At 45.6% G+C, this 57671-nt stretch carries 50 protein-coding genes (2 of these 50 cut by a window edge); 13 read left to right on the plus strand and 37 right to left on the minus strand.

Annotated elements, in window-relative coordinates; all coding sequences use genetic code 11:
* Positions 1 to 812 carry the 3' portion of a hydroxymethylglutaryl-CoA synthase gene (locus A3GW_RS0107190; protein WP_018368611.1) on the plus strand. Its footprint begins 358 nt before the window's first position, so only the last 812 of its 1170 coding nucleotides appear in the window; its start codon lies off the left edge, out of view; its stop codon occupies positions 810 to 812.
* A gap of 1 nt (position 813) precedes the next feature.
* Positions 814 to 2091, plus strand: a complete 1278-nt coding sequence (locus A3GW_RS0107195; protein ID WP_018368612.1) for a hydroxymethylglutaryl-CoA reductase, degradative — start codon at positions 814 to 816, stop codon at positions 2089 to 2091.
* A 27-nt stretch (positions 2092 to 2118) separates the two neighbouring features.
* On the opposite strand, the gene A3GW_RS0107200 is transcribed toward A3GW_RS0107195, so the two are convergent.
* The 3 genes from A3GW_RS0107200 to A3GW_RS0107210 all read right to left on the minus strand — a co-directional run bounded on the left by A3GW_RS0107200 (position 2119) and on the right by A3GW_RS0107210 (position 5857).
* On the minus strand, positions 2119 to 3114 hold the full coding sequence (locus tag A3GW_RS0107200) for an ABC transporter permease subunit (protein ID WP_018368613.1): 996 nt from the start codon (positions 3112 to 3114) through the stop codon (positions 2119 to 2121).
* Position 3115: 1 nt separating this feature from the next.
* Positions 3116 to 4639 (minus strand): sugar ABC transporter ATP-binding protein, encoded by a 1524-nt coding sequence (locus tag A3GW_RS0107205; protein WP_018368614.1) that lies wholly within the window; start codon positions 4637 to 4639, stop codon positions 3116 to 3118.
* A gap of 120 nt (positions 4640 to 4759) precedes the next feature.
* Positions 4760 to 5857 (minus strand): galactose ABC transporter substrate-binding protein, encoded by a 1098-nt coding sequence (locus tag A3GW_RS0107210; RefSeq protein ID WP_018368615.1) that lies wholly within the window; start codon positions 5855 to 5857, stop codon positions 4760 to 4762.
* Between the two features lie 225 nt (positions 5858 to 6082).
* On the opposite strand from A3GW_RS0107210, the gene A3GW_RS0107215 reads away from it, so the two are divergent.
* Entirely contained in the window at positions 6083 to 6577 is a 495-nt protein-coding gene (locus tag A3GW_RS0107215; RefSeq protein WP_018368616.1) for a hypothetical protein, read from the plus strand.
* Positions 6578 to 6664: 87 nt separating this feature from the next.
* Here A3GW_RS0107215 and A3GW_RS0107220 read toward each other — a convergent pair whose 3' ends face one another.
* From A3GW_RS0107220 to rapZ, 25 genes are all read right to left on the minus strand, one after another.
* Positions 6665 to 8506, minus strand: coding sequence for a bifunctional homocysteine S-methyltransferase/methylenetetrahydrofolate reductase (locus tag A3GW_RS0107220; RefSeq protein ID WP_018368617.1), 1842 nt, complete (start codon positions 8504 to 8506; stop codon positions 6665 to 6667).
* A gap of 64 nt (positions 8507 to 8570) precedes the next feature.
* Positions 8571 to 10802: a 5-methyltetrahydropteroyltriglutamate--homocysteine S-methyltransferase gene (gene metE, locus A3GW_RS0107225; protein ID WP_018368618.1), complete on the minus strand. Its 2232-nt coding sequence runs from the start codon at positions 10800 to 10802 to the stop codon at positions 8571 to 8573.
* Positions 10803 to 11311: 509 nt separating this feature from the next.
* Complete coding sequence (locus tag A3GW_RS0107230; protein ID WP_018368619.1) at positions 11312 to 12751, minus strand: 6-phospho-beta-glucosidase; 1440 nt, start codon at positions 12749 to 12751, stop codon at positions 11312 to 11314.
* Between the two features lie 3 nt (positions 12752 to 12754).
* The gene (locus A3GW_RS0107235) at positions 12755 to 13357 is read right to left on the minus strand and encodes a histidine phosphatase family protein (RefSeq protein ID WP_018368620.1); all 603 of its coding nucleotides are present in this window, start codon (positions 13355 to 13357) and stop codon (positions 12755 to 12757) included.
* Positions 13354 to 14187 (minus strand): Cof-type HAD-IIB family hydrolase, encoded by an 834-nt coding sequence (locus tag A3GW_RS0107240; protein WP_018368621.1) that lies wholly within the window; start codon positions 14185 to 14187, stop codon positions 13354 to 13356. Before A3GW_RS0107240 ends, A3GW_RS0107235 begins: the two co-directional genes overlap by 4 nt.
* A 23-nt stretch (positions 14188 to 14210) precedes the next feature.
* Entirely contained in the window at positions 14211 to 15662 is a 1452-nt protein-coding gene (locus tag A3GW_RS0107245; RefSeq protein ID WP_018368622.1) for a glycoside hydrolase family 1 protein, read from the minus strand.
* An 82-nt stretch (positions 15663 to 15744) separates the two neighbouring features.
* On the minus strand, positions 15745 to 17652 hold the full coding sequence (locus A3GW_RS0107250) for a beta-glucoside-specific PTS transporter subunit IIABC (RefSeq protein WP_026216642.1): 1908 nt from the start codon (positions 17650 to 17652) through the stop codon (positions 15745 to 15747).
* A 279-nt stretch (positions 17653 to 17931) separates the two neighbouring features.
* The gene (licT, locus tag A3GW_RS0107255; protein WP_018368624.1) at positions 17932 to 18771 is read right to left on the minus strand and encodes a BglG family transcription antiterminator LicT; all 840 of its coding nucleotides are present in this window, start codon (positions 18769 to 18771) and stop codon (positions 17932 to 17934) included.
* A 220-nt stretch (positions 18772 to 18991) separates the two neighbouring features.
* On the minus strand, positions 18992 to 21529 hold the full coding sequence (locus tag A3GW_RS0107260) for a M1 family metallopeptidase (protein ID WP_018368625.1): 2538 nt from the start codon (positions 21527 to 21529) through the stop codon (positions 18992 to 18994).
* A 159-nt stretch (positions 21530 to 21688) separates the two neighbouring features.
* On the minus strand, positions 21689 to 22939 hold the full coding sequence (locus tag A3GW_RS0107265; RefSeq protein ID WP_018368626.1) for an MFS transporter: 1251 nt from the start codon (positions 22937 to 22939) through the stop codon (positions 21689 to 21691).
* Positions 22917 to 23342 carry a glycoside hydrolase family protein gene (locus tag A3GW_RS0107270; RefSeq protein WP_018368627.1) on the minus strand — a complete coding sequence of 142 codons (426 nt, stop codon included), beginning with the start codon at positions 23340 to 23342 and terminating at the stop codon, positions 22917 to 22919. The genes A3GW_RS0107265 and A3GW_RS0107270 overlap by 23 nt, the downstream gene beginning before the upstream one ends.
* A gap of 263 nt (positions 23343 to 23605) precedes the next feature.
* A complete protein-coding gene (phoU, locus tag A3GW_RS0107275) occupies positions 23606 to 24259 on the minus strand; it encodes a phosphate signaling complex protein PhoU (RefSeq protein WP_018368628.1) in 654 nt (217 codons plus the stop codon).
* A gap of 102 nt (positions 24260 to 24361) precedes the next feature.
* Positions 24362 to 25120 carry a phosphate ABC transporter ATP-binding protein PstB gene (gene pstB / locus A3GW_RS0107280; protein ID WP_018368629.1) on the minus strand — a complete coding sequence of 253 codons (759 nt, stop codon included), beginning with the start codon at positions 25118 to 25120 and terminating at the stop codon, positions 24362 to 24364.
* A gap of 8 nt (positions 25121 to 25128) precedes the next feature.
* On the minus strand, positions 25129 to 25932 hold the full coding sequence (gene pstB / locus A3GW_RS0107285; RefSeq protein WP_018368630.1) for a phosphate ABC transporter ATP-binding protein PstB: 804 nt from the start codon (positions 25930 to 25932) through the stop codon (positions 25129 to 25131).
* 117 nt (positions 25933 to 26049) lie between these two features.
* Positions 26050 to 26937 carry a phosphate ABC transporter permease PstA gene (gene pstA / locus A3GW_RS0107290; protein ID WP_018368631.1) on the minus strand — a complete coding sequence of 296 codons (888 nt, stop codon included), beginning with the start codon at positions 26935 to 26937 and terminating at the stop codon, positions 26050 to 26052.
* Entirely contained in the window at positions 26927 to 27862 is a 936-nt protein-coding gene (gene pstC / locus A3GW_RS0107295; protein ID WP_018368632.1) for a phosphate ABC transporter permease subunit PstC, read from the minus strand. The genes pstA and pstC overlap by 11 nt, the downstream gene beginning before the upstream one ends.
* Positions 27863 to 27872: 10 nt before the next feature.
* Positions 27873 to 28733, minus strand: a complete 861-nt coding sequence (locus A3GW_RS0107300) for a phosphate ABC transporter substrate-binding protein PstS (RefSeq protein WP_018368633.1) — start codon at positions 28731 to 28733, stop codon at positions 27873 to 27875.
* A gap of 75 nt (positions 28734 to 28808) precedes the next feature.
* The gene (locus tag A3GW_RS0107305) at positions 28809 to 30116 is read right to left on the minus strand and encodes an RsmF rRNA methyltransferase first C-terminal domain-containing protein (RefSeq protein WP_018368634.1); all 1308 of its coding nucleotides are present in this window, start codon (positions 30114 to 30116) and stop codon (positions 28809 to 28811) included.
* Positions 30117 to 30186: 70 nt separating this feature from the next.
* Complete coding sequence (locus A3GW_RS0107310) at positions 30187 to 30951, minus strand: inositol monophosphatase family protein (RefSeq protein WP_018368635.1); 765 nt, start codon at positions 30949 to 30951, stop codon at positions 30187 to 30189.
* Entirely contained in the window at positions 30941 to 31219 is a 279-nt protein-coding gene (locus A3GW_RS0107315; protein WP_018368636.1) for a UPF0223 family protein, read from the minus strand. The genes A3GW_RS0107310 and A3GW_RS0107315 overlap by 11 nt, the downstream gene beginning before the upstream one ends.
* On the minus strand, positions 31212 to 31625 hold the full coding sequence (locus tag A3GW_RS0107320; RefSeq protein WP_018368637.1) for a Spx/MgsR family RNA polymerase-binding regulatory protein: 414 nt from the start codon (positions 31623 to 31625) through the stop codon (positions 31212 to 31214). Before A3GW_RS0107320 ends, A3GW_RS0107315 begins: the two co-directional genes overlap by 8 nt.
* A 56-nt stretch (positions 31626 to 31681) precedes the next feature.
* Positions 31682 to 32602: a bifunctional riboflavin kinase/FAD synthetase gene (locus A3GW_RS0107325; protein WP_018368638.1), complete on the minus strand. Its 921-nt coding sequence runs from the start codon at positions 32600 to 32602 to the stop codon at positions 31682 to 31684.
* A 60-nt stretch (positions 32603 to 32662) separates the two neighbouring features.
* On the minus strand, positions 32663 to 33577 hold the full coding sequence (whiA, locus tag A3GW_RS0107330; protein ID WP_018368639.1) for a DNA-binding protein WhiA: 915 nt from the start codon (positions 33575 to 33577) through the stop codon (positions 32663 to 32665).
* The gene (locus A3GW_RS0107335; RefSeq protein WP_018368640.1) at positions 33577 to 34548 is read right to left on the minus strand and encodes a YvcK family protein; all 972 of its coding nucleotides are present in this window, start codon (positions 34546 to 34548) and stop codon (positions 33577 to 33579) included. Before A3GW_RS0107335 ends, whiA begins: the two co-directional genes overlap by 1 nt.
* Positions 34545 to 35432 carry an RNase adapter RapZ gene (gene rapZ, locus A3GW_RS0107340; protein ID WP_018368641.1) on the minus strand — a complete coding sequence of 296 codons (888 nt, stop codon included), beginning with the start codon at positions 35430 to 35432 and terminating at the stop codon, positions 34545 to 34547. The genes A3GW_RS0107335 and rapZ overlap by 4 nt, the downstream gene beginning before the upstream one ends.
* A gap of 358 nt (positions 35433 to 35790) precedes the next feature.
* Between rapZ and A3GW_RS0107350 the strand changes: the two genes are divergently transcribed.
* The 8 genes from A3GW_RS0107350 (at position 35791) to A3GW_RS0107385 (ending at position 43757) form a co-directional block, all read left to right on the plus strand.
* Positions 35791 to 37338, plus strand: a complete 1548-nt coding sequence (locus tag A3GW_RS0107350) for an ABC transporter permease subunit (protein ID WP_018368643.1) — start codon at positions 35791 to 35793, stop codon at positions 37336 to 37338.
* On the plus strand, positions 37335 to 38900 hold the full coding sequence (locus A3GW_RS0107355) for an ABC transporter substrate-binding protein/permease (protein WP_018368644.1): 1566 nt from the start codon (positions 37335 to 37337) through the stop codon (positions 38898 to 38900). The genes A3GW_RS0107350 and A3GW_RS0107355 overlap by 4 nt, the downstream gene beginning before the upstream one ends.
* Complete coding sequence (locus tag A3GW_RS0107360; protein ID WP_018368645.1) at positions 38893 to 39636, plus strand: amino acid ABC transporter ATP-binding protein; 744 nt, start codon at positions 38893 to 38895, stop codon at positions 39634 to 39636. Before A3GW_RS0107355 ends, A3GW_RS0107360 begins: the two co-directional genes overlap by 8 nt.
* A 210-nt stretch (positions 39637 to 39846) precedes the next feature.
* Positions 39847 to 40824 carry a polysaccharide deacetylase family protein gene (locus tag A3GW_RS0107365; protein WP_018368646.1) on the plus strand — a complete coding sequence of 326 codons (978 nt, stop codon included), beginning with the start codon at positions 39847 to 39849 and terminating at the stop codon, positions 40822 to 40824.
* The gene (locus tag A3GW_RS0107370) at positions 40824 to 41570 is read left to right on the plus strand and encodes a tRNA1(Val) (adenine(37)-N6)-methyltransferase (protein WP_018368647.1); all 747 of its coding nucleotides are present in this window, start codon (positions 40824 to 40826) and stop codon (positions 41568 to 41570) included. Before A3GW_RS0107365 ends, A3GW_RS0107370 begins: the two co-directional genes overlap by 1 nt.
* On the plus strand, positions 41560 to 41829 hold the full coding sequence (locus A3GW_RS0107375) for a GIY-YIG nuclease family protein (RefSeq protein WP_018368648.1): 270 nt from the start codon (positions 41560 to 41562) through the stop codon (positions 41827 to 41829). The genes A3GW_RS0107370 and A3GW_RS0107375 overlap by 11 nt, the downstream gene beginning before the upstream one ends.
* Before the next feature lie 60 nt (positions 41830 to 41889).
* Positions 41890 to 43317 (plus strand): NADP-dependent glyceraldehyde-3-phosphate dehydrogenase, encoded by a 1428-nt coding sequence (locus tag A3GW_RS0107380; RefSeq protein ID WP_026216643.1) that lies wholly within the window; start codon positions 41890 to 41892, stop codon positions 43315 to 43317.
* A gap of 137 nt (positions 43318 to 43454) precedes the next feature.
* A complete protein-coding gene (locus A3GW_RS0107385) occupies positions 43455 to 43757 on the plus strand; it encodes a hypothetical protein (RefSeq protein WP_018368650.1) in 303 nt (100 codons plus the stop codon).
* Positions 43758 to 43985: 228 nt separating this feature from the next.
* Here the strand turns inward: A3GW_RS0107385 and greA are convergent, their stop codons facing one another.
* The 5 genes from greA to A3GW_RS0107410 form a co-directional block, all read right to left on the minus strand.
* On the minus strand, positions 43986 to 44468 hold the full coding sequence (greA, locus tag A3GW_RS0107390; protein WP_018368651.1) for a transcription elongation factor GreA: 483 nt from the start codon (positions 44466 to 44468) through the stop codon (positions 43986 to 43988).
* A gap of 63 nt (positions 44469 to 44531) precedes the next feature.
* Positions 44532 to 46328: an endolytic transglycosylase MltG gene (gene mltG / locus A3GW_RS0107395; protein WP_018368652.1), complete on the minus strand. Its 1797-nt coding sequence runs from the start codon at positions 46326 to 46328 to the stop codon at positions 44532 to 44534.
* Positions 46329 to 46401: 73 nt separating this feature from the next.
* Entirely contained in the window at positions 46402 to 47733 is a 1332-nt protein-coding gene (murC, locus tag A3GW_RS0107400) for a UDP-N-acetylmuramate--L-alanine ligase (protein WP_018368653.1), read from the minus strand.
* A gap of 10 nt (positions 47734 to 47743) precedes the next feature.
* Entirely contained in the window at positions 47744 to 48328 is a 585-nt protein-coding gene (locus A3GW_RS0107405; RefSeq protein WP_018368654.1) for a divisome accessory protein ZapJ, read from the minus strand.
* Positions 48329 to 48644: 316 nt separating this feature from the next.
* Positions 48645 to 51710 carry a pilus expression-regulating Snf2 family helicase gene (locus A3GW_RS0107410; protein ID WP_018368655.1) on the minus strand — a complete coding sequence of 1022 codons (3066 nt, stop codon included), beginning with the start codon at positions 51708 to 51710 and terminating at the stop codon, positions 48645 to 48647.
* Between the two features lie 98 nt (positions 51711 to 51808).
* Here A3GW_RS0107410 and A3GW_RS0107415 point away from each other — a divergent pair, with 98 nt between their 5' ends.
* A complete protein-coding gene (locus tag A3GW_RS0107415) occupies positions 51809 to 52087 on the plus strand; it encodes an acylphosphatase (RefSeq protein WP_018368656.1) in 279 nt (92 codons plus the stop codon).
* A 100-nt stretch (positions 52088 to 52187) separates the two neighbouring features.
* The gene (gene yidC, locus A3GW_RS0107420; RefSeq protein ID WP_018368657.1) at positions 52188 to 53126 is read left to right on the plus strand and encodes a membrane protein insertase YidC; all 939 of its coding nucleotides are present in this window, start codon (positions 52188 to 52190) and stop codon (positions 53124 to 53126) included.
* A 17-nt stretch (positions 53127 to 53143) separates the two neighbouring features.
* On the opposite strand, the gene A3GW_RS0107425 is transcribed toward yidC, so the two are convergent.
* From A3GW_RS0107425 to A3GW_RS0107440, 4 genes are all read right to left on the minus strand, one after another.
* Positions 53144 to 54697, minus strand: a complete 1554-nt coding sequence (locus A3GW_RS0107425) for a glycosyltransferase family protein (RefSeq protein WP_018368658.1) — start codon at positions 54695 to 54697, stop codon at positions 53144 to 53146.
* Complete coding sequence (thiI, locus tag A3GW_RS0107430; RefSeq protein WP_018368659.1) at positions 54697 to 55911, minus strand: tRNA uracil 4-sulfurtransferase ThiI; 1215 nt, start codon at positions 55909 to 55911, stop codon at positions 54697 to 54699. The genes A3GW_RS0107425 and thiI overlap by 1 nt, the downstream gene beginning before the upstream one ends.
* Before the next feature lie 22 nt (positions 55912 to 55933).
* Positions 55934 to 57082, minus strand: a complete 1149-nt coding sequence (locus A3GW_RS0107435) for a cysteine desulfurase family protein (protein ID WP_026216646.1) — start codon at positions 57080 to 57082, stop codon at positions 55934 to 55936.
* A gap of 98 nt (positions 57083 to 57180) precedes the next feature.
* A protein-coding gene (locus tag A3GW_RS0107440; protein ID WP_018368661.1) for a TIGR01906 family membrane protein crosses the window boundary here: on the minus strand, positions 57181 to 57671 show its 3' portion. The gene runs 142 nt beyond the window's last position; 491 of the gene's 633 nt are visible here — the last part of the coding sequence; the start codon falls outside the window, past its right edge; it ends in the stop codon at positions 57181 to 57183.

The following is a 57671-nucleotide window of genomic DNA, read 5'->3' on the forward strand; positions in this document are numbered from 1 at the left end:
ATGCCAAGCGCCACGTGGAAAAATTCCCAGACCGTCGTGTCCTCGTCATCGCCAGCGACATCGCCAAATACGGCATTGCCTCAGGTGGTGAAGCGACCCAAGGAGCGGGGGCTCTTGCCCTCATCGTTAGCAGCAACCCTCGTACCCTCATCCTCAACGATGACAATCTGGCACAAACCCGCGACATCATGGACTTCTGGCGGCCCAACTACTCAACGACCCCTTACGTCCAAGGCGCTTTCTCGACCCAGCAGTACCTGGACTGCCTGACCACAACTTGGGCTGAGCACCAAAAACGTTTTGGCACCTCACTCGACCAGCTGGCAGCCTTCTGCTTCCACGTGCCCTTCCCTAAACTAGCCAAAAAAGGGCTGGACAGCCTCATGACAGATGACCTTACAGAGACCGACCGCGACCGTCTGACAAGCAACTTTGACGCCGCCATCACCTACAACCGCCAGATTGGCAACATCTATACAGGATCCCTCTACCTCTCCTTGCTCTCTCTTTTGGAAAATAGCAGAGCTCTGGAAGCAGGTGACCAGATTGGTCTCTTTAGCTACGGTTCTGGAGCGGTCTGTGAGATTTTCACGGCGACTATCGTTGACGGTTTTGAGCAGCACTTACGGACAGATCGTCAGGCTGAGCTGGATTTGCGCACCCCGATTTCGGTTGATACCTACGAAGCCCTCTTCTACGACGAAGCTCAGCTCGATGAGACAGGCTCAACCAGCTTTAAGACCTATCAGACAGGTGCCTATGCCCTGACAGCCATTGACCAGCACCAACGAATCTATCAAAAGGTAAACTAAGATGAGCACATGGACAGGATTTTACAAGAAAAGCCGTGAGGAACGCTTGGCTATTCTCCAAAAAGAAGAGCTCCTAAGCCCAGAACGGCTCAATCAGTTAGCAACCAACCAGCAACTGCCTTTAGAGGTCGCCGACCAGATGGTGGAAAATCTGCTAGGCACTCTGAGCCTCCCCTTAGCGCTAGTCCCTGATGTGCTAATAGACGGTAAGGTCTACCAAGTGCCCTTTGCCACCGAAGAGCCGTCTGTCGTCGCAGCAGCCAGCTTTGCCAGCAAGATCGTCAAGCGCTCTGGTGGCTTTACCACAACCGTCCACAAGCGCCACATGATTGGGCAAGTGGCCCTCTATGATGTGCCAGATTTGCTGGCAGCACAGACAGCCATCATAGACCAGACTGACCAGCTACTGGAACTGGCCAATGCCGCCCATCCCTCCATCGTCAAACGAGGTGGCGGTGCCAGAACTCTCCGTGTTGAGGTCGTGGAAAACACCACACCACTGCTGGTGGTCTATCTGGAAGTTGATCCTCAGGAAGCCATGGGCGCCAATATGGTCAATACCATGTGCGAAGCCCTTGCCCCTGTCTTGGAAGAACTGACACAGGGCAAACGATTGATGGCTATCCTATCCAACTATGCCACTGAGAGTTTGGTCACAGCAACCTGCGCGATTGACCTGCGCCTGCTCAGTCGAAACACCGCAGAAGGGCTAGACCTAGCTGAAAAGATTGCACTGGCCAGCCAATTCGCCCAAGCTGACCCCTACCGTGCCAGCACGCATAATAAGGGAATCTTTAACGGTATTGATGCGGTGGTCTTGGCAACAGGTAACGATTGGCGAGCCATTGAAGCTGGTGGCCATGCCTACGCCAGTCGCGATGGCCAGTACAGAGGTCTGGCAAGGTGGAGCCTTAGCGAGGACAAGGCCCAGCTGCTTGGTCAGCTGACTCTCCCCATGCCCATCGCTACTAAGGGCGGCTCAATTGGGCTTAACCCCAGTGTTCAGGTTGCCCATGACCTTCTTGGGCAACCGACCGCCAAGGAACTGGCTCGGGTTATCGTCGCTATCGGTCTGGCACAGAACTTGGCAGCCCTAAAGGCGCTGACCTCAACAGGCATTCAGGCTGGGCACATGAAACTCCACGCCAAATCCCTAGCCCTGCTCGCAGGAGCTAGCTCTGCTGAGACTGACCGTGTGGTCAAGGAACTCCTGAGCGCCCAGCACATGAATCTGGAAACTGCAACCGCTATCTTACAAAACATAAGACAAGAAAACTGATTGGGCTTTAGCCCAATCAGTTTTTGTTTAGCGACGCACCATGGTTTTGCGAATATCGAGCGCCACAGCAACGATAATCACAAGTCCTTGGATAACGTTTGTCATATCTGGCGATACACCCAGATAGGTCAAGCAGACTTTGAGAAGCTCAAAGACGAATACCCCGAGGAGAATGCCAGGTACCGTTCCCTGACCACCAGCCGTAGACACACCACCAATGGTCGCCGAAGCGATAGCGTCAAGTTCATATCCGAAACCAGCCCCTGCACCAGCAGAACCTGTCTTAGCAGTCAAGAGAAAACCAGCTAGACCGTAGAGGAGGCCTGCCAAGAGGAAAATTTTGATTTTTGATAGGCGGACATTGACACCTGATACCTCAGCAGCATGTTCGTTACCGCCGATTGCGTACATGTACTTACCGTAACGGGTCTTGTTGTAAAGCACCCACATGCCTAGACCAACCAGAGCAGCAATGACTGTGATGTAAGGCACAACACCAAACAATTTGCCTTGTCCCAAATTGACAAATTCATTTTTGAACGTTCCAATTGGTTTACTTTGAGAGTAAATCAAGACTAAACCATAGGTCATGATTTGGGTACCAAGTGTCGCTAGGAAGGGTGGAACGTTGAGGAATGAGATAATTGTCCCGTTAAACAGTCCGAGCAGTGCACCAACAAGAAGCGCTGCAATGAGGGGCACAATCATTGGCAAATCAGGCAGATTTGGGAAGAATTTCCCAACAAAGTCAGGTTTTTGCACCAAGGTTGCTGTGATGATGGCTGTCAAACCAACAATACGACCAGCTGAAAGGTCAGTACCTCGGGTAATCAAACACCCTGAAATCCCTAAAGCGATGATAAACCGCACAGACGTATTGGCCATGATATTGGCTGCATTTCCTAGTGTAAAGAAATTATCTTTCGTCAAACCTGTGTAGAGAATCATCACAGCAACAACGATATACATGGAATTCTTGGTCAAAAAATCGCCAAGATTAAAGTTTTTTTTGGTGTCAGACATCTTATTCTCCTTCCTGTTCACCCACCATAAATTTGGTAGCAAGTGTCATCACTGATTCTTGTGTCGCCTCATCACGGTCAAGGAAACCTGAAACTCGCCCTTCACACATGACCATGATACGATCTGATACGCCTAGCAATTCAGACATTTCAGAAGTAATCATGATGATGGCTTTTCCTTCAGCTGCTAGATTATTGATAATCTGATAAATCTCATACTTGGCCCCAACGTCAATACCACGTGTCGGCTCATCCAAAATCAGAATATCAGGGTTATTAGCCAGCCAACGTGCTAAAATCACCTTCTGTTGGTTACCGCCAGACAGGCTACCAATTTGCGTCTTATTGCTCGGTGTTTTAACCCTTAGGCGCGATACATTGCTATCAACAACTTCATTCATCTTCTGCTCATTGAGCAAACCAAAGCCTCCAACATACTGTTTAAGGGCTGCGATAGAGGCATTATCAGTGATTGATAAGACACCAAAAATCCCGTTGTAGCGACGGTCTTCTGTCACCAGAGCGATTTTATTGGCAATGGCATCCGCTGGTTTCTTGATGGTCACTGGCTGACCATGCACCGAAATCTCACCTCGTTCCAGCACCCTCAAGCCATAGAGGGCTTCCATAAGCTCTGTCCGTTGCGCACCAACCAAGCCACCGATGCCTAAAACCTCACCCTTGTAAAGCTCAAAACTTGCATCTTTGAAAGATAGAGGATTAGGAGAAGTCAATCCATCAACCCTTAAAATCACCTCATCAGACACCACATTAGTTTTCGGTGGAAAGAGACTGGTCAGCTCACGTCCAACCATGTTTTGGATAATCTTAGCCGTGGTCATCTCACTAGCAGGCCAAGTCCCCACGTACTGACCATCGCGCATGATGGAGATGTCATCTGAAATTCGTAAGATTTCATCCATTTTATGAGAGATATAGATAATCCCGATGTTTTTCGCTTTTAGACTATCAATGATTTCAAATAATTTCTCCACTTCAGAGCTCGTTAATGATGAGGTTGGCTCATCCATGATAACGATTTTGGCATTGTGTGAGATTGCCTTGGCAATTTCGACAGATTGCATTTGGGAAACCGTCAATTCATTCAGCAAGGTTTTGGGGTCAATATAAAGCCCGACCTCGTTGAGAAGCGTTTTGGTCTCTTCGTTCATCTTAGCATGATCAACCAAGTTGAATTTGCCCAAAGGATAATTGCCCAAAAAGACATTTTCTGCGATGGTCATCATACGAATCGGTTGAAGTTCTTGATGGATCATCGAAATCCCAGCATCAATTGCCTCCTTGGACTCCTTGAAATCAACCTCTTTCCCATCAAAAATAATCTTTCCACCGTCACGATGATAAATCCCAAACAGACACTTCATTAAGGTAGACTTGCCTGCACCATTTTCTCCCATTAGTGCATGCACTGTTCCTGGTCGGAGCTTGAAGGTTACGTTATCTAAAGCCTTGACCCCAGGGAATGTTTTGGTAATATTCGTCATTTCTAAAATATAATCACTCATTCACCATGTCTCTCTTTCTATTTTGACAAAAATGTGTCCCCACGCGACAGACAACGGACTGGCCAGCAGGCACGTGAGAACACACTGTTCATGAAATTGGGTTACTCTTTAGATGATTAATTAGTTGCTGTTCTTTTCACTTTTTGCACGTTCTTCGTAGCGTGCTTTGGCTTCTTTAGTTGTTTCTGTTTTGGCTTCTGCAGCTTTTAATTCTGCATCAGCTGCCTTGGTCACTTTAACATAGTTGACCCAGTAGTAAGAAGCAACATCTTCGCCCTTCATCAATTTCACAGCTACATCTGCTGCTGTATGAGATTGGTTGTAATGGTCGTTAAGCACTGTACCAGTCAACTCACCTTTTTCAAGGAGCTCCATAGCATCTGGAATAGCATCAACACCGACCACCAGAATATCCTTACCAACAGTCCGTCCTGCAGCCTTAATCGCTGTTACCGCACCGACAGCCATGCCATCGTTGTTAGCAAAAACAACTTCAAGTTTATCACCAAATTGCTCAAGAGCAGTTGCGGTCACTTCTTGACCTTTTGCAGTATCCCAGTTTGCCAAGTATGGCTCCGCTAGAGCTTCACGCTTAATGCCTGCATCGTCAAGGGCTTTGACAGAGTAAGCTGTCCGCTGTTGAGCATCAACGTTTGCTGGGTCTCCAAAGAGTGTAATGTAGTTAACCTTACCGTCACCGTTGATATCACCCTTACTGTCTGTGGCAGCAATGATTTCACCTTGATAAGTTCCTGACTGGGTCGCATCCGCACCAACATAAGTTGTTTTGCCTTCCCAAATTTCAAGTTCCTCTACCTCTGGTTCACGGTTGATGAGAACAACTGGAATCTCAGCAGACTTAGCTTGATTGATGATGCTACCAGCGGCAGTTGGGTCAACAAGGTTAGCTAAAATTACATCTTTACCTTGAGCGATAAAGTTATTGATTTGCTCAGTTTGGGTAGCCTGGTCCTGCTTACCATCTTGGATATCTAAGACATACTTGTCACCGGTTTCTTCGCTAAGCTTGTTGAAATAAGTTTCCAACTCCTCGCGATAAAGGGTCATAAAGTTGTCGTCAAATTTATAGATAGCAACACCGACCTGATAGGTTTTACCTGAACCACCACCAGAAGCATCTGAACCACCGCCATTACCACAAGCAGCTAAGGCAAGAACTGAGGCTGAGAGAGCTAAAAACTTCAAACTTTTTTTCATTTATTAAACATTCCTTTCTAAATGTTAAGAGTAACCAATTTTTTGAAATAGCTGTAAGCGATTTCGTTTACTCTTATATAGTAAACTTTTACTAAATATTTGTCAAGAGTTTTTATTGTTTTTTTGAAAAAATTTTGCAGAGCTGATGTTAAGAGATTTTTTAGACAGCTTGATTTTTTATCGCATTCATGTTATATTACTAACATAAGAAAAGGAGGAATCAACATGATTTCATTAGAAAAAACTCGTCAAAGTCTAAAATCTTTGAACCTAGCCGTTATCATCATCAATATCATCTTTGCTGCGATTACTGTTTTACTCGTTGCGTTGGCGGCTTTTGGATTTAGCGCGATGAACAATCCAGAGTACCAAGCACAAATCCAGTCTCAGCTGACACCCGAACAATTAGCTGCTATCCAAAATTCGAATCCTGCCTTGGAACTTGCTGCAACAGGCTTGGTCGCTTTAGCTTATTTGGTTGTTTTTGTCCTTGCTTTCTTAAATCGTAAGAAAATCGATGCCAACCAGCCTAGTTTGTTGCCTTACTATGTCGGTATCGGTGGTGTGATTTACAACTTCCTTACTTATGTCATTCAAGGTACTGCCCCAACTATTTTTGCGATTATTGTTCAGGGTGGGCTCTTAGCCTTGTACATTTTCAGTATCCAAAAAGCTAAACTGCTCTTGAATAACAGCACAAGTAATGCTGATATTAGCTAAGGTGTCACATTAAAATAACCATTTCCTAACTATTAAAACCCAGAAACACTTAGTGAATCGTGTCTCTGGGTTTTTTAGTTTTCTAAACTAGACGTTTTGATATCCTTTAACATATTCTACCAGCTGGCAGGTGAGGTCATGGCGCATAAAAGGGGTAATCAGGTAAATTCCCTTGAAACCTAGTTCCAGCGCCTTGTCAATCAGGGCCTTACTTTCTGCCAGTCCGATAGCTTCGCAGGCTTGTTTGTCCTCCTTGACGGCTTCTAGTCGCACCAGAAAGTCTTCTGAGAGGCTGATGCCTGGCACTTCGTTATGGAGAAAGAGGGCATTGTTATAAGTAACAATAGGCATAATCCCGATAAAGAAGGGCTGGTCATAAGGTGCTGTCAGCTCTGCCATTTCCTCCAAAATCGCCGAGCTGTAAATGGGCTGGGTGATGAAATAGTCGGCACCTGCCGCAATTTTTTTCTCAATCAGGCGATGGGAGCGCGATAAATGCTTGATATTGGGGTTGAAGGCTGCCGCGACCGTAAAATTGGTCGGCTTGCGCAAGCTAGCACCGCTGTGGCTCTGACCTTGGTTGAGCTGCTTAATCAGACTCAGCAGTTTGAAACTGGTAAAATCATAAACGCTGGTCGCCCCAGGAAAATCCCCCATTTTAGAGGGGTCACCAGTCACAGCTAGAACATTATCAATGCCCAGGACATCCATCCCCAGCAACCGCGACTGGAGACCGATCATGTTATGGTCACGGCAGGCCATGTGAAGGAGGAAGGGCGTGTCCACCTGCTCCTTGAGCAGAGCAGCCAAGCTGAGGTTGCAAACCCTCGTGCTGGCTAGGGAATTATCCGCTAGCGTGATAGCAGCTAGACCAGCCTGATCCAGAGCCTTGACACCAACGATAAACTTAGTCAAATCAAGGGTTTTGGGTGGGTCAATCTCCGCAATAACCGTCACGCCAGCCTTTACGTGATCAACCAAAGTCGGTCCGCTAGAGGTCGTCGGGAGCAAGTGCACCGTTTGCCGCTCCTCCTTGACGATTTTTTTAGTAATTGGTGCCAGACCTTTCAAGGCCTTTTTAGCAGCTCGGATATGGTCTGGTGTTGTGCCACAGCAGCCACCGATTAGCCGCGCCCCTTCAGCGACAAAAAGACGGCTAATTTGCCCGAAATAGTCGGCATTCTGACGGAAACTGTACTGACTGCTCTCTCCCTCTTCTTGCAGGGCGAGGAGACTGGCATTGGGATACACAGACAGGTAGGACTGGGCAAAGAGGGGAAGCTGTTCCAGCGACTGCAACATGTGATAGGGGCCTAAATGGCAGTTAAGACCAACCACATCTGCTCCTAGATTGGTCAGTTGACTAAGCACCTCCACGACAGGCTTGCCATTAGCTGTCAGTCCCACCTCTTGTAGACTGACATTGGTCACCAAGGGCAGGTCGGTCAAGGGGCGTAGCGCTTTGACTACTGCTAAAAGCTCCTCCGTATCGTGATAGGTTTCCAGCAAGAGCCCGTCCAGCTGATTGGTTGCAAGTAAGGACTCGGCCTGCTCCAAGGTTTCCTCGACAATTGCCTCCAAACTCAATTCGCAGTGCCGAAGTCCCCGAGACGCACCAATGGTTCCCAAGACAAGGGTCGTCTCCCCAGCTGCCTGTCTGGCCAATCTGACAGCCGCTTGATTGATGGCGACCATCTGGTCTGCCAAACCATAGGCGGCCAATCGATATCGCTTGGCCCCGTAAGTATTGGTCTGGATGACATCTGCTCCTGCCTCGATATAGGCCCTGTGGATGGACAGGATTTTCTCAGGATGAGTCAGGTTGTAGGCTTCGTGACAGGTGTCCAAGCCATCCGCGTAGAGCAGGGTTCCCATGGCCCCGTCTGCCACCAAAACCTCTCTGTTTAAGCGTTCTAATAATCTTGTCATATCATCTATTTTCTATTTTTTTGACAAAAGGCAGAGCACCGCTGCCCTGCCCACTGTAAGGCGCCTATAGGCTCTCCCGCACCTCCTTGGTCGCAGCAACCAGAACCTTGAGCGCCGCAACGGTCTCCGCCTCACCACGGGTCTTAAGCCCGCAATCTGGGTTCACCCAGAATTGCTCCGTGTCCAACTGCTGGAGTGGCCGCTTGATGTTGGCCACTACTTCGTCTTGGGTCGGAACGCGAGGGGAGTGAATGTCATAAACCCCAAGCCCGATTCCCAGTGGGTAAACGGCGGTTTCAAAAGCCTCGATGATGTCCCCATGGCTACGGCTGGTCTCGATGGAAATGACATCCGCATCCAAGGCACGGATAGAGTCAATGATTTCCTCAAACTTGGAATAGCACATGTGGGTGTGGATTTGGGTGCTGTCTGCCACAGATGAGGTCGCAATTCGGAAAGCATTGACAGAGTCATCCAAGTAAGCCTTTTGCTTGCTCTTACGGAGCGGCAAACCTTCACGCAGGGCAGCCTCATCCACCTGAATGATGGCGATGCCTGCTTCTTCTAGGAGCTGAATTTCATCCTTGATGGCCAGTCCGATTTGGTTAAAGAGCTCAGCACGCGAAATGTCTGTCCGCTCAAAGGACCAGTTGGTGATGGTGATTGGGCCCGTCAGCATTCCCTTAACAGGGCGATCCGTCAGGCTTTGAGCATAAGCCGATTCCTTAACCGTCAGAGGTTGGATGTGTTTTACATCGCCGTAGATAATCGGTGGCTTAACCGCACGAGACCCGTAGGACTGCACCCAGCCCAGCTTGGTTGTGGTAAAGCCAGCCAGCTTCTGACCGAAGAACTCAACCATGTCCACCCGCTCAAACTCGCCGTGCACCAGCACATCAATATCCAAATCTTCCTGAATTCGAATCCAACGCTCGATTTCTGCCTTGATAAAATCCTCGTAAGCCTCGTTAGTGATGTCGCCACGTTTCCAGGCCAGACGGGTACGACGAACCTCTGCTGACTGAGGGAAGGAACCGATGGTTGTGGTTGGGAGAATCGGCAGACCCAGTCTCTCCTGCTGAATAGCCTTACGCTTGGCATGATCAGACGCCCGCTCGGTTCGGATATCGGCAATCTTTTCCAAGTCCAGATGGCGGAAGTCGGCCGCTTGCAAGGCCTCAAAATCAGCGATGTGCTGGTCGTAGGCAGGGTTGTCAATACCGTCCAGTTTCTCCGCTAAGAGCTTGATTTCTGTCAATTTTTCATCAGCGAAGGACAGACCGCCCAAGAGCACAGAGTCTAAATCCGTCTCCTGTTTGGTGGTCACTGGCACGTGGAGGAGGGAGCAAGACGGTTGGATAACCAGCTCCTTCACACGACCTTTCAGGTCAGATAGCAGAGCAGAGGTCTGAGCAACATCATCTGACCAAACGTTACGACCGTCCACCACTCCGGCAAAGACTTCCTTGTCTACCAAACGACCGTCGGCAATCAACGCCAGATTTTCCTCACGACCATGCACCAAGTCCAAACCGAAGGCAGCCACAGGAAGTTCCGCCAAGTCTGGACTAATCAAGGCTTCAAAGTAGGTCTGAAAGATGAGTTTAGCGGCTGGAACTTCCTGAGCAAAGTAAGTGTAAACCTCTTTTGCCAAGTCGAGGTAGTCAGCCGATTCGTCGGTCACAAAAATTGGTTCATCAACCTGGATATAGGTCGCACCAGCCTCAACCAGCTCTGTAAAGACCTGCTTGTAAAGTGGAAGCAAGCTGTCTACCGCTGCTTTGATATCTGCTATGCCATTTGACAGAGCCACATAGGTGATCGGACCCGTGATGACCGGCTTGGCCTTGTCACCAATCAACTCACGCGCTTCCAAGTAGAGGTCAAGGAGACGCGTGTTGGTCAGCTGCGGAGTTGTAGTCGGGGTCCACTCAGGCACGATGTAGTGGTAATTGGTATTGAACCACTTCTTAAGGGAAGAGGCCACATGATCCTTGTTGCCCCGCGCCACCGCAAAGTAAAGGTCGATGTCCAGCGGCAGGTCACGGAAACGTTCAGGAATGATGTTGAACTGCAAGGAAAGATCCAAAATGTGGTCATAGAGGGAGAAATCCCCAACGGGAATCAAATCCAGCCCTGCAGCTTCCTGCTTCTTGAGGAAGGTATAGCGGAGCTCCCTAGCCTGTGCAAAGAGGTCTTCTTGGCTAATGTTGCCAGCCCAGTAGCCCTCGATCAGCTTTTTCCACTCCCGATTCTCACCCAAACGTGGGTAACCCAAACTTGAAATTCTTGACATAATAATCTCCTTTGATAAGTTATTACTTCTTTATCATAAACTAAGTCTATTAAAAAAACAATTAGTATATTTTTATAATCAGCTATAGTTTTAAACTATAACAAAACCCTATCAAGACCATAATTTTATGAATCACGCCAATGTCTCCTCTCTATGATGATGCCTAAAAAGTGAGGTACAGACAAATTTTTCTACTCACCTTTCCATTAATTTTTACACCTTCCTAGTCTTATATCCCCCTCTTGATCCAAAATCTAACAGTAAATTGATGGCGCCATTTAACCACGTGTCTATTTCATCCAATTGCTAATTACCCTATCACCAAGATTTAGGAAAAGTAAAATAATCACATATTCATCCCTCAAAAATAAGTACAACCAGCCATTTTTTATGAGAAATCTCTAGACAGCCATTAACCGCATTAGGATTTGTAGTCAAAAATACGAATAAACACCATGACGAGTCTGCCATGGTGTTTTCATTATACTATTTAAAGCAATAAATCTCTCTTAATCTAACTCCGTCCCTTGACTGGCAATGACTTGTTTATACCAGTCAAAGGATTTTTTCTTGCTGCGTTTGAGAGTGCCTTTGCCCTCGTTATCACGGTCGACGTAGATGAAGCCGTAACGTTTTTTCATTTCGCCTGTGCTCGCTGACACCAGGTCAATACAACCCCAAGTGGTGTAGCCAAGAAGCTCAACACCGTCTTCGTTGATGGCAGCATTCATGGCCTTGATGTGCTCGCGCAGGTAGGCAATGCGGTAGTCATCCTCAACATAACCAGTCTCATCTGGTGTATCAACCGCACCTAGACCATTTTCAACGATAAACATAGGCTTTTGATACCTGTCCCAGATGGTGTTGAGGGTAATCCGTAAGCCTAACGGGTCAATCTGCCAACCCCACTCTGACTCATCCAGATAAGGGTTCTTGATGGAAGCAAAGATGTTTCCAGCTGTCTGTTCATTGACCGCAGGGTCAGCCGACGCCACACGGCTAGAATAGTAAGAGAAGGAAATAAAGTCAACCGTATGCTCCTTCAAGAGCTCAGCATCACCATCAGCCATCTCAATTACCACCCCCTCACGCTCCAGTTGTTTGAGCGCATAGGTTGGGTAGCTGCCACGCGCTTGAACATCGATGAAGAAATAGTTTTCTCTATCTTTCTGCATGGCTTCCCAGTAGTCTGCTGGGTGGCAGGTATGTGGGTAGTATTGGCCAGCTGCCAGCATACAACCCACCTTGTTTTCTGGGTCAATCTCGTGGGCAATCTTGGTCGCCAGGGCAGATGCCACCAACTCATGATGGGCCGCTTGATACTTGACTTGGGTCTCGTTTTCACCCTCTTCAAAGTAGAGCCCTGCTCCCATGAACGGGGCATGAAGAATCATGTTAATCTCGTTAAAGGTCAACCAGTATTTGACCAGTCCCTTAAAACGGGTAAAGATAGTCCGGCAGAGGCGTTCATAAAATTCAACCATCTTGCGGTTGCGCCAGCCACCATAAGCCTCAATCAGGTGCATCGGGCAATCGAAATGAGTGATGGTCACCAGCGGTTCGATGCCGTATTTACGGCATTCCTTGAAGAGGTCTTCATAGTAGGCCAGACCAGCTTCATTTGGCTCTCCTTCATCGCCTTTAGGAAAAATCCGTGTCCAGGCAATGGATAAGCGGTAGGTTTTGAAGCCCATCTCTGCAAAGAGAGCAATATCCTCCTTGTAGCGATGGTACATATCAATCCCTTCCTTAGCTGGGTAGAAATAGCCCTCTTCAAAATCAAACATTTTTTTCTTACCAGCGATGATAGGAAAACGATCCTTGCCAATCGGAACAACATCAACGTTAGCTAGACCGCGTCCGTCAACGTCGTAGGCCCCTTCGCACTGGTTGGCAGCTGTTGCACCGCCCCACAAAAAGTTAGCTGGAAATGGTTTTACGTTTGTCATGACTTACTCCTTTATGTCTCGAATAGCTTTGCTTACTGGGTTTATGATGCGTTTTAGATCAAGTTTGCCCTTGTCATAGGTGAACTCTAGGATAGCACAATTGGGGAGGCGCAAGTCCATCGGCCACTCCCAGTCAGAAGTCTGAATCAAACCCCACATGGCTGCCCCATGACTGACCATGAGCGTTGTCCCTGATCGGCTATTGTCCAAGGTCTCCGCAATGGTCCGCCGTACACGACGACCTACCTCACGAATATCCTCGCCACCAAAGGGCACAAGCAAGTCCTCAAAGGAAGTAGCACCCGTATGGTGCTTGGGTAAGAGCATCTCAGGCTGAGCTTCGAAAATACCAAAGTTCATCTCCTTGAGCCCCTTGAGCTGGGTGACCGGCAGGTCAGTCACAAGCTTGGCAGTGTCTGTCGCCCGCTCCTGGGTGGACGAGTAGGCAGCGTCAAAAGCGATACCTGCCTCATCAAAAAACTGTCTGGCCGCTTGCGCTTGAGCGATACCATTGTCAGTTAAGGGAGAATCACACCAGCCCTGCACTCGTTTTTGGGTGTTAAAGAGGGTCTCACCGTGTCGCATCAAGTAAAGTGTCTGAGTCATCTTCTCTCCTCCTCTTCAATCAACTTCAGATGGACAAAAGCCTTGTAAAGTCCGTCTCGTGTCACATCATCTGTCACATAATCCGCAGTAGCCTTCAAGCTGTCCCTCGCATTTCCCATGGCAACGCCAATATGACACGTTCCCAGCATGGTTTGATCATTTTCTGCATCGCCAAAGGCAATGGTATCATCTAAGATCACTCCCAGATGCATCAGCAATTCTCTAATGGCACCTGCTTTATGTGTGTCCGGTTGACCTAAATCTCCAAACTCCGTTGCCTTGCCAGTACCACTCCAAAAACCAACCTCCGCCTGGCGAAAGAGTGCTTTAGCTTCCTCGTAGTCGGCTAGACTGTTTAGGCGGAAACTGATTTTAGCCACATCATCTCGGTAGAGATCTGCGCCGTAAATCATGTCTGGAAAAATAGAGCGAATTTTCTCCATGGATTGGTTCAAGTCCGTATCATAAATGGTCGCTGCTTTTTCGACAAAATCTGGGCTGGCATAAAGACCGCTTGGAGATTCGAGGTAAAAGCCTAGATGTTTAGCTTGTAGCCAGTCTACCATTTCCCTTGTCTGATGATGTGTAAACACTTGGTTTTTTAATATCTGGCCTTGATAATCAATATACGCGCCATTACCACCGATAAAGCCATCAAGCCCCAAATCCCAGAGTTCTGGATAAATCTCTGCTTTACTACGACCTGAGCAAATGAAAACTTTATGCCCTGCTTGCCTAGCTCTGGCAATGGCGACCCGAGCAGACTCTGGTATCTTCATGTCATAGTCGACCAAAGTACCATCAATATCAAGAAAAATGTATTTACTCATCTGCTTCTCCTAGTTAGCGGCACTTAGTTATCATCTGATTTGTAGAGACTTTCGCCATTGGTAGCGATAACGTCCTTGTACCAATCAAATGATTTTTTCTTGTAGCGGTTGAGTGTGCCTGTGCCATCATCGTTGCGGTCAACGTAGATGAAACCATACCGTTTGCTGAGCTCAGCAGTTGACACAGACACCAAATCAATTGGTCCCCAAGTCGTGTAGCCGAGTAACTCAACACCATCTTGAAGTGCTTCGCCAACCTGAATCAAGTGTTCACGCAGGTAGTTGATGCGGTAATCATCTTCGACGGTCGGTCCAGAAGCACCGTCAACCAGCACATCTCTTGCGCCTAAACCATTTTCGACAATGAAAAGTGGCAACTGATAACGGTCGTAGAAATCATTGAGCACCAAACGAAGACCGACTGGGTCAATCTGCCAGCCCCACTCAGAAGCATCCAGATAAGGATTGGTGATACCACCCATGATATTGCCACGTCCTGTTGCATAATCCTCTGGGTTATGAGCCATAGCCACGCTCATGTAATAAGAGAAGGAAATAAAGTCAACCGTATGCTCTGCAAGTAGCTCTGCATCACCTTCAGCAAACTGAATGGCAATGTTATTTTCCTTGAAATACCGCTTGATGTAGTTAGGGTATTTTCCTCTGGCATGAATATCGCTGAACAGGTAGTTTTGATTGTTGAACTCACGCACTGCTAACTGGTCAAGCGGGTGAGAAGTCATCCCATAAGTTGGCATGGCAAGCACCATACAGCCAATCTTGAAGTCAGGGTTAATCTCATGACCGACCTTGGTCGCCAAGGCTGACGCCACCAGTTCATGGTGAACAGCCTGATAGAGGTCTTGCTTGCTCAATTCTTCCACAGGGGTCGCGATACCACCTGACATAAACGGCGCATGCAAGACAGAGTTGACCTCGTTAAAGGTCAACCAGTACTTGACCTTATCCTTATAGCGGGTAAAGACGGTACGGACATAACGCTCATAGAAACTGATTAAGTCCCGACTAGCCCAGCCATTGTACTGACGAGCGAGATGCAGCGGCGTTTCGTAGTGAGATAAGGTGACCAAAGGCTCAATACCATATTTTGCCAACTCATCAAAGACCTTATCATAAAAAGCAAGTCCAGCCTCGTTTGGTTCTAGCTCATCACCGTTAGGGAAAATCCGAGACCAAGCGATGGATAGGCGGAAAACCTTGAAGCCCATTTCAGCAAAAAGGGCAATATCTTCCTTATAGCGATTGTAGAAATCAATCCCTACCAGTTTGAGGTTGTCCTCAGTTGGCTGGTCTGTAATCAGTGGGTTTTTATCACCAGGTGTTGCAGGCACACCACCACGAGGGGTCACATCCTGCACAGACAAACCCTTGCCATCAACGTTGTAAGCTCCTTCAAATTGGTTAGCAGCGGTTGCTCCGCCCCAGAGAAAACCTTTTGGAAATGTGTAAGTCATTGAAAAACTCCTTTTTATATCTTTCAAAATAGGCACCTTTTCAAACAAGTACTGTCTGAAAAGGAGCCTGTGTCATTGTCAATTAGCGAACTGTTGTCATGAGGTAGTCGCCCGTATGAGCTTGGCGCTCCTGACTGGTCAAGACGTCAGTAAAGGCATCGGTGTTAGTGACGATGATCGGGGTCACAACTGGCAGACCTGCTGCACGAATGGTGTCCAGGTCAAATTCCAATAGTTTTTGACCAGCTTCAACGACATCACCAACTTCGACGAAGGACTTAAAGCCTTTACCAGCCAGGGACACAGTATCCATACCAATATGGATGAGAAGCTCAGCACCATTTTCAGTGGTCAAACCGATGGCGTGCTTGGTCGGAAAGACCAAGGTCACTTTAGCCTTAGCTGGGGCTACAACGACACCGTCAATGGGATCAATGGCAACACCTTTACCCATAGCTCCAGATGCAAAGACTTGGTCTGGCACTTCTGGCAATGGAACAATCGTCCCCATAAGAGGCGCTGCTAAGATTTCCTGTTTAATCTCTTTAAGCTCAGGAACTGGAGCTGTTTCAGGCTTTTTTGCTGGCGCATCACCTCCACCGTAGAGGTTAGGCACTGGCGCAAAGTACTGAATGATAAATGAAATGACAATCGCTGCTACTGTACCGATAATCATGGTGTACATACCTGACAGGTTACCATCTGGGCTCACATAAGATGGGTATTGGAAAACTCCAAGTGCACCTGAAGAGTAGGCAATAACATCAGAGAACATCACATATCCACCGATAAGACCTGATACGGCGCAAGAGATATAGAATGGAATCTTCATCGGCAGGGTCACACCGTAGATGGCAGGTTCTGTCACACCAAAGATTGAAGAAATCAAAGCTGGTGTTGCTACTGTTTTAACCTTCTGTTCTTTAGTTTTCAACATAATAGCCAATAGCACACCAGTCTGAGTAAAGTTAGGAAGGGAGGCTGCAACTAAGGCTTGTGAATAGCCAAGAGTAGCGACTTGCATCAGTGCAATCGGAACGATTGCCCAATGCAAACCAAACATCACAAGGATTTGCCAAGCTACACCAAGTATCACGCCATAAAGAACAGGGCTAAACTCCATAAGAGCACTGAATGTTCCATTGAGGAGATCTGAAGCAAAGTTAGCGATTGGACCAACCAGAAGGAAGGTTAGTGGAACAGAAAGAATAATGGTCACAAATGGCACAACAAAGAGCTTGACCACATCTGGTGTGATTTTTTTCATGAAACGTTCAATGTGAGATGCCACCCAAATTGCCAAGATTGCTGGCATAACGCTTGAGAGGTAACCACCTGCTGGCAAAGTAAATGGAATGCCAAAAACGTTGTCTAGACCTGCTTCTTTCAAAGCAGTCAAAGAGGTAACCAATGTTGGATACACCATAGCACCCGCAATTGCAAGACCTGTAAACTCACTTAGTCTAAATTTACGTGATGCTGGCAAAGCCACCAAAATAGGAAGAAATTGGAAGAAACCGTCGCCTGCGGCTGTCAAAATTAGAGCCAGGGCACTATTAGCAGGTGTCAAGCCTGCTGCTGCTAAAATAGCAACAATACCCTTGATAATACCTGCTGCCGCAAGAGCTCCCAGTAGAGGCTGGAAAATACCAGAAATTAAGTCAACAAAACGATCAAAGAGGTTACCTGATGCAGGAACATCATCACCTTCATCAGTATCCAGTGAACCGATGCCCTTAACGCCTTGTGCAATCACTGCCGCATAGACATCAGGAACATGGTTACCGATAACTACTTGGTATTGACCTCCTGCTTTAACGACAGTCACGACACCATCGCGAGCTTTGAGGTAGTCAGTGTCTGCCTTGCTCTCATCCTTGAGTTCAAAGCGCAGACGGGTAACGCAGTGACGAAGACTTTTAACATTGTCTTTACCGCCAACGTGAGCGACGATATCCTTCGCCAACTCAGTGTAATCTTTTTTAGCCATATCAGGCTCCTCCAAAAAATTTTTTTGAATTGCTTGGTCTTTAACAAGCAAAAAACCTAAACAAATACCAAACAAAATGGGGCTGACTAGGGTGTCAGTATTTTGTCTTGTATTCATTTAGGTTTTGCCTGCTTAACCAGTAACAATCCTGATGAGATTATGATACCACTTTCATTTTGATTTGGCAAGCGCTTTTATAATTTTTTTTTAGATTTTTTATTAACTGGTTATTTTCTCAAGCATAGACAAACCATCGACTAATCTGCCGATGGCTTATTCTTATTGGCTAACAACTCGCTGGATATGAATGGTTAGGTAGACTTCTTCGTCTTGACTCATGATAAAGTTGTGATGGCTATGAATGTATGCTTTAATTTTCTGGGTGCAAGCATAGGCTTGTGGGTAATTGACCTTGACTTGTTCGTAGAGAAAGGCATCATTGTTGCCCTGAACCAGTCCATTAACCACTCGCTGAGCAAAATAATTAACATGGGTGACAAAGCGATTGTAGGCAATAGAGTTATCATCTGTCATCGTATCTTGACCAAAATAAAGACGAACAATTTCTAAAATCCCCATGACAATCTGAGTGGTTTGATAATTTTTGTTCACCAATCCGCTATCTTTTTGGGCATTGACATAATGAAGTGCCAGAGATGCTGCTTCATCATCTCCCAGCTGTACACCTAGCTTTTCGGAGACGATAGCAATAGCCTCCTTCCCCAACTGATATTCGGTCGGGTAGAATTTCCTAATTTCCCAAACCAAAGGGTTCTGTAAACTAATACCCTGCTGAGTTCGCTCAATGGCATAGTGCAAGTGATCGGCTAAAGAAAGATAGGAGGTTAACTCAAACACCTGACCAAGTGCGACTTCCGCCAAGTGAATAATTTGTAAAATGACATCAATTTCATCAGCACTCAATGCCCCATAAATTTGATACCATTCATGAGCTGTCGCGGTATTTTCAGGAACAAAAGTTTTCTCAATCAAATCAGGATCTATGCTATCACCAACTTTTTTACCAAAGCCTAGTCCTCTTCCCATCAGAACAACTTCTTGACCATCTTGGTTGATGACTTGCACCACATTATTATTGTAAATCTTATCAATTTTCATCAATAATACTCCTACCCGATAAAAAATAACCTAAACAGCGAGAAAACACAGGGCAAGACCTGCTATCTCCTATCTGTTTAGGTTTTGCCTGCTATCCAGTAACAATCCTACCCCTCAAGTTTATCAGATTTGTCAAAAAATTGCAAGGGTTTTCGCTTTGCAAACTCAAAAAGTGAGCGAAAGTTCCGTCAGAATGACGACTTCACTCACTTCTGTTGTCTTACTTAGTAGCCTCAGCAATAGCTGCGAGGACAGCTTCTTTGTTCCTATCAATCATTGCTACGCGAGCAGCAATTTGCTTAATCCCCATGTTAATCAAGCGATTAAGTCCTGGGTCTTCTAATTTTGTTTCAAAGAAAGCTCGGTATTGCTCCAGTTCGTGGTCTGTCTTGAAATTATTGGCGGGAACTTTAATGAAATCCGTACGGTCATTACCCAAGGTTTCTGTCAGCCAATCCCAGTTAACACATGCCCAGTCCCAAGCCTGTTGGCGGCTGAACTCGTAAGCCGATAAGTAGGCATACCAGCGTCCCAAATCTTGTGGCTTGACAATCGTCTTATCCTTGAGTTGGCTTAAGAGGAACTGGAGCCCTTTGTCTGAACGATTCCATGCCAAAGCTGCCAGAATCTGGTAACGATAGCTACTATCAACGGTACCAACATATTCTCTAAGGTAGGTGGTGATAAGCTCGTCTGACGGTGCGGTTTTCATCTGTCCGATTAACACCGCCACGCGCATGTGAGCTGGTAAGTCTTCTAATTTTTCTTGATTGTCTTGGAAAATAGCTGACGCTTGCGCCAAAGCAGGGGCATAATCAGCAGAAACCAGACTGCTCAGTGTCCATTCCCGCAAGATGGCATCTTCATCTGGTTCGCCAGCGATAGCCTGCCAGCCAAGTCGCTCGTAGTGATGACGATAAACCTGACAACGCAGCGTATTAAACTGGTCATATTCTGGACTACCCTCGTCAATAAAGTCACTCAAGCCACCCAACAGCTCACGAATGCTTGACATCACTAGATAAGACGGCTCTTTTGCCAAAGGCAAGAGCAGAGGAACCAACTCGGCATAGGACAACTGGCCACTTTCAGCCAATAATCGACGTTCTTGCAGGATTTGACGTTTGTCAATCGGAGATAAATCAGGCAAGTCAGCTAACACAGCATCCAGTAATTCTCCCTCATAATTGGTTAAGTAATGGGCAGTGTTTTCTGTATTCAAGCGCAGCGCCCCCTGATTGCTAGCTTTCAGTTGACTGTAGTTAGAGATACGAATCTCTCTCTCAGACAGGGTATCTGGTAAGCCAGTCCAGTTGCTGTTAAGCGGAATCTGCCAGAGACGTTCCTTATCCTCATGATCACCGATGAAAAATTGCTCCTGACGAAGAATTAGGGTATCGTCTTCAACACGTGCTGTCACAAGCGGATAACCTGGTTGCTCTAACCAAGAGTCCATAAAGCCAGCGACATCTTTACCGGACTGTTCTGCCAAGCAATCCCAGAGGTTTTGACCGATCGTGTTTTGGTACTGGTGGGTCATAAAGTATTGGCGCAAGCCATTTCTAAAGGCCTCATCGCCCAACCAACGATGGAGCATGACCATCAGACGACTGCCCTTGGCGTAGACAATAGCGGGGTCAAAGAGGGTATCAATCTCGTCTGGGTGATGAACGTCCATATGCACAGACTGAACACCATCAGTCGCATCTCTTGTCAAGGCAGCAGGCACACCAGTTGCTTGGAAATCTTCTAAAATGTTCCAAGATGGCTCAATGGCATCTAGTGCCAGATATTCCATCATATTAGCAAAGCTCTCATTAAGCCACAAGTCATCCCACCAAGCCATGGTAACCAAATTACCGAACCATTGGTGGGCTACTTCATGAGCAATAACCAGAGCCAGGTTCTGACGAACTTTAACTGTTGCATTTTTATCAGCGAGCAGGTAAATTTCACGGTAGGTAATCAAGCCCCAGTTTTCCATGGCTCCTGCTGAAAAATCAGGCAACCCAACGTGGTAAGACAGCGGAATAGGGTACTTGACCCCAAAGTAATCCTCGTAAAATTCGATGACACGAGTGGCAATATCCAAGGCAAAATCCGTCTTGTCTAAACGATGCGCTCTAGTTGCAAAAACGCCGACGGTTGTTCCGTTTTTCGTTTTGGCTGTCTGACCATGCAAGTCACCGATAGCAAAGGCAAGCAAATAAGAGGACATGCGTGGCGTCGTGTCAAAGCGCCAAATCCCTGTCTCTTTACGGCGGTCAACGTCGATTTCGGGCATGTTTGACAAGACAATCTCGCCCTCTTCCTGATCGAAACGAATCGATAAATCAAATGTAGCCTTGGCCTCAGGTTCGTCAATGCTTGGAAAGGCTTGACGCGCAAAATGACTCTCAAACTGGGTTGAAATCACTTCTTTTTGCACCCCGTCTACAGTGTAATAAGACGGGTAAATACCTGTCATGTTATCCGTGATCTGTCCTGAATAGGTCAGAGTCAAGCTCACCTGACCTGTTTCTGGCAACTGGATATGCACTGCTTCCTTAGCGTGGTCATGCTCAAAAGCTAATGCTTGCCCTGAAGAGCTCACTGAAGTAATCGTCAAGTCTTTTTGGTGCAATGAGATTCTATCCGATTGCGCTTGACCAGACAAAACGAGTTGGCCTGTAAAGGTCTTGTCTTTTCTGTTGATGTCCAAGAATAGATCATAATGTTCTGGGACAAAAGTGTTAATGTAGCGTTCTACTGCGGTCATTTAGTTCTCCTTATCTTTTTTGATAACCATCTGTAAACCAGACAACAGATGTAATATTTGCTCTAGTATAGCATATTTTTCTTAAAAATAAACTAAAAAAACGAGGACAAGCCATCCTCGTTAGATTTTTTCTTATTCAAATAGCCAGCACAAGTCTTATCAGACATCAGAGGCAGGCAGTGTTGTTCTAACAGTGAATCTCACTGCCAAAAAGAGGCGAATAGCTGCCAACACAAAGAAGACACCCCAAGCTAGCACCAAGTGATATGCACCTAGAAACGAAAAGACGATACTGCCGATAGGAATAGCAATAGTGACTAGAAAAGAAATGAAAGCCCCAACCTGCCCAAGCTGTTCATCTGGAACATGACGCATCAGTGTCGCTGTTAGGATTGGAGCTGACCTAGCCCCCATAAAAGCTAAGACAAAAGCGCCCACAAGCATGATTAGAGAGGACAACTGAACAATCCCTGATAAAGCAAGAAACACCGTGACTAGGCTTTGAGCGGTTAGAATCGTCATCAGCTTCAAGTCCTTGAACAGATGATTGACTGTTAGACCGCCTAGCAAAGCACCTATAATTTGGACAACCCCCATAGCTGTAATGGATTGGGCATACGAAAACTGCCATATCGGAACATCGAGTAATTGGATATTCATCAGGGTCAAAAAGCTGGTGGACAAGATATTCCCAATCAAAAGTAGCACAATCATCGGTAAAAAGGCTATCCCGTCTGACTTTTGAAAAACATGAACCGCTGTCTGGTACATTTTATGCAACTGCACCTTGACGGATTCTTTTGTGTCAGAAAACACCACTTGGTGTTTCAACTGTTTCCTGATTTTCCAATAGGTCAGAGCCGATAGGAAAAAGGTTACGGCATTGATAAATGCAATAAAGGAAAAGTTATTGTTTGTTACTTCTAAGAGCCAGACACCAATCGGTTGACTCGATAGCACAACCGTCAGACCAACCACTTGAAATAAGGAATTCGTCGCAACCAGTTCCTCATCAGGAACATTGTGCTTAAAAATCGGTTTGAGCAAAAATTGCAAATAGTTAGAGATAGTATCGCTAAAAATGTTTAAAAAAGCAACAGCTATAACAACTCCGTAATGCTTAAACCCAACAAGATAGGCCACCAAGAGAAAGATAAGACCTTGGACGGCACTAAGACCGATGAGGTATGTTGTCTTCTGTCGGGTTTTATCTGCCAGAAAGCCAAGCCATAGGGATAAGAGCGCCGGCAAATAAGCAATGCTGTCAGCCAGTCCAACCAGTAATTTAGACTCATAGATGGTTGCCAGATAAACCACAAAGACCATGTTATAGATGTTGGCACCAAGATTTTGCCAACTAGCGGCTAATAACCGACCAGCGATAAACTTATTTTTTAAGAGTTTGAGCATGCGTTGCCTCCTTGTCTTGATATTTTTTTAGGACAAGAGCAAACTCATTCACATCTACCCGTCCATACTTGACATAAAAACTTGTATTGAGCAACAATTTTCTTGCTGTGTTGAGATATTTGGTGTCTGGCACAAGAGTATAGACATCTAACAAGGTGTCGGCTATTCCCAGCATGCCATCATTGTAGCCCGGTCTCTGAGTAAACTCAACGTCAACAGTATCGGCTAGCGTTATAATGTTTGGCAAGTACCGTGCTTTATCTAGGTACATGAGTCCTTGAATATAACCAGCGTTCCCCTTGTCAATATAAGGTGAAGCACAGTTATTGCCGATAGACAAGACCTCACCTGATGTGGTCTTGACCAAAAGCGAAAACCGGACAACCTGTTGCTGTGATTTCAATCTGCTAAAAAGAGGCTTTGAGTTAATTGTCTTTACACATTTTTCATCTCAACAGCTCTTTCTGCAAGATTAGATATATTATATCATCCAAAGAAACAGTCTGTCAATACTTAATTTTCAGTTTTTTTATAATTTTATAACTACTCGCCCTAAGATATTGTACCGGGTATAAACGGCAAAATCACCCAACAATTACAAGGAACAAAAAAAGGCGTGAGACAAGCACCCTAAATGGGTGTCTGTCCCTGCCTCCGTTGTCTTTCTTACAACTCGATAATCTTGCCAGTCTTCAAGTAGACCACCCACTCGCAGACATTTTTAGCGTAATCGCCGATACGCTCGAGGTAAATCAGGACTTGGAAATACTCCTTACCTGAGAATACGGTTTCTGGTTGCTCACGGATACGCTCAACAGCTAAGTTTTGAATATCCTTGAACATCAAATCAATCTCCTCATCGCGTGCAGCGATTTCGTAGGCTTTTTCCTCATCACCAGTCATGTAGACCTCAAGAGCGTCTTCGACCATGTATTTAACGGCCTTGCCCATCTTTTTGATTGCTGCTTCTACTTCTGGGATACGCTCCTCACCCTTCATGCGAATGGTGGCTTTGGCAATAGCTGACGCGTGGTCGCCCATGCGCTCAACATCGCTTGAAGCCTTGAGCACCGTGATAACCGTCCGTAGGTCATGCGATACGGGCTGCTGAAGTGCAATAATCTCTAGTGACTTCTTCTCCAGCTTGGTTTCAAAATTATTGACCACTTCATCTTGCTCAATCACTTCCTTTGCCAAGACACGGTCATGGCTAACAAAGGCACGGACCGTTTTATTGATTTGGGTCAAAACCTCGGTTCCCATGGCATAAAATTGATTATGGAGCTTTGCTAATTCTTCATCAAATTGTGAACGTAACATACGCTACCTCTTTTCTGTTTTGCTTTGCTAAAGGTCACTTTAGATACCTCTAGCGTTTGGTTGTTCAGGCGAATACACGAGGTGACAGCCTTAACACTTTTACTATCCGAACTTACCAGTAATATAATCCTCAGTTCGTTTATCACTTGGGTTCAGAAACATTTCTTTGGTTGCCCCATACTCAATCAGCTCACCATCAAGGAAGAAGCCTGTTCGCTCTGAAATCCGAGATGCCTGTTGCATGGAACGTGTGACCAAGAGAAGAGTATACTGATCCTTGAGTCCATAGAGAGTCTCTTCAATCTTACCTGCTGAAATAGGGTCAAGAGCTGAGGTCGGTTCGTCTAGTAAAATAATTCTAGGACTTGTTGCCAGAACCCTTGCAACGCAAACCCGCTGTTGCTGTCCGCCTGACAGACCGATGGCTGAATCATGTAGCCGATCTTTCACCTCGTCCCAGATAGAAGCTCCTTTTAGAGAGGTCTCGACAATTTCATCCAGCACTTGCTTGTCCTTGACGCCATTTAAGCGCAGACCATAGACCACATTTTCATAGATGGACATGGGAAAGGGGTTAGGCTGTTGGAACACCATGCCGATTTCCTTGCGTAACTCAACCGTATCAGTCCGTGGACTGTAGACGTTGTGACCATTATAAGTCACAGAACCCGTTACTGTTGCTTCAGGATTAAGATCGTGCATGCGGTTAATCGAACGCAACAGTGTTGACTTTCCGGAACCTGACGGACCGATGAGTGCAGTGATGGCTTTCTCTTTGAAATCCATGCTCACACCGTTAAGGGCCTTTTTCTTGCCAAAATAGACCGATAAATCGTTGATGCTTAAAATAGAATCTGTCATACATTCTCCTAACCGAATCGACCCGTGATGTAATCGCGTGTAGATGGCAACTTAGCATTTTGAAAGACTTGTGAAGTCTTGTCATACTCAATCAAATCACCCAGATAGAAGAAAGCAGTATAGTCGCTAGCACGCGCCGCTTGCTGCATGTTGTGCGTGACGATGATGATGGTGTAATTTTTCTTTAAGTCCATCATGGTTTCTTCTAATTGCATGGTAGCAATCGGATCAAGTGATGCTGCAGGTTCATCCATCAATAAAATCTCTGGTTTAACAGAAATCGCACGTGCAATGCAAAGTTTCTGTTGTTGCCCTCCAGATAAGGATAGGGCTGATTTGTGCAAATCATCCTTAACCTGATCCCAGAGTGCTGCTTGCTTGAGTGATGTTTCAACAAGTTCATCAAGCACTTTTTTATCCCTGACACCAGCTCGTTCATGGGGGAAGGTGATGTTATTGTAAATCGATTTTGCAAAAGGATTAGGACGCTGGAACACCATGCCGATGTGTTTGCGCACCTCGTACACATTCATGTCCTTGCGGTTAACATCGATACCCTCATAAAGGATTTCTCCCGTCACTTTTGCGATGTCAATGGTATCATTCATCCGATTCAAACTACGTAAGTAGGTTGATTTCCCACAGCCTGAAGGTCCAATCAATGCTGTGATTTTATTTTTTTCAAACTGCATATCGATGCCTTTGATGGCCTCTTTTTGCCCATAATAAACGTGCAAATCTTTGGTCTCTAAGGCAACAGTTTCTGGCGAAAACGTGATAATGTGACGTTCATTCCAGTTATAGTCAGCCATATCGTCTCCTTTTTAATGTTAGAAGATAGCATCCTCTAAGAGCCTATTTTTTGTATGTCGTTGTGACAGACGACATCGGTGCTGTCTACCATTCGGTTTTAACAGCTTAATGTCTATTTACTCTGCTGATGTTAGCTTCTTGTAAAGCGTCTTACCAATGTAGCGAGCAGAGAGGTTGAAGATTAAGATAAAAATCAGCAAAACTGCTGCTGAACCAGTTGATACTTGAATAGCATCAGGAATGGTACCTTCACTATTAACTTTCCAGATGTGTACCGCCAAAGTTTCAGCTTGGCGAAAAATTGAAATCGGACTGGTGACACTCAACACATTCCAGTTACTCCAATCAAGTGCTGGAGCTGATTGTCCGGCAGTATAGATAAGTGCTGCTGCCTCACCAAAAATCCGTCCTGAAGCCAAAACAATCCCAGTAACAATCCCCGGCAGAGCCTCCGGAATAACGACATAAACAACCGATTCCCAGCGAGACAACCCCAATGCCAGACCAGCTTCACGCTGAGTATGATGAACATTGCGCAGACTATCTTCGATGGTTCTCGTCATTTGCGGCAGGTTAAAGACAGTCAAAGCTAGAGCACCTGAAATGATAGAAAATCCATATTCAAATTGAACAACGAAAATCAAATAACCGAAAAGTCCGACAACCACGGATGGTAAAGAGGATAAAATTTCGATACAGGTTCTAATAAAATTAGTCAACCAGCCTTTTTTGGCATATTCTGCCAAATAGATACCAGCTCCCATGGATAAAGGAACCGAGATGAGCAAGGTAATAACCAGCAGGAAAAATGAATTGTAGAGCTGAATACCAATACCACCGCCTGCTTGATAGGATGAGGATTTCCCTGTTAAGAATTGCCAGTTGACATGAGGTAGCCCCCTCAGCAGGATGAAGAGTAAGAGAGCGGTCAAAATAGTCACGATAAGTCCTGCAATGGTGTACAGAACTCCTGTCATCAGCTTGTTAATCTGTTTAGCGTGCATAGTTTTTCTTACCCTCTCTCGTAATCAATTTCATAATCATATTGAAGATTAAACTCATGACCAAAAGAACCAATGCTAGAGACCAGAGCACATTGTTTTGAACAGTTCCCATAACGGTGTTCCCAATCCCCATGGTCAATACAGACGTCAAGGTTGAGGCAGGGGTGGTTAGTGAGGTTGGAATAACAGCCGAGTTACCAACCACCATCTGGATCGCCAGCGCCTCACCGAAGGCACGTGCCATACCAAAAATAACAGCTGTAAAAATACCTGGGCGAGCCGCATTGAGGATAACACGCCAAATAGTTTGCCAACGTGTCGCTCCCATGGCGAGACTAGCTTCTTTATAGTGACGAGGAACAGCTTTTAGACTATCTAGGGTCATAAAGGTAACTGTTGGCAAAATCATGACAAAGAGGACAAAAATTCCTGACAAGATACCAAAACCAGTTCCACCAAAAATGCTTCTGACAAATGGTACAACGACTTGTAAACCGATAAAACCGTAAACAACAGATGGAATACCCACCAAAAGCTCAATAACCGGTTGCAAGATCTTAGTGCCATACTTGGGAGAAATTTCCGTCATGAAGACAGCCGCACCGATGGCGATAGGGGTCGCAATAAGCGCTGACAAAATGGTAACGATAAAAGACCCTGAAATCATGGGCAAGGCACCCATTAAGGGCTTGCCATCGTCTCCCTTAACATTGGGTTGCCACTCTTTACCAAAGAGAAAGTCTATCGGATTGATGCCATCCACAAAAAATGTCGACAGGCCTTTTTGGGCAACAAAAATTAAAATCATAAAGACAATAAATACAATCAGTGCCAAGCAGGCAAAGGTAATTGTCTTGCCGAATTTTTCTAAGCGTGAATTTTTTGACGGCGATAGCAATTTTTTTGCAAGTTCTTGATTTTTCACAACGTCTCCTTTATTTAGGGGTGACCTGACCATTAGCGTCTTTGATGACTTTCATCTCTGAGATTGGGATATAACCAGTTGTCACAACAACTCCTTGTTGCACCTTATCCGTCATCATGTAATCCAAAAACTCCTTGGTTAAACCAGTTGGCTCTCCCATGGTATACATGTGTTCATAAGACCACAATGGCCATTTATTGGTCGCAATGTTATCAATTGTTGCTGCATAACCATTGAGCTTTAAGCTTTTGACTGAATCATCTAAATAGGACAAGCCAAGATAAGAAATCGCTCCTGGTGTTTGAGAGACAATCGACCTCACCATCCCGTTTGAGTCTTGTTCTTGACTTTGCTTGGCAGATTGCCCATCCATGACAACACTATCAAAAGTTGATCGTGAACCAGAACTAGCTGCTCGGTTGATGATGGAAATCTCTAAATCTTTACCACCAACTTCTTTCCAGTTGGTGTACTCACCTGTAAAGATTTTTCGTAACTGCTCTACAGTTAAATCATCGACCGTCACTTCCTTATTGACAATAACAGCGAGACCCGCAACAGCAACCTGATGATCGACCAAGCTTGCAGCGTCGATGCCGTCTTTTTCTTCTGCAAAGAGGTCACTGTTGCCAATTTGAACAGCTCCTGACTGAACCTGCGATAAGCCTGTACCGGAACCACCACCTTGAACATTGATGGTCTTACCAATATTTGTTGACCCAAATTCATCAGCCGCTGCTTCAACCAAAGGTTGCAAGGCTGTTGACCCTACAGCTGTAATTGACTCTCCACGGTCAATCCATTTGGCACAAGCTGACAGACTGAGACCAAAGAGGGCAACAGCCAGTCCCTTAAACAATTTTTTGTTCACAATAATTTCCTTTCAAGCGTGTTACAAATTGTAGCACTTCCACTATACCATAGTCTCCCTCTGTTTGTATAGAGGTTAGTGAAGACGAAGCCCTTTTGGAAAATGATTTTTTATTGTTTGACCAACAACTTTTGCAAAACCTAGACCATTTCCTTGGACAACAAGTTGATACCAGCCATTTGGCAGGGGCTCAGAAAGTGTCACCGTCAGACCACGAGCATAATCTTCAAATGCTTCATCACTGATGTTGACTGTTTGCTTGACTTCGCTAGGCTTTAGGGCTAGACCGAGCGCAAAGCTAGGTTCAAATCGATTTTTCTTAAAGGTCCCTAAATACAAACCATTGCGCGCAATTTTTACACCTTTTAGAGCTGGCAAGTCACGTGGTAACAGATAGAGTTGTTCACCAAAGGTTTGCAAAATACCGTCCAACTCAACAAATAAATGCTGTCTCGCAAAATCTTGCCAGAGCTGATGTTCTTGCTTGGTCAGATTAGTTTTCTCAGGCTTAATACGTTGGCGCTCAGAAGAGCGTATGTCTTCTAACACCGCGACAAATTGGCCTTCACCCCTGAAACGATGGGGATACATCCTAGCGGTCTGCTCTTGCTCAATCCCCGCTGACATACCGTTTATTTTCGGAACATCAACCAATTTCAAAAAGTCATAGGTCTCTAACAGCCAAGAAACGACCGCTTCATTTTCTTCAGGTGACCAGGTACAGGTTGAGTAGACCAGTCTACCGCCAGGTGCCAGCATATCAATGGCATCCTGTAAAATAGCCTGTTGCAGATTGGCACAGGTGACTGGATAGTCGTTATGCCAATACTGGCAGGCAGCGGGATCTTTTCTAAACATCCCTTCTCCTGAACAGGGACCGTCAAAGACGATAAGGTCAAAGTAGTTTGAAAAAATTCTTGCCAAACGATCTGCACTGTCATTGGTAACAACCACATTTCTCGCCCCAAAACGCTCAATGTTTTCGACCAGAACCTTGCTCCGTTTGGTCGAAATCTCATTGCTAACAAGCAAGCCTGTGTTACCCAGATAAGAGAGGATATGGGTCGATTTGCCACCTGGCGCCGCCGCTAAATCAAGCACACGCATCCCCGGTTTAATGCCTGCAACCTGAACCACCATCTGAGCAGCTGGCTCTTGCGAGTAAACCAGGCCTGTCACATGTTCGGCTGATTTACCAGAAATCTTACCGTAGTAGCCCCAAGGTGTCTGGGGAATCGGATTGGAAAAGCGTTTTTGCACTTCCTTTAATGGATTGACACGAAAAGCAGAAACAGCTGGTTCTTCAAAACTCGCCAGAAACTCATCTGCCTCTTGACCTAGTAAGGCCCGATATTTTTCAACAAAATCATTTGGTAATGTCATGAGTCTATTATACTACACAAGGGTAAACAAAAGCAAACTCCCTAGCTCGAAAGTAGAGAGTATCAGTGCTTTATTGCCTTGTCAAAATTGTTTTGACTTCCAACTGCTCCTGTGCCGGATAAAAGATGACCGACTGTCGACTGAGCATATCTAATTTTGACCCATCCAAGGTCTCAAGGAGATAGCCCAACTCTTCTCCCATGATGGCAGCGGCTAAATAATCCCAGGGACAGAGGTAAGAGGCATAGCCCCAGAGCTGACCAGCTAGCACACGCGCCATGCTCAAACCAGCACAGCCATAATTTCTAACACCTAGTGAGCGATTGAACAAGTCTGCCAGATGATAGGCATTTTGGGCATAAAGACGGGTATTGCTTGCAACTAAGGACTGATTGAGCAAGCCTCCGCTCACCAAGGGCAGAGCTCCCCCGTTGCAGGTTACAGGAAACCCTTTGCCGCCGCTGTACAGCTTGTCTGCCATGACATCATAAATCAATCCAAACTGTCCAACGCCATCTTCCAAATAGGCCAACATCACTGCAAAGTCCTGCTGCTGGGTCACAAAGTTAACTGTTCCGTCGATAGGGTCAATGACCCAGACTGCGCCTCTAGAAGGGTTAGTTTTTAGGTTGTCCTCCTCGGCTAAAAAATGGTCATTAGGGTACCTATCCTGAATCGACTCAACCAGAAATTGCTGACACGCCTTGTCAACATTGGTCACCAGATCGGTTGCTGCTGATTTGGTTTCAACCTTAACCTCAATCCCCATCTGTTCTTTAATCAGAAGTCCAGCCTGACGAATGAGTTGCTGGGCAAAGATAAACTTATCGTTCAAGTCGCAGTACCCCCGTTCCTTTTTCCTGAGCGGCTTTCACCGCTCGATAGATGGAGTAGCCACTGACCTGCTCAAACTCACGTTCAAGTCTCTTTTCTTCACTCTTAGACCTGACGACGGTCTTGAACGTAGCATAGCTGTTTAGAAAGTCTGTCACCTTGACCTGATGCTCGTAGGCATCTTCAACCATGGTTAAAAAATGAAGCACTGCGGTCATGTCGTCAGTGCTCCAAGATAAATCAATAGGATAAGTGTATTGCTTAGTCATAATACCGATCAATCTCCGCTCTAATGGTAGCCTGTTTCAGTTCGTGCTTGCGGTAATCCCGAGACAAGAAGGCACGAATCTCATCTTCGTTGAATCCTATCTGCATTCGTTTTTTGTCCATCAAAATTGGACGACGCAAGAGATTTGGGTTTTTCGTAATGAGGGTCAACAATTCTGAAACGGATAGCTCATCAACATCAATATTCAACTTTTGGAAAACTTTTGACCGCGTTGAAATAATATCCTCCGTGCCGTTTTCAGTGAGTGAGAGGATCGTCATCAACTCATCACGTGACAGAGGACTGGTAATGATATTATGTTCCCGAAAAGGGACCTTGTGCTTGGTTAGCCAAGCTTTTGCCTTCCTGCAGCTTGTACAACTGGGAGAGATGAATAGTGTTAACATACTTTTATCCCCTGTAACATAGTTACTTCCATTATACAAGTTTTTTGCTCAAATTTCTATACTTTTTCCCAGTTTTTTGAGATTTTTTTATCAAATTCAAGTTGTTCAACCAACTTTTCAACAGAATCGAACTTAATCATGTCACGAATTTTACTCAGCCAAAGAATTTCAATGGTTTCACCATAGATGTCCTCATCGAAATCAAACAGATGAGCTTCTAAGCGTAACTCCTGACCATCAAAGGTCACGTTTTTACCGACGCTTGTCATAGAGCGGTAGCGATGACCCTTAACCAAGATATCCGCCACATAGACACCATCAGCAGGTAAAAAGGTTCGGTCGATCGGTGCTAAATTAGCGGTCGGAAATCCCATGGTTCGCCCCCTAGCATCGCCATGTACCACAATGCCACGGGTTGAAAATTCATAACCCAAAAGACGATTGGTCGTCTCGATATGCCCTTTTGAAATGGCGCGACGGATACGGGTTGAGCTGATTTTCTCACCATCATCTTGTACTTCGGGCACAATGACTACCTCACAGGAAGCCGCTGTTTTTAAGTCATCAGCTGGCCTTTTATCATGTCCAAAATGGTAATCAAATCCGACAACAACGACCTTGGCTTGCAGGCCTTCAATGTAGCGGGAAATGAACTCATCCGAACTAGTTCTGGCAAAATCGCTCGTAAAGTCCATCAAGTAAAGCTGATCCACACCATACTCTGCAAACTTGGCATAGCGCTTCTCAGGATAGGTCACATGCAGGAGCAAGTCGGGCGTGAAACGGGCTAAAGCTAATTTGGGGGACTCATAAAAGGTCAGCACAGCAACTTTTAGCTGTCTGGCCTGTGCAATGGCTCTTGCCTCTTCAAAAAGTTTCTTATGCCCACAATGAAGAGCATCAAAATATCCTAAAACCAAGACGACTGGTTCATCCGCAATCAACTCTTGGTCGGTTTTTAATCTAAAAATATCCATAGCATTTATTGTAACACAAGTCAGCGATAGTCAGATAAAAATAGCTTACCTTTTGAGATGTTAGTGCAAGTCCTCTGCAAATTTATTAAGTCGCCTTAAGCGATGATTCACACCGCTCTTGGTCAAGGGAGTTTCTAAGCTATCTGCCAGCTCCTGAATGGAATAATCCGGATGCTGTATCCTCTTTTGAGCGACCTCCTGCAAGTCAAGCGGCAAGCTATCTAATCCCACTCGTTCAATGATTTTGCTGATGTTATTGATTGTTTTCATGCTGGCGGTTATAGTCCGTGCAATATTGGCAGTTTCCGCATTATTAGCGCGATTGAGATCGTTTCTGGTTTCGCGATAAACTTTGACTTCTTCAAACCTATCTTTAGCATCAACAGCACCTATGACCAAGAGGAAATCCATGATGTCTTCAGCTTTTTGGAGATAGGTCATCGTGCCGTTTTTATGATTAATGATCTTAGCATCGAGCATAAATTTTTGAAGCAGGCTCGCCAAATCCTCAGCATGATCTTGGTAAACCGAAAAAATCTCCAATTGATACTTGCCTGTTTCAGGGTCTGTCAGTGACCCTGTTGCCAAAAAAGCCCCTCGCAGGTAAGACTGTCCAGCCCCATCATTAGTCAAGATAGTTGATGATACGCCAGTCTCAAAACCAAAAAAGCTGTCTGCTAGCTGTAAATCGGCTAAAATCGCCTCTACTCCTGTCTCTAAAACCACCTGATAAACACGATTTTTCTTGAGATTGGAGCGCGTGTGGTAGCGGATTTCAGGCTGAATGGCATAAAACTGCTCAATCATTTCATACAGGTGGCGAGCAATTTTTGCCTGTTCAGTGGTCAAGGTCAGCCTGAGACCTTGGCTGGTTAAGCCCAGACTCCCTGATAATTTCATCATGGCAGCGAGTTGGTACTTGTCTGCGGTTGTACTGGTTAATACTTCTTCTTTCACTCTGGCTGTAAAGGTCATCAGTAGTTCGCTCCCAATAAGGTCATCAGTTCCTCAACCACTAGGTGCCCATCGTGAAAAGCTCCGCCATTTTCCAAACGTAAAAAGTTTGACGAAATTACCCGTTTAACCTGTTGTCGCAATCCTTCAAAATCATGCTCTACCTGCACCAAATCCTGATTAAAACGATGAGACACCATGTAGTCATGTGGTACTGGAGCGATGTTTACAAGGACGGTGTCCACCACACCATCACCTAAGTGTTTGGCAAGAACTCGCACGTGATCACTGTCGCTAAAATGCTCTGTCTCTCCTCGCTGAGTCATGATGTTGCAAACATAAGCAATCTGAGCTTTTGTCTTAATCAAGGCTTGTTGGATTTCTGGAATCACCAAATTAGGCAAAATTGAGGTAAATAGTGACCCAGGTCCAAGGACAATCATATCGCTATCCATAATCGTATCAACAACTTTTCGACTGGCTGTCGGTTGTTGTTCATTGTAGGTATTAGTAACATAGACACGCTCGATTGTCCCTTGGTAATTAGCAATATGGCTCTCGCCAGATACTTGATGACCATCGGTAAAAACGGCATGTAAGGTTAAGGGCTCCTCACTAGCAGGAAAAATCTTGCCTGTCGTGTGGAAAAACTTGGTCAAAATCTGCATGGCTTGGTAGGTGGACCCTTGCATTTCTGAAATACCAGCAATAATCAGATTGCCTAGTGGGTGACCCGATAGACTATTTTGTCCTTGGAAACGGTACTGAAAAATCTTCTCATAAAACTTTGGCATGTCACTCATCGCTACCAACACGTTCCTCAAATCTCCTGGCGGGGCTAGTCGCATATCTTGCCGAAGGGTACCCGATGACCCGCCATCATCAGCTACGGTAACAATGGCCGTGATGTCAACATCTTCGTGACGGAGACTACTGAGAATGACTGGAATGCCTGTTCCACCGCCAATAACTGTTATCTTAGGCTTTCTCATGACCGGTTCACCGTCTCCTTTCGTTTATCCTTATCTCGGTGACTCTCGTTGACGGTCCACTCCTTGGCAATATCTGCTGCCAAACGATGAGCAAAAGCAACACTGCGGTGCTGACCTCCCGTACAACCGATTGCAATGGTTAAAACGGACTTGCCTTCCTTTTGATAACCAGGTAGAATCGGTGCTATCAGACGGTACAAGTTATGATAAAAATCCTCAGATACTTGAGAAGCCATCACATAGTCAAAAACAGGTTGATCCAATCCAGTCTGCTCTCGCAATTCCGGAACATAGTGAGGATTTGGCAAGAATCTCACATCAAATACCAAATCAGCATCGATAGGCAAGCCATACTTGAACCCAAAACTCACGACTTCAATACGAAACTGGCTCTGCTGATTTGCTTGTGCAAACTGCTCTGCAATGGTTTGTCGTAACTGACGAGGCGTAATCTCTGTGGTATCCACCACATTCTGACTGAAACTTTTAAGTGGCGCCAAGAGCTCTCGTTCGCGCTTTATCCCGTCCAAAACTCGACCATCCGCTGCTAAAGGGTGACTACGACGGGTCTCCTTGTATCGTGAAACAAGCTCACTATCTGTCGCGTCTAGAAATAGGATTTTGAAATCAAGCTGCTCATTGCTTTCTAAACTATCCAACATCTGGGTGATTTCAGCAAAAAACTGCCGACTTCTCATGTCGACGACTAGAGCAACGTGGTCATAATCATTGGTTTGTCCAACCAACTCCAAAAACTTTGGCACAAGGGTAGGTGGCATGTTGTCAATGGTAAAGTAGCCTAAGTCTTCAAAAGACTGGATAGCAACGGTCTTCCCCGCACCGCTCATCCCAGTAACGACAACTAATTTGATGGGTTTGGTCATCTGAACTCTCCTTTGTTTAACGATTTACTCCTTCGTTTCGTTTATTATAGCACAAAGACCCCTTAAAGGACAGGACAAGGTGCATCAACTTTGACTCATCTATAGGCTGATCCGTTATTCTCCCAACACCCCCTCTACCAGCAAGACAATCATCTATTCAGCTGTCAGAATTGTTAACAACTTATTAGCCATTTTCGGTGAGACGAGCATATAAATTGATGAAGCCGTGTTAGCTGCGACACGGGTTAGAATTCCAAAGTTATCGTTATTGCTTTTTTCCAAAATAAAAAACAAAAACACCTTGAAAATTCTGAATATTTAGTGTAAAATGGTCAGCACATTATCTAAAGGAGTATGTATGAAAAAAATTCTATTGGCCTGCCTAACAGCTCTGTTTTTGGTCTTTAACACCAGCTCAACAACTGTTTTGGCAGAAGAAGATGTCCTACGAGTCGGCATGGAAGCAGCTTACGCTCCCTTTAACTGGACCCAAAGCGATGACAGCAACGGTGCAGTCCCAATTGATGGCACCAATCAATATGCCAACGGCTACGATGTCCAAGTCGCTAAGAAAATTGCTGACAAGATGGGCAAGAAATTGGTCATCGTCAAAACCTCTTGGTCTGGCTTAATTCCAGCCCTGACATCTGGCAAAATCGACCTCATCATCGCAGGCATGAGTCCCACCGAAGAGCGCAAACTCGAAATCGACTTTTCAGAGAGCTACTACACTTCCGAGCCTGTCCTTGTCGTACGCACGGACAGCGACTATGCAAAAGCGACCAGTCTAGCTGACTTTGCAGGGGCAAGGGTGACCTCCCAGCAAGGGGTCTACCTCTACAACCTTATTTCTCAGATTGAGGGCGTCTCCCAGCAGACTGCCATGGGGGATTTTGGTCAAATGCGCCAAGCTCTCCAGTCTGGGATTATTGACGCCTATGTCTCTGAACGACCAGATGGAATTTCGGCCCAATTGGCCTCTAAAGACTTCACCATGGTCTCTCTCAAGGAAGGATTTGAAGTCAGCGAGTCCGATGTCGCTCTGGCAATTGGTCTGCGAAAAGGCGATAAAAACCGTGAATTGGTCAACCAAGCCTTAGCGGATTTCTCAGCTGAAGAGCAGACCAAGCTCATGGACAGCATGATTCCCCTCCAACCCTTAGAAGAAGCCAGCCAAGAGAAACCTAGCTTCCTTGGTCAAGTCTGGAACATTTTCACAGGCAACTGGAAAGCTCTTCTTAGCGGAACAGGCATGACCCTGCTCATCTCTATCTTAGGCACCATCTTCGGTACAGTGATTGGTCTTGCGATTGGGGTCTTTCGTACCGCACCAAGAGCACTCAACCAGGCAGCCCGCCTTGCCCAGCAAATCGGCAACTGGCTCATCAACATCTATGTCGAAATCTTCCGTGGCACCCCAATGATTGTCCAATCCATGGTCATCTATTATGGTACCGCCCAGGCCTTTGGTCTCAACCTTGACCGAACTCTCGCTGCCATTTTCATTGTCTCTATCAATACAGGAGCCTACATGAGTGAGATTGTTCGCGGTGGCATCCACGCCGTGGACAAGGGGCAATTCGAGGCGGCAACCGCTCTTGGTTTTACTCACAACCAGACCATGAAAAAAATCGTTCTTCCACAAGTCATTCGTAACATTCTGCCATCAACAGGGAACGAATTTGTCATCAACATCAAGGACACCTCCGTCCTCAATGTCATCTCCGTAGTCGAACTCTATTTCTCTGGAAATACCGTCGCTACACAAACTTACCAATACTTCCAAACCTTTGCGGTTATTGCGGTCATCTATTTCATCTTGACCTTTACCGTGACCCGTATCTTACGCGCCATCGAAAAGCGGATGGATATGGATGAATATACCACAGGAGGCAACAACTATTGAAAAAACATGTTATCACACTACTCCTTGTCCTGCTTTTACCTTTATTAACCGTCAAAGGCAGTGCATCTGATGATGAATTTTTGCGCATCGGAACTGATGCTGCATATGCTCCTTTTAGCTGGACCCAATCAGATGCCAGCAACGGTGCTATTCCCATTGAAGGCACCAATCAATACGCTAACGGTTACGACATTCAGGTCGCTAAAGCCATAGCAGAGCAGTTAGGTAAGAAACCCCTTGTGGTCAAAACCAGCTTTACAGGTCTGATTCCTGCTCTTACTTCTGGCAAGGTTGATCTGATTATCGCCGGTATGAGCCCGACTGACGAACGTCGCTTACAAATTGATTTTTCAGAGACCTACTACCGCTCAGCACCTGTCTTAGTTGTTCGATCAGATAGCCCTTACGCTCAAGCTAAGCAGCTCAGCCATTTTGCTGGAGCAGCTATCACCTCCCAACAAGGGACCTACCTTTATGACCTTATCTCACAAATTAAGGGTGCCCACCAAGAAACAGCCATGGGTGATTTTAGCCAGATTCGGCAAGCTCTCCTTTCTGGTGTTATCGATGCTTATGTGACTGACCGCCCTGATGGTATCGCCGCCGAAGTTGCCTCACCCGAATTCAAAATGATTGTCCCCGAAGATGGTTTTGAGGTGAGCGCCTCTGATGTCGACCTAGCAATTGGAATCCAAAAAGGCAATGATACACTCAAAGCAACCGTCAATCAGGTCTTGGCCAATACCCTTAAAGACCAACAAGCACTGATGGATCAAGTTGTCCCTTGGCAACCATTGGTTGAGACCGAAGCCGATAGCCAACCAAATTTTATCCAGCAGATGGGTCAGATTTTAAAGGACAATTGGCAAACCTTTCTTAGTGGTACAGCCATGACCTTGCTCATCGCCATTACAAGCACCGTCATCGGTACTAGCATTGGCTACGGTATCGGTGCTTTCCGTACAGCTCCTAAAGCCAATCACCCCCTACTAGCTATCTTGCAAGGGCTACTGGGACGATTGATTACCATTTATGTTGAGGTCTTTCGAGGAACCCCGATGATTGTTCAATCTATGGTCATCTACTACGGCACTGCCCAAGCTTTTGGGGTAGACTTAAACCGAACATGGGCAGCAATTTTTATCGTAGCTGTCAATACAGGGGCCTACATGAGTGAGACCATCAGAGGAGCCATTCTAGCTATTGACAAGGGACAATTCGAGGCAGCAACTGCGCTTGGCTTTACCCATGGCCAAACCATGACAAAAATTGTGTTACCACAGGTTTTTCGCTATACCTTACCTGCTATCGGTAATGAATTCGTTCTCAATATTAAGGACACCTCTGTCCTCAATGTGATATCAGTGGTGGAGCTCTACTTCTCTGGAAATACGGTCGCCACACAGACCTATCAATACTTCCAGACTTTTACCCTAATCGCTATCATTTACTTTATCTTAACCTACACTGTGACTCGTCTCTTGCGCCGCCTTGAGCAGCGCTTGGATGCTGATGACTACACAGGAGGTATGACCGTATCAATCGGAGGGACACATGACTAAGCCAATTTTAGACATCAAACAACTTGAAAAATCCTATGGACAGAACCAGGTGCTCAAAGGCATTTCACTGACGGTACAGGCTGGGGAGGTCATCTCCATCATCGGCTCGTCGGGTTCTGGAAAATCCACCTTCTTGCGTTCTATCAACCTTTTGGAAGAACCGACAGCTGGGGATATTTTATTCCATGGCAAAAATATTGCAGACACTGACTTTGACCTTCACACCTATCGAGAAAAGGTCGGCATGGTCTTTCAGTCCTTCAACCTCTTTGACAACCTCAATGTCTTAGAGAATGCCATCGTCGCCCAGACCACCGTCCTCAAACGTGACCGAGCAGAAGCCGAGGCCATCGCCAAAGCCAATCTTGAAAAAGTCGGCATGGGCGAGCAGTACTGGCTAGCTAAGCCCAAACAACTCTCAGGTGGGCAAAAACAACGGGTCGCTATCGCCCGTGCCCTCTCTGTTGACCCCGAAGCCATCCTCTTTGATGAGCCAACCTCAGCCCTTGATCCTGAAATGGTCGGCGAAGTACTCAAAACCATGAAAGACTTGGCACATTCTGGCTTGACCATGATCATCGTGACCCACGAGATGGCCTTTGCCAAGGAAGTCTCTGACCGTGTCATCTTCATGGATAAAGGTGTGATTGCGGAAGAAGGCACACCTCAGCAGATCTTTGAGAACCCTCAGGAAGAACGCACAAAAGAGTTCTTACAACGCTTCTTGGGGAGCTAAGAAAATAGATAAAACAACAACATCACCTCGCGTCTGAAACGAGGTGATTTCTTATTGCCAACTTTTTCGTGAACGATTTGATGATATCATCCCTCGTCCGGGTCGTCGTTCAACATGCCAGCAGCATTTACTTGACCAGAATAATCTTGGATTTTTCCAGCAGAATAGAGTATAATGAAAAATAGAGATTTTTAGAAAGGTCGATATCTTGTGAAGTTCTCTCGTTTACAACTCAGCTTAATTACCCTTAATCTTATTGGTGTTATTGCCATCAGCTATCTCCTTGTCACCCGTCAGCAAAGTCTACCAGCACTCTTCAAACAAGCAGTTGTAAATTCCCGTACCTCTGCAGACCTACCCTCTTCCAGCTCGGAAATATCAACTGAACCTATTTCCAGTTCAGAAGGAACAGAAACATCTGCTTCCAGTTCAGAAGCACCAACCGTCTCTGACCCCACTCAACTCATGCCACAACATAACCATAATTACGCTGCCAACGACTATGCTTATGATATCAAAGATATTCAGGCCTATCTCAAGGGAGATAAGCCTTATGATGGTCAACCGCTTGTTTTTATCACGATTGATGACGGCGCAAACCATGACATAACACCACGAGTCTTAGATCTTCTTAAAGAGCATCAGGTACATGCGACCTTTTTCCCAATTGGTTCTGAGGTCACTCCAGATAAGGCAAAACTCTATCGCAGACAAATCAATGAAGGACACGCGATTGGACTCCATAGTTATAGTCACGATTTAGACTTACTCTACCCTGGTCGTGTCCCAAATGTTGATCAAATCGCCTTTGAAGCCAAGCAAGCAGATAAGGCACTTAAGCGTGTCCTGGGCATGAAATTCCAAACGCACGTCTGGCGCTACCCAGGTGGAGCCTTATCTTGGCAAGGGCTTGATGCTGCTCACAGTCGCCTCGCAGATTTAGGTCTGACTTGGCTAGATTGGAACGCCAGTTTAGGGGATGCCGAACCAACTTATCGTCGGCCTCAAACTGTTGATGAGATGATTGCCTTTCACGCTAAATCACTGGAAAAGTACCCACAGTCCCCCCAGCAGTTAAAAGTGGTTCTTCTCCACGATGCCCCAGATAAAACCCTCACCCTAGAAACACTGCCACACATTATCCAATATTACAAGGATAATGGCTATACGTTTGGAGTATTGCACTAATGACTACTATCCCCATCCAGCCTGGTGAACGTATCGACCAGCTGTTCTCTACTGATGTCAAAATCATCCAAAACCGCGACGTCTTCAGCTACTCGGTGGACAGTGTCCTCCTCTCACGCTTCCCAAAACTCCCCAGCCGTGGCCTCATCGTTGACCTCTGCGCTGGTAACGGAGCAGTTGGTCTCTTTGCTAGCTCCCAAACTCAGGCACAGATTATCCTCGTCGAGTTGCAGGAGCGGTTAGCGGAAATGGCTGAGCGCTCCATTCGACTCAACAATTTAACCGACCGAGTCAGCCTGATTAATGACGACTTGAAAAACCTGACGCAACACATCAAACCATCGCAGGTTGATTTGATTGTCTGCAATCCACCCTATTTCAAAGCTACAGAGACCTCCAAAAAAAACCTCAGCGAGCACTACCTGCTTGCCCGTCATGAAATCACCACCAACCTCGATGAGATTTGCAAGGTCAGCCAACAAGCCCTCAAATCCAACGGCAGACTGGCGCTAGTCCATCGACCAGACCGTTTTCTGGAGATTATTGATACCCTCAAGCAGTATAAACTAGCTCCCAAACGTGTTCAATTCATCTACCCCAAAGCAGGCAAGGAAGCCAATATGCTCTTGATTGAGGCCATCAAAGACGGTTCGCTGGAGGGCATGCGGATTTTGCCACCACTGATTGTTCATCAAGACAATGGTGACTATACTGATGAGATTCGAGCAATTTACTATGGACACTAAAGCCTACATGTATGTGTTAGAATGTGCTGACGGTAGCCTCTACACAGGCTACACGACCGACCTTGACCGTCGCCTCAAAGCCCACAACGCAGGCAAAGGCGCCAAATACACTAAAGCACGCCTGCCCGTCAAGCTCATCTATCACGAAAGCTTTGACAGTAAGTCAAAAGCCCAGTCCGCTGAAGCACTCTTTAAGCGCAAAACACGGCAAGCCAAGCTAAAATACTTAGCTCATCAAGAGCAAACTTGGAAACCGTAGCAGAAACTTGCAGGAAAATTTTCCTAGTGATAAAATGGGTATATAAAAAAGAAGGAGACTATTATGACACAGTATAAAAACTACGTCAATGGCGAATGGAAAACATCCGCCAATGAGATTAAAATCTATGCCCCAGCTTCTGGTGAAGAACTTGGTTCAGTACCAGCCATGACACCTGAAGAGGTTGATCATGTTTACGCCTCTGCCCGTGCTGCCTTGCCAGCATGGCGTGCCCTGTCTTACGTTGAACGTGCCGCTTACCTGCACAAAGTCGCTGATATTTTGGTGCGTGATGCTGAAAAAATCGGTCTGGTCCTCGCTAAAGAAGTAGCAAAAGGCTATAAATCAGCAGTATCTGAAGTTGTTCGTACAGCAGATATTATTCGCTATGCCGCAGAAGAGGGTGTTCGCCTGTCAGGTGAAGTGCTTGAAGGCGGTAGCTTTGAAGCAGCCAGCAAGAAAAAAATTGCGGTCGTTCGTCGCGAGCCTGTTGGTCTAGTTTTAGCGATTTCGCCATTTAACTACCCTATCAACTTAGCAGGTTCTAAGATTGCCCCTGCGCTTATCGGAGGAAACGTGGTTGCCTTCAAACCACCAACCCAAGGGTCTATTTCAGGTCTTGTTTTGGCTGAAGCCTTTGTAGAAGCGGGTATCCCAGCTGGTGTCTTCAATACCATCACTGGTAAAGGTTCTGTCATCGGTGACTACATCGTTGAACATCCAGCAGTTAACTTTATCAACTTCACAGGCTCAACACCAGTCGGTGAGCGTATCGGTCGCTTGGCGGGTATGCGCCCAATCATGCTAGAACTTGGCGGTAAAGACTCTGCTATCGTCTTGGAAGATGCGGATCTTGCCTTGGCAGCTAAGAACATCGTTGCTGGTGCCTTTGGTTATTCAGGGCAACGTTGTACAGCGGTGAAACGTGTCCTTGTTATGGAAAGCGTTGCAGATGAGTTGGCTGAATTGGTGCGTGAACAAGTGCTTAAATTGACTATCGGTGATCCGTTAGAAGATGCGGATATCACGCCATTGATTGACACCGCTGCTGCTGATTTTGTTGAAGGTTTGGTTAAGGACGCTGCGGACAAGGGAGCAACAGCCTTGACAGACATCAAACGCGATGGCAATCTCATCTGCCCAATCCTCTTTGATAAGGTGACAACTGATATGCGCTTGGCTTGGGAAGAGCCGTTTGGCCCAGTTCTGCCGTTCTTGCGTGTCAAATCTATCGAAGAAGCAATCGAGATTTCCAACCAGTCTGAGTACGGTTTGCAGGCGTCTATCTTCACACGTAACTACCCACGTGCCTTCTCTATCGCTGAGAAATTAGAAGTCGGAACCGTTCATATCAACAACAAAACGCAACGTGGAACTGATAACTTCCCATTCTTGGGTGCTAAAAAATCAGGTGCAGGGGTTCAAGGGGTGAAATACTCTATCGAAGCCATGACAACTCTCAAATCAGTTGTGTTTGACATTGAATAATAACTTAAAAAGGAAAGGTTTTACCCATAGCGGTAGGAACTTTCCTTTTTCTGTAAAAATACTAATGCCAGCACCTCACCTGTGCTAGCTCTGCTATTTTATGGTAAAATAATGAAAACGGATAAAGGAGACCACGCATGACCTATGAATTGAGCCTAGAGTACGGGAGTTTTCCTGTCAAAGTTGTTGATGCCTTTGCAACGGAGCGCAAAGAAGCCCCTAGCTTTTTACAAGGCAACACTGAACTTCTTGAGAAACTAGAACAAATGAACGCCCTGTTTCACGAACTCTTTTTAACCATCGAGTGCACCTTCCACTATGTGGGGAGCAATTTCCCAGACAAAATCGCAACACTTCGACAAATGTATGATGATATCGCGACTGAACTCACACAAACATACCCTGAACAAGATATTCAGATTGAGTATTTTATCTTATAATAAACAGAGAGTGAGACGGAAATCGGTAATTCGTCAGAATGCGATTTTCCCTCACCTTTTAATTTCCTAAATTTGAGCTGAGACGGGCTCTTCCAGAACCGTTTTCGAGGCTGATAAATGTCTAGTTTATCTTTATAAATTAACGCCATAAGAAAAGCACCCCAAAAAGTTAGATTTTTCCGTCCAACTTTTGGGGTGCAGTTCACTTTTGTCCAGCCTCTATTTTTATTACTTGGTTTTTGTCACTTTTAGAATCTCAACATCATAGCTGCCTGTAGGGGCGAGAATCGTTGCGGTATCGCCTGAACGCTTACCGATAATAGCTTGTGCAAATGGACTCTCATTAGAAATTCTACCCGCCAAAACATCAGCTGCTGCTGAACCAACAATAGAATAAGTTTCTTTTGTCTTACTTCCAATTTCTCTGACAACAACCGTTTTTCCTATAGCTACTTCATCTTTTGCAATAGAATCACTATCAATGATAACTGCAAAACGAATCTGGGTCTCAAGCATAGAGATTTGCCCTTCGACAAAGGCTTGCTCATCTTTTGCTGCATCATATTCACTGTTTTCAGAAAGGTCACCATAAGAACGAGCGATTTTCAAACGCTCAACAACTTCTGGACGACGGACAAGGATCAGTTCCTCTAGTTCTTTTTCTAGCTGTTCTTTTTCAGCTAAGGTCATCGGATATGTTTTTTCAGCCATAACTTTCACTTTCTATATCAACACCAAACTTGACGTGCGAACACATCAAGTTTGTTACTTTTATTACGGTAATTTGCTGTTAACGTATTTTTCAACGTTAGCTTCATGGTCTTCAAAGGTTTCTGCATAGTAAACCTTGCCAGTTGTCACGTCAGCCACAAAATAGAGGTAATCGGTTTGAGCGGGCATGATGGTCGCTTGGATGGCTTTCAAACTCGGGCTATCCACTGCACCTGGCATTAGGCCAACATTAGCATAAATGTTGTATGGGGAGTCAATCGCCGTATCAATGGCTGTATCCTCAGCTAAGGTTGTCTTATCACCTAGCTTATCCATTGCATACAAGATGGCAATATTACTCTGTAACGGCATATCAATGGCCAAACGATTGTAGAAAACACTAGCAATCTTCTGACGATCATCATCTGAAGAGCCTTCTTTTTCAACCAGCGATGCTAGGGTCAGAACCTCATTAACTGTCATACCTTTCTCAGCAATGGTTGCATAATGAGGAGCCAAATTATTATCCATAGCTGCCAGCATCTCATCTAAGAGTCCTTCTAATGTCGTTGTCTCATAATAAGAGTAGGTTGCTGGGAAGAGGTAACCTTCTAATTGGAACTTCACTAATGAGGCATCTGGTAGGCTACCCAGAAGATTTGGATATTTCTCAACCATTCGAGCGATGACCTCTGGATTTTGCACGAGGGCAAGGAAGTCTTCTTCTGAGAATGGTGACTTATCCGTTTTATCATCTGTTGCACCGTTTAGAGCAACAGCTTTAGCAATTTGGGTCAATGTATAGCCTTCTGGAATGACAATTTTTCCAAGTGCTGGTAAAACTGGCTCTGGTGTTCCCCCTTCTTGGAGTAATTTTGAAATATCATCAAGTGACATGCTCTTTTGAAGGTTGTAATAGCCACTCTGGAAGTTTGAATAGTTTTTGAACTTTGTATAGTAATTAAAAATTGTACTACTTTTAATCAAACCATTTTCTTCCAAAATTTGACCAATTTGGCGGTTGCTAGATCCTGATGGAATCTCCACTTGCACGTAATCAGTTGCTGTCTTATCCAATGGTCCTACAGCACTAGACACATAGCGGTAGCCAAAGAAAGCTGTCACCAGGAGCAAGACAACAATCGTTGTTCCCAAAATTAGTGAAATTTTCTTTGCCAGAGAACTATTTTTCTGACGTTTCTGTTGTCTAAAAGCATCATCCGCAACAATGTAGTCCTCGTAGTCGTCATCAACTGGATTATCAGCAAAGAGATCCTGATCAAAAGGAAGGACTTCCGGACGATGGTCAGTTTCTTCTGCAACTGGCTCTAAACCACTCAAACTAGCTTGTTCGATGATGACGGTATCGCCAAAATCATTAAATGTGGTTTCTCGGAGAGATTCCAAATCAATCGGAGCTGTCTCAGAGAAATCTGGAATGGCAGTCTCTGATAGACTATCATCGCGCTCTAACTCACGTCGAATAACTTCGCGTTCAGCTTCAAGAACATCTTCTTCAGGAGATAATTGTTCGATTGGTTCATCAGGTATAGCCTTATCTTGGTCAACTAATGGCTCCGTCTCCAATGTAGCATCTTGCTCACGACGAGCCAACTCAGCCTCCAAAGCTGCTTGCTGTTTGGCGTTCTCTTCAGCTAAAAGAGCCAGACGTTCGGCTTCTAGCCTAGCTTCTTCTGCTTGTCTTGCTGCCAAAGCAGCTTCCTGACGAGCTTTCTCTTCCTGAGCTAATCGTTCTTCACGCTGACGAGACGCTTGGCGCAAGTCCTCTAGAATTTTTTCCTTGAATGTTTTATCGTGAGTGGCATTTGGACGGTCGTCATCATTAAAGATATCTGTCACGGCAGAACCTCCTTGTGTTTATCATCATACTATTATAACTGAATTAACTATAAATTTCAAGTTATCGCTTACTTTATTGGTTATTTCGTGTTAGATTAGACAATAACTGTTCAAAAGATTGCTCGTAGGACTGAATATCACCAGCTCCCATAAAGACATAGACGGCATTTTGATGATCTAACAAAGGTGAAACGTTTTCGACAGTAATGACACTAGCAGGTTTGGTGATCCGATTAGCCAAATCTTCAACCTTGACCTCACCCTTATCCACTTCGCGAGCCGAGCCATAAATCTGAGCCAGATAAACACTATCCGCTTCATTCAATGCTATGGCAAAATCATCTAGGAGTGCGATGGTTCGAGTGAAGGTATGCGGTTGAAAAACAGCAACAATTTCTTTTTCTGGGTATTTCTGGCGTGCAGCATCAAGGGTTGCAATAATCTCTGTCGGGTGATGGGCAAAATCATCAATAATCACTGTGTCATCGATTCTTTTCTCAGTAAAGCGACGTTTGACGCCAGCAAAGGTACGGATATGCTCACGCACCAACTCCATACTAAACCCTGCAATATAGAGATTGCCAATAACCGCAAGAGCGTTTAAAATATTATGGCTGCCATAAGCAGGCATGTGGAAGATACCTAAGTCCTCGCCGCGATAGAGCACTCGGAAGTCTGAGCCTTCTGTTGTCCGCAAAATATCGACAGCTTGGAAATCATCCGCTGGCTCAAAACCGTAATAATAAATCGGTGCGGTTGCTTCTATTTGTCTGAGGTACTTATCACCACCGTAGAGAAACAGTCCCTTGCTGACCTGTTTAGCATAGTCGTTAAACGCGTTAAAGACATCATCAACGCTGGTGAAATAATCAGGATGGTCAAAATCTATATTAGTAATAATCGAATAGGCGGGATAATAAGGCGCAAAATGCCTTTCATACTCATCAGATTCAAACACAAAATAAGAACTTTGCTCAGAACCACGACCTGTTCCATCACCAATCAAATAACTGGTATCTGTGATATGGCGCATCACATGGGCTAGAAGACCCGTCGTTGAGGTTTTGCCATGAGCACCTGCCACACCAAAACTGGTAAACTGAGTCATGAGCTCGCCTAAAAATTCATGGTAACGTTGAAATGGAATGCCCTGTTCCAAGGCATAAGCTACTTCAATATTGTTATCTGGCCTAAAAGCATTTCCTGCAATGAGCGTCACATCGGGCCGGATATTATCTGTCGAAAAGGGCAAAATCTTAACGCCAGCCAATTCAAGGTCACGCTGGGTAAAGTAATACTGATCAACATCACTTCCTTGCACGTCATGCCCCATCTGATGCAACATCAGTGCTAGAGCGCTCATTCCTGAGCCCTTAATCCCAATAAAATGATAGGTTTTTGTCATTTAATTCTCCTCAGTTTTGTCCTTCAAGACGGGACAGGTTTAGTTCTTGGGCCACACGCTGTTCCTTTTGACGTTGAATGGCATCCTGATTGTAGATTTGACTCCGTTTCAAGAAGTCATAATTGTTCTTTTTAGGTTCTTTTGCTGAAGCATTAACAGGTTCTTGGTAGAGTTGTGGTAACTCTGCTAAGATGTAGGCATCTTGTCTAAGGGCTTTAGCATAGTCGCCCCAGCCCTTTATGGGTTTGTTCGTAGAAACTCGCGCTTGTGAGCGAGAGGACACTGGCTCTTTTGATTTTGGAATAATGGGCGTTTCACGTGTCAGCAGGGCTTGTCGCTTTTTCTTAAGGTCTGCTCGTGCTTCTTGACGCCCTTTTTCTGCCGGCTCAAAAACCGGCTGAGTAGTTGGAGGCGTGTCAGCTACTCCAGCAGGCTCACCAGCAGTTTCCACCTCATCAGCATAAATTTTATCTTGATAATTGCCTTTAATATTTGTAATCAAATCCTCGTTCTCATACAGGGACATCACCCGAGCAAGCTTGATAACAGGCTCGTCATCAGCCACAAGAGGAAATAAGTGCCGTGGTCTAGTCATGCACTGGGCTCCTTTCATAAGCAAGGTCAGAGAGTGGAACAAAAATCGGTAATTCATCAAAATTCGATGAGCCGTTAACCCACCTCCGCACAGCTCAAACAGCCTAAAGATGGCTGTTTGAGATTGTGGATAGAGCGAGCAAGGCTCGCCACAATCGTCAGGGCTGTTCAGCTGATAAAATCAGCGAATTAGCCCACTCAACCACTGCGCCCTGCTTGAAAATTAAAAATCAATTGAAAAGTTAGGACTTTTGTCTCAGCCTCCTATCCTCCAACACCACATTATACCGTAAAATAGATTTTTTTTCAAAGACTACTTATTCCGAAATGCCTAAAATTTCCTTGATTTCAGCAAGTGTCAAACTAGATTTTGGCACATCCCCGTCCAGAACATCTTTGATTAAATGGCGCTTGTTATCTTGCAGAGCCAGAATTTTTTCTTCAATGCTTCCTTTGGTAATCAGACGATAGACTTGAACAGGTTTATCTTGTCCCAGCCGATGTGCCCGCCCAATCGCTTGTAGTTCGACGGCAGGATTCCACCACAGATCAACAAGGATAACTGTGTCTGCACCAGTGAGGTTGAGACCAACACCACCAGCCTTTAATGACATCAGAAACACATCCCGACTGCCTTTATTAAATGCGGTCGTCATTTCTTGACGTTCCCTTGGTGGCGTTGACCCTGTCAGAATGTAGTTGCTCAGACCTAGTTCTTGTAATTGCTCTTCAATCAAGGTCAACATGCCTCTGAATTGAGAAAAGATTAAGACCCTATGTCCGTTCTCTTTGAGTTGGACCAGTAAGTCTCTAAGCCCATCAAGCTTGCCACTACTTCCTTCGTAAGGCATGAACAGCTGCGGCGTATTGCAGATTTGCCTCAACCGTGTAATTCCTGATAAAATCTCAATTTTATCTCTAGCAAATTCTGCCTGGCTGGTTTGAAGCACCCTCTGCTGCATGCGTTCCAGCTGTGCCAGATAAATGGTTTTCTGACCATCACTCATGTCGTTATGATAGGTGATTTCAGTCATATCTGGCAATTCAGGAAGAACCTCTTCTTTCCGACGACGTAGCAAAAACGGACGAATGATGCGTGCGACTGCCTGTGCAGACAGCTGATTAAATTGGGTCTTACTTGTAAATAAGCCAGGTAAAACAATCTGAAATATCGACCAGATTTCTAACAAGCGGTTTTCAATCGGTGTGCCAGACAGGGCAAAGCACCTCGAAACCGGAAAGTCTCTCAGGGCTTGCGCAATCTTGGTTTGACTATTTTTCAAGACCTGTGCTTCATCTAAAATCAAGTAGTCAAAATGATAGTCCTGATAAGTCAGCAAGTCCTGACGAAAACTATGATAGGAGGTCAACAGCACAGCATCCTGCTGTCTGATGCTGGCTTCTCTCTGAGCCTTAGTCCCCTGAACCACACTGACGGCTACCTCCGGCAAAAACTTGGCAAACTCTTCCTGCCAGTTATAAACCAAACTAGAAGGCGCTAAAATGAGTGCACGCTGACCAGCACACAGCTGTCTCGACAAGAAAGCAATGGTCTGCAAGGTCTTGCCAAGTCCCATGTCATCAGCTAAAACACCGCCAAAACCATAATGATCCAAAACAGACAGCCACTGCACGCCACGTTGCTGATACCCTCGTAAGGTCGCAGAAATAGGAAGTTCTCCCAACTCAAAAGTTTCAGGATGCGAAAGATGAGTCGTCATGGCTTGCAATTCATCAGAAAAAGTGACCTTATCATAACTGGACAAGGCATCTTTAAGTTGAAAACTAGCAAGGTTAGACACTTGAAACCGGCTCTTATCAAGGTGCTTAGCCCGCAAATTTAACAACGTCTGTGAAATCCGCTTAATCTCATCGTCGAATACCACCACTTGACCCGAACGGCTAATAAAATAAGGCTCTTGCTCTTGAAGACTGATGACCGCCTGTTCAATGTCAGTCGGGCTAAGGTCAGAAAAATCAAAATTGACCTCTAGCAAACCACCAGCCCTCTCCAAAGCAATACGTGGTCTAACCACCTGCCACAAGGCCTCAACATCTGGTGACAAGGTCACCTGCCCCAAGCGGCGCAACTGCGGTAGTTCTTGTTCAAAAAATTGATAAAGTTCAGCTTGTCTGGGCAGAGCTCGATAACTGCTAAAAGTTGGCGCAAAGCCTAGCCTCACCAATGTTCTATCAATCTCTCGCTTCTTTTTAGGGTGACTGGTAAATGGCAGAGCCATAAACTCAGATTGTTCCTTGACTACTAGCTCATCATAGTGTAGAACAAGGTCTAGTCTCAGTTGATGATCCTCTTGAGTGATGATAAATTCTGGTTCAAAATCTTTAATAGCAAATGAGAGCGGTGCCTGGACAGGTCCCAAGGTTGAAAAATCAAATAAATGTTCTGCCAGTCGTCCTTGCTCGGTCAAATCCATAATCAAGGTTTTATGCCAGTCTGCTCCGATAGGTAAACTGCTAAGCGCCTTGAACAGGCGTTGCTGACTATCAGTTAAGGCGTAAAAAACACCCTCACGATAAAGGTACTGTCCCTCAAATAGGGAAAGATCATAGCGTTCTTTGATGACCAGTCCTATATGATCAAGCTCTAACCTAACCTCGAATTGAAAGAGCTCATGCTCAGCTGCCAAAGGCTTCAAGCTAGGTTGCGTTAACTCTTGACCTGCTAAGAGGGTTAATGAAAAGGAAGATAGTTTTCCAAGTACCTCTAGCCCTTCTGCAAAAAATCCACCCGGCAAAAAAAGATGGCGACCATAGGTTGGGAAGAACGTTGAACTGTCACTGGAGGCCAGGCGATTTAAAAAGCGCAACACTTCTTGGCTGGCTGAATCAAACCAGCCCGTGCTTAGTTGCTCATAGTAATTCTTACCGATTTGGTAATGTTTTTGATCACGCACCAGACTGAGAAAAGCTGGAATATCACGAATCACATAGGAGCGCTGGTCGGGTAAGCGCTGAATTTTAAGCGTCCATAGCAACTGCTGACCATACGGCCGCTCTCCGATGACTGACAAGCAATACTTATTCTCTTCATGCGGAAGTTCCTCTAATTCATCTAAAAAACGACTGGCAAAAAGATACTCTGAACGGCTCTGCTGAGCAGTCTCCTCAACTTTGGGTGCCGCTTCAGATAGTAGATGGTGTTTCACAAAATGCTCCGCACCTGCCAAATGAGCGCAATACCCTTTAGTCGCAAAGAAATCACAATTACAATGATTGAGGTAGTCATCATCAGCGTAAGTTACCTCAGCATCTCCCACCATCAGTTGATGGCTTTGTTCATTACTATCCTGTAGCTGAACTTGACCAGTTTGATAAAGGGCGACCCCTTCTTGTCTGACCCAGCTTGGCATCAACTTTGCCATCTTGACCTCCAAAAACTTAATTATCTATTATATCACAAATTCGACCATTTTATGGTAAACTAACCTTGATAAAAGATTTTTTTTTAAAGGAGAGCAAGATGCAAAAGGTCAGATTACTTGTAGCAGGTCGGGTGCAGGGGGTTGGGTTTCGTTATGCCACTCAGGCGCTAGCCATGGAAATTGGCGGTATTTATGGGCGGGTCTGGAATAATGACGATGGTACTGTCGAAATTCTCGCTCAGGCTGAAGAACATCACGAATTACAGCGATTTATTCACGGGATTAGAAACAATCCTTCACGCTTTGCTAAGGTAACTTATGTCGATGTCACACCTGTCGCTTTTTCAGATTATAGCGATTTTCGAGTGAGTAACTGAGTGTCCCTCGTCACAAACTGACGAAATACTACCTAAACTGTTGAGAATTTTTTCAAAAAAAGGTAGAATGTTATGGTATCACAAAAAAGCAAAGGAATACATGATTTTGAAAAAACATCGACTCTTACTCTCGGGTTTAAGCCTGAGCCTACTTATGCTCCTAGCTGGGTGTGTCAACACTGTGAATGGCGTCCCTACTAAGGATGATCCGATTTGGAATTATCTCGTTGCCCCAATGGGAGATGTTATCCGCTATTTTGCGGTTGATAAGGCACTCGGTTTTGGGATTGCGATTATCCTTGTGACCATCTTGGTGCGTGTCTTGATCATCTTGCCTCTTGGACTTTATCAGTCTTGGCAAGCCACTTATCAGGCTGAGAAACGTAACTACTTTAGCCATGTTTTTGAGCCATTAAACAAGCGCCTAAGAGAGGCTGAGACCAACGATGAAAAGTTGGCCATCCAGACCGAAATCATGGCGTTAAACAAAGAATACGGTCTCAGTCTCTTTGGCGGCATGGGATGCTTACCGATTCTGATTCAAATGCCATTCTTCTCTGCCCTCTTCTATGCTGCACGCTATACAGAAGGCATCAGTGGCACGAGTTTCCTCTGGTTCCGCTTGGATCAGCCAGACCTGATTTTGACCGCAATCATCGCCGCACTTTACCTTTTGCAAGCTCATCTGTCTCTAGCAACTGTTCCTGAAGAGCAAAAAGCTCAAATGAAAACAACCATGTACATGATGCCAATCATGATGGTTGGATTCGGTTTTACGTCTCCTGCTGGGGTCCTTCTCTACTGGTTAGTCGGTGGTGTAATTGCTATTTTCCAACAACTTCTGGTTACCTATATAATCAAGCCACGCCTAAGAGCTAAAGTCGAAGAAGAATACCGACTCAATCCTCCGAAAGCCTACAAGCCCAAAACAGCAAAGCCAGCTACACCATCAAAAGATAGCAAAGAAGCCCCTAAAGCTATCACTGCTAATGTGGACAATAAAAAGCGTAATGCTGGTAAGCAAAAACGCCGCTCATAGTATAAAAAACTGGATATTTAGTCCAGTTTTTTTGATATTTTTTTAACTTTACGCATCAGTCGCTCTGCTATGTGACCTAAACTATAAGCTGCAGGTTGGGTTAACAAGGAAACATAGACGAGAACATACTGACTTTTTGTCTCCCAGATGAGGTGAAAAAGAACACCGCCAATAAAAAAGAGGAAGGGAAGGTACTCAAAGAGACGAAGGGATCTACCTGCTGTCTGCCGTGAGCGACATAGCCAATAAACAGCTGCCAGACTGTAGACCAGCCACAACCAGACCCCTCCCAAACGATTCAGCACGGCATAGCCAGTGCCCTCCTCATAAATGCTTTTTAGCAAGGACGTATGGGTATACTGACCACGTACCGTTAAGGGTCCTGTCCAAATTGACTGGAAGGTCGGGTCTAACCAGGTCGAGTGAAATTTGTCTCTAAAAAATTTTGAAGCATAACCAGCATCAGATGCCAGCCGACCAAAGGCTTGTTTCAAATCCGTTTGAGCTTTTTCTTTTGCTAATGTTTGATCATAGCCGACTTTTTTTAATAAGTTTGTGTTATAAGTATTCCACCAGCCACCAACAGCACCCTTGGGGTCTTCTTGCAAGCCCATCGTGACATAGGCTAGTTTTGGAACCCCTGGAGATAAGGGCTGACCAATCGCCGTTTCATAAGAAAAGGTTAGCAATTTGCTTAGTAGAAAAAAACTGACCAGCAGAGCAAGCGGTAATTTGAGGTAACGTTTGCTAAGAGTTTTACCATAGGCCATCAGCCACAGAATGAGCAAGGCAATCAAGAAGATTTGATAGTTATTCCTAACGATTCCAGCAAAGACTGCCATCAAAATGCCTAAAATTGCCCAAATTAGACGATGAGATTGCTGGTCTTTGAGGAAAAAATAGGTTGCAAGCACAATGAGAAATGCGCCAGGTATTGCCCCATAAGCAAACAGAATAAAGAAAAACTGGGGCAAAAAGGCAAAGGACAAGAGTATCAGATAATTTGTCACAAGACCCTTGTGATAAAGCTTATGGCAAATTGCAGCTTGAAGCCCAAGGGTCGCTAGCACTAAGATGAGATTGATTCCGAAAATAAAACGTGGGCTAGATGAAAATAAGAGATAAAATCTTTCCAAAGTAACTAGCCCCAGTTGATGAGGGTGTAGGTAGAGGTAAGCCCCTTGCTTGGTAAGAGAAGAAAAGTCCCCTTGGTTCATAGCAAAAGCGGCTTCAAAAACTCGTTTGGCATCAGCCCGAATTACTGAATCGACATGGCTAATCAAACCATATCCAGCTAGTAGATAGAGGAGCGCACACCCAAAAAATAGATGATGGGGTGGTATCTTTTTGAGCAAAGGCGCTAGAGCAATCAAAAGAAGCAAACCTACACCCACCTCAATCAACACACTTGGTTGTTGTCGAATGAAAATCATATCCTCCAAACGGGTCAAAGGCATATAGGCTTGAAGTCGTAGGAGCTGGACAGACAAATAGAATAAGAGAAGAGCAGATATGCCAATAATGACTGCTTGAATGAGCCTAGCCACATAACGATTAAAGCTCTGCCACATTACAACAGTTCCTCAATCAAATCAGCCATCTCGTCTTTTTCCACTTGAGGTGTGATGGTAGTCAACTTAATCCCAGCCACTGCACGCTCGACCAGACCATTGACATCCAGACGTGCCTCATACTGCTCGGCATTTTTGAGTTTGGGATTGGTCTTTGGACGGTCTGGAGCGAAAATAGTACAGCAATCTTCAAAGGGCTGGATAGAAATATCAAAAGTGTCGATTTTTTGCGCCAATTCGATGATTTCCAGCTTGTCCATGGTCACAACAGGACGGATAACAGGCGTATTGGTCACGGCGTTGATGGCGACCATGCTCTCCAGAGTCTGACTGGCCACCTGTCCCAGACTTTCCCCATTGATGATGACCATACCACCACGCACCTCACGAATACGGTCGGTAATCCGCATCATAAATCGACGGGTCAGGGTCATCAGGTAGGCTTCGGGTGCCTTGTCCTTAATTTCCTCCTGAATCTCTGTAAACGGCACTTCAATAAAGGTGATGTTGCCACCGAACTTGGTCAGCTTGCGCGTCAAGTCGTGCGCTTTCTTGAGCGCACCTGGGCTGGTGTAGGGTGGACTGGCAAAGTGAACCGCCTCAATCTCCACCCCCCGCTTGAGCGCCAGATAGCCCGCCACAGGGGAGTCAATCCCGCCCGACAGCATGAGCATGCCCTTGGGCGATGTCCCCACAGGCAAACCGCCAGCTCCCTTGACTTCCTCATGAGAGATGTAGGCCGCTTCCTCGCGGATTTCCACCTTGAGGGTCACATCGGGGTGTTTCATTTGGGCTTTGATGGATGGCAGAGCGGTATAAACGGCATCTCCCAGAGCCAGATTGAGCCCATAACTATCCAGTTCAAAACTGTGGTCACTGCGCTTGCTGGCAATCTTAAAGGTCATGCCCTCACGGTAAAGGCCTGTCATGATAGCGACGACGGCGTCTTTGAGAGCTGAAACGGATTTCTCGACCTTGTAGACAGGGGAAAAGGCCTGGATGCCGAAAATCTGTTTGAGCGATTCAGCCACAGGCTCGTAAGCTGTCCCATTGAGGTAAACGTGCCCACGGTCACGGTCAGCCTTGACCACAACCTCCGGGTACACGGACAGAACATCAGCGATGTTCTTACGAAGTTTGTTGATGAAACGCATCTTGTTTTTGCCCTTGGTGGACAACTCACCAAAGCGAATCATGATTTCTTGATACTGCATGTGTCTCCTTTACTTGGACGGCTTAGCGTCTCACTTTCTTGGTCTTATCGTAAATCTGTTTGAAAATGGTCAAAAATTGCTCCACTTGCCCCATGTCGTTGTGGGTATCGAGACTAATACGGACAGCGGTCTGGGCGTCTCGAACAGGCACACCCATAGCAATCAGGGTCCCAGCTGGCTGACCAGCCTTGGAGGAGCAGGCTGAGGTCGTCGATAGGTAAATTTCATGTTCTTCAAAGGCATGAACCGTGACTTCGCCACGAACCCCCTTGATGCCAAAGGTGATGATGGACGGTGAAAACCGCTCATCTGTCCCTGAAAAGAGACGAACATCCTCAAACTGGCTCAAAGCGCTATGCAGGACGTCTCTCATCGCACGCACCTTGACACGCTGGTCATGGTCATTTTCCAGGGTCAATCGCAGAGCTTTAGCTGTCGCTGCGATGGCTGGCAGGTTTTCCGTCGTTGAACGCAGGTCACTCTCCTGACCACCGCCTGTTAAAAGCGGTGCAATCCGCTTACCAGACTTTTTATAGAGCCATCCGACACCACGTAAACCGTGAAATTTATGACTGGAGAAAGAGGCCAAGTCCACACGGTCTGTCAGCACATCAGCCATATCACGCTTGCCAACCGCCTGCACGGCATCCACATGAAAGGTAATCCCTGGCTTATCCGCCAAAAGGTCGGAGATGGCTGAGATGGGTTGGATAGCTCCAATTTCATTGTTAACTGCCATGACGGATACCAAAATAGTATCCGGTCTGATAAGGGTTGAAAGGGCTGAGAGGTCAATCAATCCAGCCTTGTCCACAGGGGCATAGCTCACCTCAAAGCCCAAGGTTTCCAGCCATTTGGCTGAGGTCCGCACCGCAGGGTGTTCTACACTAGACACGATGAGGTGCTTCCCAAAACTGCTCTTTTCAAGGGCAGTCCCCTTGATGGCCCAGTTATCACTCTCCGTCCCTCCAGAAGTGAAAAAAATCTCCTCTGGCAAACAGCCTAACAGCTCGGCTATTTGGCGTCTTGACGCCTCAAGCAACCGCGTCGCCTGACCGCCCAGACCATGAAGGCTAGAGGGGTTCCCGAAAATCTTAGTCGCGACCTGCTGATAAGTCGCCAGCGCCTCGGGATAGGGCTGGGTCGTCGCGGCATTGTCAAAATAAATCACGTCGTCACTCGTTTCTATCAAAATTAAAGATGGACTGTTAAAAGGAGCCAGCACGGTTCCTCCTCTTCTATCAGCCTGAATAAAGCAGAACCTGTTCTCTAGCCGTTAGAGGCCGACTGTCGGTAGCTCAACAGTAGCAACATCCCCATAAGACCTTGGTAAATCAGAAAAAAGAGGATAAAACAAGCCAGGAAAAACTCGGCGGGTAGCACCAAAATCACTGGATCAGTCGTAGGGTTAAACAACCAAGAACTGTCTCCAGGAAAGAGCAAGGTATGAAAAAGAGTGAAAAAAGTTTCAAATCCAACAACCATACCCAGCCCTGCGATAAGCACAGGAAAAAGCATAGCTCCCAAAAAGATCTGTCGATAAAAAATCAGTTCCCTATCACGCATTGCTTGGGAGAAAAAGCGCACCGCAGGATAAGCTAAACCGATAAAGACTGCTTCTGCCAGCAAGAACAAGTGTTTAACATCTGCAAAATGCTTGGCACCGCTAGCAGACACAGGAAAATCAGCCATGACAAGTTCCTGCTTCAAGGGGTGAAGCAAATAGGTCATCAACTGGTTAAAATTTCCCAAGAGTTCCT

Origin of the sequence: Streptococcus entericus DSM 14446 (assembly GCF_000380025.1) — a bacterium.
Taxonomy (GTDB): Bacteria; Bacillota; Bacilli; order Lactobacillales; family Streptococcaceae; genus Streptococcus; species Streptococcus entericus.

Bases quoted from the DNA above. Each gene is read 5' to 3' on its own strand.
- A3GW_RS0107195 (WP_018368612.1), top strand. From the start codon at position 814: ATGAGCACATGGACAGGATTTTACAAGAAAAGCCGTGAGGAACGCTTG.
- A3GW_RS0107200 (WP_018368613.1), bottom strand. From the start codon at position 3,114: ATGTCTGACACCAAAAAAAACTTTAATCTTGGCGATTTTTTGACCAAG.
- A3GW_RS0107205 (WP_018368614.1), bottom strand. From the start codon at position 4,639: ATGAGTGATTATATTTTAGAAATGACGAATATTACCAAAACATTCCCT.
- A3GW_RS0107210 (WP_018368615.1), bottom strand. From the start codon at position 5,857: ATGAAAAAAAGTTTGAAGTTTTTAGCTCTCTCAGCCTCAGTTCTTGCC.
- A3GW_RS0107215 (WP_018368616.1), top strand. From the start codon at position 6,083: ATGATTTCATTAGAAAAAACTCGTCAAAGTCTAAAATCTTTGAACCTA.
- A3GW_RS0107220 (WP_018368617.1), bottom strand. From the start codon at position 8,506: ATGACAAGATTATTAGAACGCTTAAACAGAGAGGTTTTGGTGGCAGAC.
- metE (WP_018368618.1), bottom strand. From the start codon at position 10,802: ATGTCAAGAATTTCAAGTTTGGGTTACCCACGTTTGGGTGAGAATCGG.
- A3GW_RS0107230 (WP_018368619.1), bottom strand. From the start codon at position 12,751: ATGACAAACGTAAAACCATTTCCAGCTAACTTTTTGTGGGGCGGTGCA.
- A3GW_RS0107235 (WP_018368620.1), bottom strand. From the start codon at position 13,357: ATGACTCAGACACTTTACTTGATGCGACACGGTGAGACCCTCTTTAAC.
- A3GW_RS0107240 (WP_018368621.1), bottom strand. From the start codon at position 14,187: ATGAGTAAATACATTTTTCTTGATATTGATGGTACTTTGGTCGACTAT.
- A3GW_RS0107245 (WP_018368622.1), bottom strand. From the start codon at position 15,662: ATGACTTACACATTTCCAAAAGGTTTTCTCTGGGGCGGAGCAACCGCT.
- A3GW_RS0107250 (WP_026216642.1), bottom strand. From the start codon at position 17,652: ATGGCTAAAAAAGATTACACTGAGTTGGCGAAGGATATCGTCGCTCAC.
- licT (WP_018368624.1), bottom strand. From the start codon at position 18,771: ATGAAAATTGATAAGATTTACAATAATAATGTGGTGCAAGTCATCAAC.
- A3GW_RS0107260 (WP_018368625.1), bottom strand. From the start codon at position 21,529: ATGACCGCAGTAGAACGCTACATTAACACTTTTGTCCCAGAACATTAT.
- A3GW_RS0107265 (WP_018368626.1), bottom strand. From the start codon at position 22,939: ATGCTCAAACTCTTAAAAAATAAGTTTATCGCTGGTCGGTTATTAGCC.
- phoU (WP_018368628.1), bottom strand. From the start codon at position 24,259: ATGTTACGTTCACAATTTGATGAAGAATTAGCAAAGCTCCATAATCAA.
- pstB (WP_018368629.1), bottom strand. From the start codon at position 25,120: ATGACAGATTCTATTTTAAGCATCAACGATTTATCGGTCTATTTTGGC.
- pstB (WP_018368630.1), bottom strand. From the start codon at position 25,932: ATGGCTGACTATAACTGGAATGAACGTCACATTATCACGTTTTCGCCA.
- pstA (WP_018368631.1), bottom strand. From the start codon at position 26,937: ATGCACGCTAAACAGATTAACAAGCTGATGACAGGAGTTCTGTACACC.
- A3GW_RS0107305 (WP_018368634.1), bottom strand. From the start codon at position 30,116: ATGACATTACCAAATGATTTTGTTGAAAAATATCGGGCCTTACTAGGT.
- A3GW_RS0107315 (WP_018368636.1), bottom strand. From the start codon at position 31,219: ATGACTAAGCAATACACTTATCCTATTGATTTATCTTGGAGCACTGAC.
- A3GW_RS0107320 (WP_018368637.1), bottom strand. From the start codon at position 31,625: ATGTTAACACTATTCATCTCTCCCAGTTGTACAAGCTGCAGGAAGGCA.
- A3GW_RS0107325 (WP_018368638.1), bottom strand. From the start codon at position 32,602: ATGGATATTTTTAGATTAAAAACCGACCAAGAGTTGATTGCGGATGAA.
- whiA (WP_018368639.1), bottom strand. From the start codon at position 33,577: ATGACCTTTACAGCCAGAGTGAAAGAAGAAGTATTAACCAGTACAACC.
- A3GW_RS0107335 (WP_018368640.1), bottom strand. From the start codon at position 34,548: ATGAGAAAGCCTAAGATAACAGTTATTGGCGGTGGAACAGGCATTCCA.
- rapZ (WP_018368641.1), bottom strand. From the start codon at position 35,432: ATGACCAAACCCATCAAATTAGTTGTCGTTACTGGGATGAGCGGTGCG.
- A3GW_RS0107350 (WP_018368643.1), top strand. From the start codon at position 35,791: ATGAAAAAAATTCTATTGGCCTGCCTAACAGCTCTGTTTTTGGTCTTT.
- A3GW_RS0107360 (WP_018368645.1), top strand. From the start codon at position 38,893: ATGACTAAGCCAATTTTAGACATCAAACAACTTGAAAAATCCTATGGA.
- A3GW_RS0107370 (WP_018368647.1), top strand. From the start codon at position 40,824: ATGACTACTATCCCCATCCAGCCTGGTGAACGTATCGACCAGCTGTTC.
- A3GW_RS0107375 (WP_018368648.1), top strand. From the start codon at position 41,560: ATGGACACTAAAGCCTACATGTATGTGTTAGAATGTGCTGACGGTAGC.
- A3GW_RS0107385 (WP_018368650.1), top strand. From the start codon at position 43,455: ATGACCTATGAATTGAGCCTAGAGTACGGGAGTTTTCCTGTCAAAGTT.
- greA (WP_018368651.1), bottom strand. From the start codon at position 44,468: ATGGCTGAAAAAACATATCCGATGACCTTAGCTGAAAAAGAACAGCTA.
- murC (WP_018368653.1), bottom strand. From the start codon at position 47,733: ATGACAAAAACCTATCATTTTATTGGGATTAAGGGCTCAGGAATGAGC.
- A3GW_RS0107405 (WP_018368654.1), bottom strand. From the start codon at position 48,328: ATGACTAGACCACGGCACTTATTTCCTCTTGTGGCTGATGACGAGCCT.
- A3GW_RS0107410 (WP_018368655.1), bottom strand. From the start codon at position 51,710: ATGGCAAAGTTGATGCCAAGCTGGGTCAGACAAGAAGGGGTCGCCCTT.
- A3GW_RS0107415 (WP_018368656.1), top strand. From the start codon at position 51,809: ATGCAAAAGGTCAGATTACTTGTAGCAGGTCGGGTGCAGGGGGTTGGG.
- yidC (WP_018368657.1), top strand. From the start codon at position 52,188: ATGATTTTGAAAAAACATCGACTCTTACTCTCGGGTTTAAGCCTGAGC.
- A3GW_RS0107425 (WP_018368658.1), bottom strand. From the start codon at position 54,697: ATGTGGCAGAGCTTTAATCGTTATGTGGCTAGGCTCATTCAAGCAGTC.
- thiI (WP_018368659.1), bottom strand. From the start codon at position 55,911: ATGCAGTATCAAGAAATCATGATTCGCTTTGGTGAGTTGTCCACCAAG.